This window comes from Pseudomonas sp. 05N433, assembly GCF_056396925.1.
This window is the reverse complement of the sequence record NZ_JBFTML010000068.1, coordinates 1-53,123: the sequence shown is the minus strand read 5'-3', so window position 1 is coordinate 53,123 and position 53,123 is coordinate 1. Positions and strand designations below refer to the sequence as shown.

Annotated in this window: 53 protein-coding genes, 3 tRNA genes and 2 pseudogenes; 46 read left to right on the top strand and 12 right to left on the bottom strand. The window is 60.0% G+C overall.

Annotated features, from left to right (window positions below):
• Position 1: 1 nt before the first annotated feature.
• From AC1DIS_RS26480 to AC1DIS_RS26470, 3 genes are all read left to right on the top strand, one after another.
• Positions 2 to 77, top strand: a tRNA-Gly gene (locus AC1DIS_RS26480).
• A gap of 104 nt (positions 78 to 181) precedes the next feature.
• Positions 182 to 257, top strand: a tRNA-Glu gene (locus AC1DIS_RS26475).
• Between the two features lie 3 nt (positions 258 to 260).
• Positions 261 to 336, top strand: a tRNA-Gly gene (locus tag AC1DIS_RS26470).
• 59 nt (positions 337 to 395) lie between these two features.
• On the opposite strand, the gene AC1DIS_RS26465 is transcribed toward AC1DIS_RS26470, so the two are convergent.
• Positions 396 to 1,259 (bottom strand): helix-turn-helix transcriptional regulator, encoded by an 864-nt coding sequence (locus AC1DIS_RS26465; RefSeq protein WP_477781181.1) that lies wholly within the window; start codon positions 1,257 to 1,259, stop codon positions 396 to 398.
• Between the two features lie 412 nt (positions 1,260 to 1,671).
• Between AC1DIS_RS26465 and AC1DIS_RS26460 the strand changes: the two genes are divergently transcribed.
• The 12 genes from AC1DIS_RS26460 (at position 1,672) to AC1DIS_RS26405 (ending at position 11,962) form a co-directional block, all read left to right on the top strand.
• Complete coding sequence (locus tag AC1DIS_RS26460; RefSeq protein WP_018926261.1) at positions 1,672 to 1,866, top strand: Flp family type IVb pilin; 195 nt, start codon at positions 1,672 to 1,674, stop codon at positions 1,864 to 1,866.
• 154 nt (positions 1,867 to 2,020) lie between these two features.
• Positions 2,021 to 2,215 carry a Flp family type IVb pilin gene (locus AC1DIS_RS26455; RefSeq protein ID WP_018926260.1) on the top strand — a complete coding sequence of 65 codons (195 nt, stop codon included), beginning with the start codon at positions 2,021 to 2,023 and terminating at the stop codon, positions 2,213 to 2,215.
• A gap of 27 nt (positions 2,216 to 2,242) precedes the next feature.
• The gene (locus AC1DIS_RS26450; protein WP_477781180.1) at positions 2,243 to 2,773 is read left to right on the top strand and encodes an A24 family peptidase; all 531 of its coding nucleotides are present in this window, start codon (positions 2,243 to 2,245) and stop codon (positions 2,771 to 2,773) included.
• Positions 2,774 to 2,775: 2 nt separating this feature from the next.
• Entirely contained in the window at positions 2,776 to 4,101 is a 1,326-nt protein-coding gene (locus AC1DIS_RS26445) for an AAA family ATPase (protein WP_138866985.1), read from the top strand.
• A 15-nt stretch (positions 4,102 to 4,116) separates the two neighbouring features.
• Complete coding sequence (gene cpaB, locus AC1DIS_RS26440; protein ID WP_064616549.1) at positions 4,117 to 4,923, top strand: Flp pilus assembly protein CpaB; 807 nt, start codon at positions 4,117 to 4,119, stop codon at positions 4,921 to 4,923.
• 75 nt (positions 4,924 to 4,998) lie between these two features.
• Complete coding sequence (locus AC1DIS_RS26435; RefSeq protein WP_477743490.1) at positions 4,999 to 6,342, top strand: TadE/TadG family type IV pilus assembly protein; 1,344 nt, start codon at positions 4,999 to 5,001, stop codon at positions 6,340 to 6,342.
• 8 nt (positions 6,343 to 6,350) lie between these two features.
• The gene (locus AC1DIS_RS26430) at positions 6,351 to 6,830 is read left to right on the top strand and encodes a TadE/TadG family type IV pilus assembly protein (RefSeq protein ID WP_064616553.1); all 480 of its coding nucleotides are present in this window, start codon (positions 6,351 to 6,353) and stop codon (positions 6,828 to 6,830) included.
• A complete protein-coding gene (locus tag AC1DIS_RS26425) occupies positions 6,830 to 7,324 on the top strand; it encodes a TadE family protein (protein WP_477781179.1) in 495 nt (164 codons plus the stop codon). The genes AC1DIS_RS26430 and AC1DIS_RS26425 overlap by 1 nt, the downstream gene beginning before the upstream one ends.
• Positions 7,318 to 8,538, top strand: coding sequence for an AAA family ATPase (locus AC1DIS_RS26420; protein ID WP_064616555.1), 1,221 nt, complete (start codon positions 7,318 to 7,320; stop codon positions 8,536 to 8,538). Before AC1DIS_RS26425 ends, AC1DIS_RS26420 begins: the two co-directional genes overlap by 7 nt.
• 3 nt (positions 8,539 to 8,541) lie before the next feature.
• The gene (locus AC1DIS_RS26415) at positions 8,542 to 9,981 is read left to right on the top strand and encodes a CpaF family protein (RefSeq protein ID WP_477781178.1); all 1,440 of its coding nucleotides are present in this window, start codon (positions 8,542 to 8,544) and stop codon (positions 9,979 to 9,981) included.
• Positions 9,978 to 10,964, top strand: coding sequence for a type II secretion system F family protein (locus tag AC1DIS_RS26410; RefSeq protein WP_064616557.1), 987 nt, complete (start codon positions 9,978 to 9,980; stop codon positions 10,962 to 10,964). The genes AC1DIS_RS26415 and AC1DIS_RS26410 overlap by 4 nt, the downstream gene beginning before the upstream one ends.
• Before the next feature lie 29 nt (positions 10,965 to 10,993).
• Entirely contained in the window at positions 10,994 to 11,962 is a 969-nt protein-coding gene (locus tag AC1DIS_RS26405) for a type II secretion system F family protein (RefSeq protein ID WP_477743489.1), read from the top strand.
• Between the two features lie 433 nt (positions 11,963 to 12,395).
• Here the strand turns inward: AC1DIS_RS26405 and AC1DIS_RS26400 are convergent, their stop codons facing one another.
• The 6 genes from AC1DIS_RS26400 to AC1DIS_RS26375 all read right to left on the bottom strand — a co-directional run bounded on the left by AC1DIS_RS26400 (position 12,396) and on the right by AC1DIS_RS26375 (position 17,457).
• Positions 12,396 to 12,668, bottom strand: coding sequence for a DUF3613 domain-containing protein (locus AC1DIS_RS26400; RefSeq protein WP_018926249.1), 273 nt, complete (start codon positions 12,666 to 12,668; stop codon positions 12,396 to 12,398).
• 18 nt (positions 12,669 to 12,686) lie between these two features.
• Positions 12,687 to 13,403 (bottom strand): tetratricopeptide repeat protein, encoded by a 717-nt coding sequence (locus tag AC1DIS_RS26395; protein ID WP_026286433.1) that lies wholly within the window; start codon positions 13,401 to 13,403, stop codon positions 12,687 to 12,689.
• A 122-nt stretch (positions 13,404 to 13,525) separates the two neighbouring features.
• Positions 13,526 to 14,755 carry a type II and III secretion system protein family protein gene (locus tag AC1DIS_RS26390; RefSeq protein WP_064616561.1) on the bottom strand — a complete coding sequence of 410 codons (1,230 nt, stop codon included), beginning with the start codon at positions 14,753 to 14,755 and terminating at the stop codon, positions 13,526 to 13,528.
• 572 nt (positions 14,756 to 15,327) lie between these two features.
• On the bottom strand, positions 15,328 to 15,966 hold the full coding sequence (locus tag AC1DIS_RS26385) for a LysE family translocator (protein ID WP_111455149.1): 639 nt from the start codon (positions 15,964 to 15,966) through the stop codon (positions 15,328 to 15,330).
• Between the two features lies 1 nt (position 15,967).
• On the bottom strand, positions 15,968 to 16,738 hold the full coding sequence (locus tag AC1DIS_RS26380; RefSeq protein WP_019581187.1) for a 2OG-Fe(II) oxygenase: 771 nt from the start codon (positions 16,736 to 16,738) through the stop codon (positions 15,968 to 15,970).
• A gap of 92 nt (positions 16,739 to 16,830) precedes the next feature.
• Entirely contained in the window at positions 16,831 to 17,457 is a 627-nt protein-coding gene (locus AC1DIS_RS26375) for an alanyl-tRNA editing protein (protein ID WP_018926244.1), read from the bottom strand.
• A gap of 90 nt (positions 17,458 to 17,547) precedes the next feature.
• On the opposite strand from AC1DIS_RS26375, the gene AC1DIS_RS26370 reads away from it, so the two are divergent.
• Complete coding sequence (locus AC1DIS_RS26370; protein WP_064616565.1) at positions 17,548 to 18,546, top strand: LysR family transcriptional regulator; 999 nt, start codon at positions 17,548 to 17,550, stop codon at positions 18,544 to 18,546.
• A gap of 69 nt (positions 18,547 to 18,615) precedes the next feature.
• Here the strand turns inward: AC1DIS_RS26370 and AC1DIS_RS26365 are convergent, their stop codons facing one another.
• Positions 18,616 to 19,023, bottom strand: coding sequence for a PA2817 family protein (locus tag AC1DIS_RS26365; protein ID WP_007938686.1), 408 nt, complete (start codon positions 19,021 to 19,023; stop codon positions 18,616 to 18,618).
• Between the two features lie 108 nt (positions 19,024 to 19,131).
• The gene (locus AC1DIS_RS26360; protein WP_477781177.1) at positions 19,132 to 21,588 is read right to left on the bottom strand and encodes an acyl-CoA dehydrogenase; all 2,457 of its coding nucleotides are present in this window, start codon (positions 21,586 to 21,588) and stop codon (positions 19,132 to 19,134) included.
• A gap of 237 nt (positions 21,589 to 21,825) precedes the next feature.
• On the opposite strand from AC1DIS_RS26360, the gene AC1DIS_RS26355 reads away from it, so the two are divergent.
• The 4 genes and pseudogenes from AC1DIS_RS26355 (at position 21,826) to AC1DIS_RS26340 (ending at position 24,863) form a co-directional block, all read left to right on the top strand.
• Complete coding sequence (locus AC1DIS_RS26355; RefSeq protein ID WP_192350883.1) at positions 21,826 to 22,485, top strand: transglutaminase-like domain-containing protein; 660 nt, start codon at positions 21,826 to 21,828, stop codon at positions 22,483 to 22,485.
• 43 nt (positions 22,486 to 22,528) lie between these two features.
• Complete coding sequence (locus tag AC1DIS_RS26350) at positions 22,529 to 23,152, top strand: glutathione S-transferase family protein (protein ID WP_018926240.1); 624 nt, start codon at positions 22,529 to 22,531, stop codon at positions 23,150 to 23,152.
• A gap of 133 nt (positions 23,153 to 23,285) precedes the next feature.
• Positions 23,286 to 24,218, top strand: coding sequence for an ABC transporter ATP-binding protein (locus tag AC1DIS_RS26345; RefSeq protein WP_018926239.1), 933 nt, complete (start codon positions 23,286 to 23,288; stop codon positions 24,216 to 24,218).
• A pseudogene (locus tag AC1DIS_RS26340) lies at positions 24,215 to 24,863 on the top strand (ABC transporter permease). The gene AC1DIS_RS26345 and the pseudogene AC1DIS_RS26340 overlap by 4 nt, the downstream one beginning before the upstream one ends.
• Positions 24,864 to 24,934: 71 nt before the next feature.
• Here AC1DIS_RS26340 and AC1DIS_RS26335 read toward each other — a convergent pair.
• A complete protein-coding gene (locus AC1DIS_RS26335; RefSeq protein ID WP_018926237.1) occupies positions 24,935 to 25,456 on the bottom strand; it encodes a DUF2062 domain-containing protein in 522 nt (173 codons plus the stop codon).
• A 136-nt stretch (positions 25,457 to 25,592) separates the two neighbouring features.
• Here AC1DIS_RS26335 and AC1DIS_RS26330 point away from each other — a divergent pair, with 136 nt between their 5' ends.
• The 12 genes from AC1DIS_RS26330 (at position 25,593) to AC1DIS_RS26275 (ending at position 37,051) form a co-directional block, all read left to right on the top strand.
• Positions 25,593 to 27,827 (top strand): DNA internalization-related competence protein ComEC/Rec2, encoded by a 2,235-nt coding sequence (locus tag AC1DIS_RS26330; RefSeq protein WP_477748504.1) that lies wholly within the window; start codon positions 25,593 to 25,595, stop codon positions 27,825 to 27,827.
• Positions 27,828 to 27,924: 97 nt separating this feature from the next.
• Entirely contained in the window at positions 27,925 to 28,560 is a 636-nt protein-coding gene (locus tag AC1DIS_RS26325) for a MotA/TolQ/ExbB proton channel family protein (RefSeq protein ID WP_007941964.1), read from the top strand.
• A complete protein-coding gene (locus AC1DIS_RS26320; protein WP_018926235.1) occupies positions 28,557 to 28,985 on the top strand; it encodes an ExbD/TolR family protein in 429 nt (142 codons plus the stop codon). The genes AC1DIS_RS26325 and AC1DIS_RS26320 overlap by 4 nt, the downstream gene beginning before the upstream one ends.
• Complete coding sequence (gene lpxK, locus AC1DIS_RS26315; RefSeq protein ID WP_477781176.1) at positions 28,985 to 29,995, top strand: tetraacyldisaccharide 4'-kinase; 1,011 nt, start codon at positions 28,985 to 28,987, stop codon at positions 29,993 to 29,995. The genes AC1DIS_RS26320 and lpxK overlap by 1 nt, the downstream gene beginning before the upstream one ends.
• Positions 29,996 to 30,020: 25 nt before the next feature.
• Positions 30,021 to 30,206, top strand: coding sequence for a Trm112 family protein (locus AC1DIS_RS26310; RefSeq protein ID WP_003179363.1), 186 nt, complete (start codon positions 30,021 to 30,023; stop codon positions 30,204 to 30,206).
• Positions 30,203 to 30,967 (top strand): 3-deoxy-manno-octulosonate cytidylyltransferase, encoded by a 765-nt coding sequence (gene kdsB / locus AC1DIS_RS26305; RefSeq protein WP_477743484.1) that lies wholly within the window; start codon positions 30,203 to 30,205, stop codon positions 30,965 to 30,967. The genes AC1DIS_RS26310 and kdsB overlap by 4 nt, the downstream gene beginning before the upstream one ends.
• Positions 30,967 to 31,431 (top strand): low molecular weight protein-tyrosine-phosphatase, encoded by a 465-nt coding sequence (locus AC1DIS_RS26300; RefSeq protein WP_018926232.1) that lies wholly within the window; start codon positions 30,967 to 30,969, stop codon positions 31,429 to 31,431. Before kdsB ends, AC1DIS_RS26300 begins: the two co-directional genes overlap by 1 nt.
• Positions 31,428 to 32,447, top strand: coding sequence for a UDP-N-acetylmuramate dehydrogenase (murB, locus tag AC1DIS_RS26295; protein WP_064616576.1), 1,020 nt, complete (start codon positions 31,428 to 31,430; stop codon positions 32,445 to 32,447). Before AC1DIS_RS26300 ends, murB begins: the two co-directional genes overlap by 4 nt.
• 242 nt (positions 32,448 to 32,689) lie before the next feature.
• Positions 32,690 to 33,160 (top strand): (2Fe-2S)-binding protein, encoded by a 471-nt coding sequence (locus tag AC1DIS_RS26290; RefSeq protein ID WP_007941956.1) that lies wholly within the window; start codon positions 32,690 to 32,692, stop codon positions 33,158 to 33,160.
• Positions 33,157 to 35,478 (top strand): xanthine dehydrogenase family protein molybdopterin-binding subunit, encoded by a 2,322-nt coding sequence (locus AC1DIS_RS26285; RefSeq protein ID WP_477743483.1) that lies wholly within the window; start codon positions 33,157 to 33,159, stop codon positions 35,476 to 35,478. Before AC1DIS_RS26290 ends, AC1DIS_RS26285 begins: the two co-directional genes overlap by 4 nt.
• Entirely contained in the window at positions 35,478 to 36,461 is a 984-nt protein-coding gene (locus AC1DIS_RS26280; RefSeq protein ID WP_111455348.1) for an XdhC family protein, read from the top strand. The genes AC1DIS_RS26285 and AC1DIS_RS26280 overlap by 1 nt, the downstream gene beginning before the upstream one ends.
• On the top strand, positions 36,458 to 37,051 hold the full coding sequence (locus AC1DIS_RS26275) for a nucleotidyltransferase family protein (RefSeq protein WP_138866996.1): 594 nt from the start codon (positions 36,458 to 36,460) through the stop codon (positions 37,049 to 37,051). The genes AC1DIS_RS26280 and AC1DIS_RS26275 overlap by 4 nt, the downstream gene beginning before the upstream one ends.
• A 91-nt stretch (positions 37,052 to 37,142) precedes the next feature.
• Here AC1DIS_RS26275 and rne read toward each other — a convergent pair whose 3' ends face one another.
• Complete coding sequence (gene rne / locus AC1DIS_RS26270; protein WP_477781175.1) at positions 37,143 to 40,337, bottom strand: ribonuclease E; 3,195 nt, start codon at positions 40,335 to 40,337, stop codon at positions 37,143 to 37,145.
• A 700-nt stretch (positions 40,338 to 41,037) separates the two neighbouring features.
• Between rne and rluC the strand changes: the two genes are divergently transcribed.
• The 3 genes from rluC to sppA are packed head-to-tail and all read left to right on the top strand — an operon-like array spanning position 41,038 to position 43,660.
• On the top strand, positions 41,038 to 41,997 hold the full coding sequence (gene rluC / locus AC1DIS_RS26265; protein WP_007941997.1) for a 23S rRNA pseudouridine(955/2504/2580) synthase RluC: 960 nt from the start codon (positions 41,038 to 41,040) through the stop codon (positions 41,995 to 41,997).
• On the top strand, positions 41,984 to 42,646 hold the full coding sequence (locus AC1DIS_RS26260) for an HAD-IA family hydrolase (RefSeq protein ID WP_018926225.1): 663 nt from the start codon (positions 41,984 to 41,986) through the stop codon (positions 42,644 to 42,646). Before rluC ends, AC1DIS_RS26260 begins: the two co-directional genes overlap by 14 nt.
• Before the next feature lie 24 nt (positions 42,647 to 42,670).
• Complete coding sequence (gene sppA, locus AC1DIS_RS26255; RefSeq protein ID WP_064616586.1) at positions 42,671 to 43,660, top strand: signal peptide peptidase SppA; 990 nt, start codon at positions 42,671 to 42,673, stop codon at positions 43,658 to 43,660.
• Between the two features lie 60 nt (positions 43,661 to 43,720).
• On the opposite strand, the gene AC1DIS_RS26250 is transcribed toward sppA, so the two are convergent.
• On the bottom strand, positions 43,721 to 44,299 hold the full coding sequence (locus AC1DIS_RS26250) for a Maf family protein (RefSeq protein WP_018926223.1): 579 nt from the start codon (positions 44,297 to 44,299) through the stop codon (positions 43,721 to 43,723).
• Between the two features lie 105 nt (positions 44,300 to 44,404).
• Here AC1DIS_RS26250 and AC1DIS_RS26245 point away from each other — a divergent pair, with 105 nt between their 5' ends.
• The 11 genes and pseudogenes from AC1DIS_RS26245 to AC1DIS_RS26195 all read left to right on the top strand — a co-directional run.
• Positions 44,405 to 44,932: a YceD family protein gene (locus AC1DIS_RS26245; protein WP_007942001.1), complete on the top strand. Its 528-nt coding sequence runs from the start codon at positions 44,405 to 44,407 to the stop codon at positions 44,930 to 44,932.
• 13 nt (positions 44,933 to 44,945) lie between these two features.
• The gene (gene rpmF, locus AC1DIS_RS26240) at positions 44,946 to 45,128 is read left to right on the top strand and encodes a 50S ribosomal protein L32 (RefSeq protein ID WP_003179396.1); all 183 of its coding nucleotides are present in this window, start codon (positions 44,946 to 44,948) and stop codon (positions 45,126 to 45,128) included.
• 3 nt (positions 45,129 to 45,131) lie between these two features.
• Positions 45,132 to 46,142 (top strand): phosphate acyltransferase PlsX, encoded by a 1,011-nt coding sequence (gene plsX / locus AC1DIS_RS26235; RefSeq protein WP_018926222.1) that lies wholly within the window; start codon positions 45,132 to 45,134, stop codon positions 46,140 to 46,142.
• Between the two features lie 125 nt (positions 46,143 to 46,267).
• On the top strand, positions 46,268 to 47,206 hold the full coding sequence (gene fabD, locus AC1DIS_RS26230) for an ACP S-malonyltransferase (protein WP_026286430.1): 939 nt from the start codon (positions 46,268 to 46,270) through the stop codon (positions 47,204 to 47,206).
• Between the two features lie 16 nt (positions 47,207 to 47,222).
• Positions 47,223 to 47,705 (top strand): annotated as a pseudogene (locus tag AC1DIS_RS26225) (SDR family oxidoreductase); the annotation flags it as partial.
• Positions 47,706 to 47,909: 204 nt separating this feature from the next.
• Positions 47,910 to 48,146, top strand: a complete 237-nt coding sequence (acpP, locus tag AC1DIS_RS26220) for an acyl carrier protein (protein ID WP_003175607.1) — start codon at positions 47,910 to 47,912, stop codon at positions 48,144 to 48,146.
• A 109-nt stretch (positions 48,147 to 48,255) separates the two neighbouring features.
• Positions 48,256 to 49,500 (top strand): beta-ketoacyl-ACP synthase II, encoded by a 1,245-nt coding sequence (gene fabF, locus AC1DIS_RS26215; protein WP_026286429.1) that lies wholly within the window; start codon positions 48,256 to 48,258, stop codon positions 49,498 to 49,500.
• Positions 49,500 to 50,315, top strand: a complete 816-nt coding sequence (gene pabC, locus AC1DIS_RS26210; protein ID WP_064616590.1) for an aminodeoxychorismate lyase — start codon at positions 49,500 to 49,502, stop codon at positions 50,313 to 50,315. The genes fabF and pabC overlap by 1 nt, the downstream gene beginning before the upstream one ends.
• Positions 50,316 to 50,318: 3 nt before the next feature.
• The gene (gene mltG, locus AC1DIS_RS26205) at positions 50,319 to 51,509 is read left to right on the top strand and encodes an endolytic transglycosylase MltG (RefSeq protein WP_477743481.1); all 1,191 of its coding nucleotides are present in this window, start codon (positions 50,319 to 50,321) and stop codon (positions 51,507 to 51,509) included.
• Positions 51,510 to 51,528: 19 nt separating this feature from the next.
• Positions 51,529 to 52,161: a dTMP kinase gene (tmk, locus tag AC1DIS_RS26200; RefSeq protein WP_064616594.1), complete on the top strand. Its 633-nt coding sequence runs from the start codon at positions 51,529 to 51,531 to the stop codon at positions 52,159 to 52,161.
• Positions 52,154 to 53,123, top strand: a 970-nt coding sequence (locus AC1DIS_RS26195; protein WP_477781174.1) for a DNA polymerase III subunit delta', incomplete at its 3' end; no start/stop codon positions are given. The genes tmk and AC1DIS_RS26195, both read left to right, overlap by 8 nt.

Genomic DNA, 53,123 nt, shown 5'->3' with positions numbered 1-53,123 from the left:
TGCGGGAATAGCTCAGTTGGTAGAGCACGACCTTGCCAAGGTCGGGGTCGCGAGTTCGAGTCTCGTTTCCCGCTCCAATTTTAAACAGCGTTGCTTTCGGGCAAAGCTGAGTGAAACCAGAACCAAGTCTTCGGATACGGGTCTGGGCACCGAAACACACACCATGTGTTCCGGGCAGCGTGTCCCCTTCGTCTAGTGGCCTAGGACACCGCCCTTTCACGGCGGTAACAGGGGTTCGAGTCCCCTAGGGGACGCCATTTGCGGGAATAGCTCAGTTGGTAGAGCACGACCTTGCCAAGGTCGGGGTCGCGAGTTCGAGTCTCGTTTCCCGCTCCAAATTCAAAAAAACGCCGCTCATTTGAGCGGCGTTTTTTTATGCGCGTAAAAAACCTGCTTCAATTTCCAAGGCTCTGCACCAGGCTTTCAAGTGCTTCAATGGTTGTATCTTCCAGTGGCGGTTGCGCTGCTACCGCTCTAAGTTGGCTGGCCAAACGGTATTCGCTGGGCGTGCAGTTGACGAACTGCTTGAAGGCGCGGGCGAAGTAGGAAGGATCCTTGAAGCCGGCCTCATAACCGATGCTGGTAATCGGCATCTGGCTGTTGTCGAGCAGCTGTTTGRCAAAACTCATGCGCTTGTCCAGGATGTAATCGGTGAAACCGACGCCATTGGCTTCCTTGAACAGGCGACTGAAGCGAAAAGTCGTCATGCCGCAGCGCTTGGCCAAATCCCTCTGATCGATGCTGTCCCGAAAGTGCTGGTCGATGTACAGCATGGTATGGCTCAGCGCCTGGTGTTTTTGGTGCCCGGAGGTCAGGCGGATGCTCTCTGGCAGAGTGGGCGAGTGGTCGATCAGCAATGTCTTGTCCTGACCGGCATTGCGGCGCAATTCGCAGAGCTGCATCAGTGCCGTCAGGTAGCGCTTCCTCTCGGCGTTGGTGAGCGGGAGCACCATGTATTCCCAGACACTGGAGCGCATGGCCCAGACGGCCAATTCTTCTGAGTGCTGCACGGTGAACATGGTAATCGGGATGGTAGGGGTGGTGCGTTTGATCTCCAGCAACAACCTCAAACCGGGGGTGTCGGGGCGATCGAAATGGATGCAGATCATGTCTGCCTGTTCCCCGCTGGGCAGCACGGAATTTTTCGCCAGTTTGCAGTCGCAAGTCTCCTCGAACTGCGCGATGAGTTCCTTCGTGGAACGATCGTGAGTCAGATCGAACCAAAGCAGCGATGGCCTTCTGGTCATGTTGGACGTCATGTCTCTACTCTGCGGTTCTACGGGCCCCTCTTCGCTGAGTAGTATTGCTAACGTGCCATCACTTTGCAGATTAAATACTGATAAGAAAGACGAATTTTAGTTCTATCCGCTCTATGCGTTGCCTGGAAATCAGTCCCAGGCAACAGTCTGTTGGTGTGTCGTCTATGAACCAGGTATCAGCCGCTCGTCGCTTGTAAATCGAAGTCAGTGGTATTCGCGAGCCATCCCTTGTTTTACCCCTCCTGCTACTTCTGCAAAGGCCAATAACCGTATTTGGCCGCACCCGCAAAAAAGTCCTAGTGATGTGCAAAATCTTCCTAACGCCCATGCCTTGCCCCTGACTAGGGTTGCATCAGGCAGTGCAGAACGTACTGCCTTCCGGAAAAAACAACATTCGAGTGAGGTGGGCAAAATGAATCTGCAGACAATCAAGGCTTCGGTAGTGAAGTTCGCCAAAGACGAAGACGGCCTGACCATCGTGGAATACGCCGTGGCCGGTGGGCTGATTACGGTAGCTGTTGCCGCTGCGTTCGTGCTTTTGGGCGGTGCCGTGAATACCAAAATCAGGGCGCTGTGCCAGGCCGTCAACGGCAACGTTGCRTGCTGATAACGAAATTTACGGTGGCGGGACGCGGCGAAGTCCATGAATGACCGGTTGTTGCTGTTTTGCTGATAGAGCGACCGGATAACTCAATGGACTTCGCGCTGTCCCCGCCAATGTACTTTCCGAGCCGTATGACCGCTGAAGTGAGGTACACAAAATGACTCTGCAAACAATCAGAACTTCGATAAGCAAGTTCGCCAAAGATGAAGATGGCCTGACCATTGTGGAATACGCGGTGGCAGGTGGGTTGATTACGGTAGCTGTGGCTGCAGCCTTCGTTCTTTTGGGCGGCGCTGTAGATACCAAGATCAGAGCGCTGTGCCAGGCGGTCAACGGCAACGTTGCCTGCTAACGATAATCCCGGTAGGGGAGACGCGCCATGTCCATGGAATTGCTGGTGTCGACTGTTTTACTGCTAGGACTGCTGGGCGTCGCGGTGGTGAGCGATCTGCTTCGCCACCGTATCCCCAACACGCTGGTCCTGTTGGGCATTGCCCTGGGATTGGCCGGTCAGACTTATTCAGGTGGTATCAGCGGATTGGGTGACAGCCTGTTGGGTATCCTGATCTGTTTTGCGTTCTTTCTGCCGATGTACGCCCTGGGAGGCATGGCTGCTGGCGACGTCAAGTTGATGGCCATGGTCGGCAGCTTTCTTCCGTTCCATTTCGCCTTGTGGGCAGCCATGTTCAGCCTGATAGCTGGTGGGGTGTGCGGTTTCCTGATCGTGCTGGTTCGCGGGCAATTGTTGCAGACCCTGGGGCGTTATTGGCTGATTCTCAGGGCGCAGGCCTATCTGGCGCCGACTTCGGATGAAGTCGCCGGCAAACCTTTTCCTTATTCGATCGCARTCTTGATCGGCACTTTAAACAGCGTCTACTGGCAACTGGTTGCCGGTGGATTGGGAGGTTAGTCATGCACGTCATTGTCGATAGTGATGCCTACTCCAGCGATCGGGAAGCGGTGCAACGGCTGGCTCCTCAGCCTTGCACAATCCGCGAGACGGGTCTGACCGACAGTTTTCTCGGTGAGTTGGTATGCAAGCATTTGTACGACGCCGGCGTGCTGGACATGCCGCGACTGGTGGAGCGCCTGGCGCTGACTGGCGCCGTACTTGAAGAAGTCCTGGCGTTTCTGCGCAAGGACGGTCGTGTCGAAGTCCTGGGTCAGGTGGGGCAATCGGGTGGGCAGCTGCGTTATAGCCTGACCGAACGCGGTCGCAGTGCTGCCCGCGATGCGCTGTCACGCAGCGGCTATATCGGCGCGGCCCCCTTCCCGGTGAGTACCTACCGTTCCCTGATCAAAATCCAGACCATTCACCATGGTCGCATCAGCTCAAGCGATATGCACAAGGCCCTCACCGGTGTAGTGCTCACGGAGGGGATGCTCGATCAACTGGGTGTGGCCCTGAACTCCGGGCGCGCAATCATGATTTATGGCCCCGCGGGTACCGGCAAGACCTACGTCAGCAGTCGGTTGATTCGTCTGTTCGCCGAGGCCATCTGGGTACCTCATGCCATCGTGATCAACGAGTCGGTGATCGAGATCTATGACCCGCAGGTGCATCAGCGGCTGGATGACAACGGTCAACAGAACAATCTGATGCTCAACGAAGGGATCGATCGTCGACTGCTGTGCTGCAAACGCCCGGTCGTCATTACGGGCGGTGAGTTGAGCATGGAACAGCTGGATGTTCGCTATGACCCCTTCACCCGCCAGTACCAGGCCGCCTTGCAGCTCAAGGCCAGCAATGGCCTGTTCATCATCGATGACATGGGCCGCCAGCGCATGGCACCCGCCGAGCTGTTCAATCGCTGGATCGTACCGATGGAGGAGAAGCGCGACTTCCTCAATTTGGGCGGTGGTCGGCATTGCGAGCTGCCATTCGATCTGATTCTGGTGTTCTCCACCAACCTCAATCCCCTGGAACTGGCTGATGAGGCCTTCCTGCGGCGGATTGGCTACAAGTTGCAGTTCGGTTACCTGAAGCCCGAGGAGTACGAAAAGATCTGGCGTCAGGAATGTGAGCGTCTGGGTATTCCTTTTGACCCCCTGCTGCTGCGTTATGTACTGCAAAGGCTTTATGCAAGTGAAGGCATGCCCCTGGTGCCTTGCCATCCCCGCGATCTCCTGAACATGGCCCTCGACCGTCAGCGTTATATCGGCGGTACCGGGGCACTGTCACCACAAGAGTTGGAATGGGCCTGGCACAACTACTTCGTCCAGCTCGACTTTCTTTGATACGGAGATACTGACATGAGCTCTCGTACTGTTTCCCTGATAGGCGTTTCCCTGGTCATGGGCCTTGGGGCTGCATGGATGGCCGACTCCTGGCTGAGCGCGCGGCTCAATGCTACTCCGGATGACCATCTTCGAAGCGTGGTGGTTGCCACGGTAGAGATTCCATTCGGGCAGATGGTCGAGGCCCAACAGGTCACGACCGTACGCATGCCGATGGACACGATCCCGGACGATGCTCTCGACTCCAGCGACAAGGCCGTGGGCAAGATCGCAACGTTCGACATCTTGCGTGGCGACGTCATGCGCAGCGCACGCCTGAGCGAGCATCTGGGCGGCAGTACCCTGGCCTCTCTGATTGCCACAGACAAACGTGCCATTTCGGTACGCGTGGACGATGTGGTGGGTGTGGGCGGATTCCTCCTGCCAGGTAACCGGGTCGATGTACTGGCGACCAAAACCACCAGTGCCGGCAGTAACAGTGCCGTGTCCAGGACCATCCTTGAGAACTTGCGGGTGTTGGCGGTGGATCAGACGGCGGGTACCGACAAGACCCAACCGGTGGTGGTGCGCGCAGTGACGCTGGAGATGACGGCCGCCGAGGCGGAAACCCTGGTCACGGCGCAAACGGAAGGCAAGCTGCAACTGGCGCTGCGCAATCCGCTGAACTCCGAGAAAAAAATCGTGACCGCCGCGCCTGCTGCGCCGGCCCCCATGGTTGTGGCCGCTGCCCCAGTGCAAAAACGCGTGGTGCACCGTGCCGAGGGTGGCGGGGCTGTCACCATCATTCGCGGGATCCAGACCAGTTTAGTGAAAGTTCGTTGACAGAGCGGTAGGGGTGCCTGTGCACCAAGGTATTGGCGGAGCCGATCCGGATCAGTATCGGCAAACGAGGGCTTGATGATGAATCTTCGTATTCAGCGGCCGTTCACTGCGACGCCAAGGCGCCAGGGAGGAGCGGTGAGCGTACTGATGGTGATCGCCCTGGCGGCGATTTCCATGATAGCGGCGTTGGCTCTGGACGGCGGGCACATGATGTTGAACAAGACGCGCCTGCAAAACGCTGTGGATGCCGCTGCCCTGAGTGGCGCCAAAACCCTGCTTGAGGTGGCAGGTGCTGCCACCATGGCCAGCGCGACACGCACTGCCGCGCTCAATACGCTGACGCAAAATGCCAATGCCACGGGTAACACCGAATTGGCAACGGCGGTCGCCGGCAACCCAGGCGCATTTGCGACGGTGGAACTCTCCAGCAGCGTCTATGGCCCGTTCTCCTATCCCGGGCCGGCAAATGCCAAGTACGTTCGGGTATCGGTACCGAGCTATCAACTGACAGGTTTTTTCTGGAGCTTCGTTCAGACGTTAGGCACTGCGGGCCTTGGGAACAAGGCCGTGGCGGCGATCGCCACCGCCGGCCCCAGCCCTACCAGCCCCTGTGATCTTGCCCCATTGATGGTCTGTGGCGACCCGACTAAATACAACCCGGCCGCGGGCGTGTTCTGGGGCTTCCAGTTTGGCGATTTGCAGGTGTTGAAGACGGCTGCCGGCAATTCATCTCCCATTGGCCCAGGCAACTTTCAGTTGCTCGACTTTGGCTCCGGCGGCAGTACCGTCAGGGATGACCTGGCCGGAGGCGGCACGGTTTGCCGCAACGTCGGGCAGAACGTCCAGACCGCCCCTGGCAACAAGGTCGGCCCTACCTCTCAAGGGTTGAATACGCGCTTCGGCATCTACAACGGCCCGGTCAGTGCCTCGGACTACCCGCCAGATCTGGTAACCACGTCCAGCACCCCCGCGATCACATACGACGATGCAACGGGACAAAAGATGTACAAGGGGCAAACCGTCACATCGAGCGGCGGCAATCTCACGGCGGGCGCCAACGCGATACTGGACTACAACGACTGGCGTGCGAGCACTGCCGCGTGTGTGGCCGGGACCGGCAGCGGCTGTCAGAGCGGTGGGGTGTTCGAGCGTCGGATGCTGAAAATCGTGGTGGGCGACTGCACCGGTAAACAGGGGGGTACAACCTCGGTGCCGGTCCTGGGTTTTGGTTGCTATTTCGTGGTACAGCCCATGAGCAACGGCGGCACGGAATCGCAGATATTCGGCCAGTTTGTGAAGGAGTGCGAAGGCGATAACGTAGCCGGCCCCTCGCCGTCCACCGATGTCGGCCCGCAGATCATTCAACTCTACAAAACCTATATTGGCAGCGGCACTGGCACTCCGAGCACAGACTCGTAGGAGGCGTCATGGGACTTCACTCATTCAAGCGACCACAGGCTCAGCGAGGCGTGGCATTGGTGGAATTCACCCTCGTCCTGCCGCTGTTGCTTCTGTTGTTACTGAGCCTCGGCGAATTCGGCCGCATGCTCTACCAGTACAACGTCCTGTTGCAGGCCAGCCGTGATGCCGACCGTTTTGTCGCCAGCCAGGCCTGGGACTCGACGCTCGGCGCTATCGCTCTGAGCAATACGCTGCTGACCCAGACGAAAAACGTCGCGGTCTATGGCGTGCCCAGCGCTACCGGCAGCGCTGTGGTGTCAGGGTTGACGACCGCGAACGTAGCGGTCGCCGCGGTAGGCACCGACCATGTGCGAGTCACCATCACCTATAGCTTCTGCCCGGTGATTGGCAGTGGCAATTGTGTCGGCACGTTTCCTGGTCTTATCGGTGGGCAGTTTGCGCTGGCCATTCCGTTGGTTGCCACCACTGTCATGAGGGTGCTGTGATGAATAAAAAACGCATGCACGGCACCTATGTCGTGGAGTTCGCCTTCATCGGCATGCTGGTGTTCATCCTGTTGTTCGGCGTGGTGGAAATGGGCCGCCTGTACTTCACGGTCAGTGCGCTGGATGAAGCCGCGCGGCGTGGTGCGCGGCTGGCAGCGGTGTGCAACATCAGCGATCCGGTGGTCTTGCGGCGGGCGATCTTCAACGCATCGACCGACGCCGGCACGAGCCAGCTGATCACGAGCCTGGCCACCACCAACCTGACGCTGACCTATCTGGACGTCAACGGTGCTGTGGTGGCCAATCCCGGCGACCTGGTCAGCRCTACTGGCTTTCGTGCCATCCGTTATGTCCAGTTGAGTCTGCAAGGCTTCGTTTTCAATCTGTTTATTCCCGGGTTCGGCGTGCCCATTACCTTGCCTGCATTCAAGGCAACCTTGCCACGCGAAAGCCTCGGGCGTCATTCCGATTCCGGGGAGATCACACCATGCTGAATACCAAGGATACCCCGCTCTCCACTTCGACCGGCAAGGCTGGGCTGAGGTTGCTGATCAGCAGCCGTGATGCCACCTCGTTGCGCGATCTGCAGAGCGTCTGCCAGCGCATGCCCTGCCTGGAGGTGAGCACTCGCCTGGTGAGTAATGGGCATGTCGACCCGCTCTACGGCCTGGACCGCATGCCTGATCTGTTGCTGTTGCGCGTCAGCCATCTGTGGCGCGAAGAATTGGCGGCGCTGTTGCAGCGTCCGGCCCATGAGCGTCCGCCGATGTTGGTGTGCGGTCTGCTGACCGAGCAGGAAGGCATGCGCCTGGCGATGCAGGCCGGCGCCCGTGACGTGCTGCCGGAGCCTATCGCCGAGACCGAACTGGTTGCCGCCTTGAATCGCCTGGTCATGGAGGTTCGCACCGGCAGCGGGACAGAAGGGAAATTGATCGCCGTGATGAGCGCCAAGGGCGGCTCCGGCGGAACCTTGCTGGCCTGCAACCTGGCTCAACAGCTCAGCGTCAGGGGCGGCAGCACCCTATTGCTGGACATGGACCTGCAATTCGGCAGCGTGACGCATTACCTGGACGTGGCGCAGACGCACAGCCATCTCGAGGTGCTGCATCAGATCGATGGCATGGACAGCGTCGCGCTACGCGGTTTTTGCAGCCACTTCAGCCCGACCTTGCATGTGCTGGGTGGTCGGGCCGGTGAGCTGTGCCTGCCGCAGGATGCCCAACCCGAGCAACTTGACACCCTGTTGCAACTGGCCCGCGCCAGCTACGACTGGGTGGTGATCGACCTGCCGCGGCAAATCGACCACCTCACCGGCTCCGTGCTGGAACAGGTGGACCGGGTGTACGTGGTGGTGCAGCAGAGCGTCAGTCATCTGCGCGATGCCAGCTCCCTGGTGCGGATTCTTCGCGACGACCTGGGCGTGCGCGGCGATCAGTTGCAGATTGTGGTCAACCGCTATGACAAGGCCGCAGCGATCAGCCTCAAGGATATTGGCGAGGCACTGCGCTGCACCAATCTGTCGAAATTACCCAACGACTTCAACCTGGTCAGCCAGAGTCAGAACACTGGCGTGCCGTTGGGGCTGCATGCGCCGAGGGCCGCGATTACTACCGCCCTGCGCGACATGACCGAGGACCTGGTCGGTCAACAGGTGGCCGGGAACAAAGGCTTACTCAAACGCGCCTTCAACCGTTTTTTCGGGGGATGACCCATGATCAGCGACTTTCGTAACCGCTTGCGCAAACAGTCCGGTAAACCCGCAGCATCGTCAGCTGCTCAGGGCGACGACCTGCTGGATCCGGCAGAGGAAATAATGGCGTGGGAGCGTGCAACACCGGACGTTCTTTACGAAACCAGAAGCCAGGTCACCCCGGTGGAAGCCGAGTGGCGGGAAAAAATCTACCAGCAATTGCTCAAGGTCATGGACCTGTCCTTGCTGGACTCCCTTGAACAGGCCGAGGCCTCACGGCAGATCCGTGATATTTGCCAGCGCCTGCTCGACGAGCATTCGGCACCGGTGAGTACCACCAGCCGCCAGTTGATCATCAAGCAGATCACCGACGAGGTGCTCGGTCTGGGGCCTCTGGAGCCGTTGCTGGCCGATCACAGCGTGTCCGACATTCTGGTCAACGGCTATGCCTCGGTCTATGTCGAGCGCTTCGGCAAACTGCAACGGACCGATGTGCGTTTTCGCGATGATCAGCATTTGCTGAATATCATCGACCGCATCGTGTCCAGCCTGGGTCGGCGTATCGACGAGTCCTCGCCCTTGGTGGACGCCCGGCTCAAGGACGGTTCGCGGGTCAACGCGATTATCCCGCCGCTGGCCATCGACGGCCCGAGCATGTCGATTCGCCGCTTTGCGGTGGACCTGCTCAATACCGACAGCCTGATTCAGGTGGGGACATTGACCCCGGCCATTGCGCTGCTGCTCAAGGCGATTGTCCGCGGGCGCCTGAACGTGCTGATTTCCGGCGGTACCGGTAGCGGCAAAACCACCATGCTCAACGTGTTGTCCAGTTTCATCCCGCACAACGAGCGGATCGTCACCATCGAAGACTCGGCCGAACTGCAACTGCAGCAGCCCCACGTGGTGCGCCTGGAGACCCGGCCTTCGAACATCGAAGGGCGTGGCGAGGTGAGTCAGCGGGAGTTGGTGCGCAACAGTTTGCGGATGCGCCCGGACCGCATTGTGATCGGCGAAGTGCGCGGTGCCGAGGCGTTGGACATGCTGACGGCCATGAACACCGGCCATGACGGTTCATTGACCACGATCCACGCCAACACCGCGCGCGATGCGTTGGGGCGAGTCGAGAACATGGTGTCGATGAGCGGGGCGACCTTCCCGATCAAGGCCATGCGTCAGCAGATCGCGTCGGCCATCGATGTGGTGATCCAGCTGGAACGTCAGGAGGACGGCAAGCGCCGGCTGGTCAGCGTGCAAGAGATCAACGGCATGGAAGGCGAGATCATCACCATGACCGAAATTTTCTCCTTTGCGCGCCAGGGCATGGGTGAAAACGGTGAAGTGCTTGGCGATTATCGTCCCAGCGGCATGATTCCGGCCTTCCGCGATGTGCTGGCCAAGCGCGGCATCGAGTTGCCGCTGACGATGTTCAGGCCTGAATGGATGGWGGCACGGCAGCCATGAGCCATATTCCTGCTGAATTCATTGTGATGTTCCTGGGCATGGTGTTTATCGCCGTGTTCCTCTTGTCCCAGGGCGTGGTGGTGCCGGTGTTCGGCGAAGCGGGCAAGATGCGCAAGCGCATCCGCGGCCGTTTGCATGTACTGGAAAAAGCCAACAATTTGCCCAACATGCAGACGGTGTTGCGGCAGAAATACCTGACGCGTTTGTCGCCACTGGAGGCCATGCTCGAGCAGTTGCCGTTCATGGCGAGCCTTACGCAGATGATCGAGCAGGGCGGCCATGAATACCGCGCTTATCGAGTGATCTTGCTCGGGCTGTTCCTGGGTGCGTGTGCGGGCATCTCGATCTGGATGGTCGTGACCGTCTGGTGGATGGCGTTGCTGGCAGGCTTCGGGGTGTTCTGGTTACCCCTGCTGAAAATTTCTCGTGACCGTAGCAAACGTTTCGCTGCGTTTGAGGAAGGCCTACCGGATGCGCTGGATGCCATGTGCCGGGCCTTGCGTGCCGGGCACCCGTTCAACGAAACCCTGCGTCTGGTCGCCGAGGAGCACAAGGGGCCGGTCGCTCATGAGTTCGGCCTGACCTTTGCCGACATCAACTATGGCAACGATGTTCGCCGGGCCATGCTCGGCCTGCTGGAGCGCATGCCCAGCATGACGGTGATGATGCTGGTGACTTCGATCCTCATCCACCGCGAGACTGGCGGCAATCTGACGGAAGTGCTGGAGCGTCTGAGTCGGCTGATCCGCGGGCGTTTCCGCTTTCAGCGCAAGATCAAAACCCTGTCGGCGGAAGGGCGCATGTCGGCCTGGGTGCTGGTGGCGATTCCCTTTGTGCTGGCTATTGCGATCGTGCTCACAAGCCCCAGCTACATGCCTGTGCTGCTCAATGATCCCATAGGCCACAAGCTGATCATCGGGGCTTTCTGCGCCATGTTGATCGGGATTTTCTGGATACGAAAAATCATCCGGATTCAGGTTTAAGCGATATTCGCTACCGGGAGGTACAGGTCATGGACTTTTTACTCGGGTTGTTCAGTCGGTTCACGGGGAGCGAGGAAGTAGCGCGCCTGTTGTTCCTTGGCGCGATCGGTTTGAGTACGGTGCTTGCGGTCGTCGCCTTGATGTTGCTGATGCTGGGTCTTCAGGACCCGGTACAGCGTCGTCTGGCGCTGATCAAGCGCGGTTATTTGGGCAATACGGCAGGGCAGGAAGCGCCGGGTAATCTGCAGCTGTTGCTGGAGCGGGTCGGCCAGCGTTTTGCCTCGGCTGAATCGGCCCAGGCGTCAGTTACCCAGACTCTGTTGACGCATGCGGGTTACCGCTCCTCTTCGGCGGTGCAGATGTACTGGGCGGTGCGCTTGATGTTACCGCTGTTGATGGTCGGTCTTGCGTTGCTGCTGTTGCCGCTGATTCCCAAGGTTTCCCTGGCTGTGGGGCTGTTGTTGGTGGTCATGGTGGCCGGTATCGGATGGTTGCTGCCAGCGCTGTATGTCGCCAAGCGTAAGCAGGCGCGTCAAAACCGGCTGCGTATCGCGTTTCCAGATGCGCTGGATCTGATGGTGGTCTGCGTGGAGTCAGGCCTGTCACTGCCCACGACCATTGAACGGGTGGCTGAAGAGATGTCGGTCAGTCATGTTGAACTGGCTGAAGAGCTGGCCCTGGTCAATGCGCAGATCCGCGCGGGCATCACCAGTACCGAGGCGCTCAAACAACTGGCCATACGCACCGGTCTGGAGGACGTGCAAGGGTTGGTCAGCCTGTTGGCGCAGAGTATTCGCTTTGGTACCAGCGTGGCCGACACCCTGCGCATCTATGCCGATGAATTCCGTGATCGGCGTACGCAGGCCGCCGAAGAGGCGGGGGCGAAAATCGGCACCAAGCTGATATTCCCACTGATTTTCTGCCTGTGGCCGAGCTTCTTTCTGGTCGCCATCGGCCCGGCCATGATTGGCGTAATGAAAGCATTCGGAAATATGTAAGAGGATCGGGTGGGGGGCTGTCGAATCAGATGGCCTTGCCACCCGAACCTGATCTGTACTTCCCCTCCCAAGATCTACACCGCTCGCTCCTACGGGCAATGTTGTTCACTTAAGCCGTAATGCGATCTGTAGCAGCTGGCGAAGCCTGCGTTCGGCTGCGAAGCAGTCGTAAAATCAGCCATTGCGGTGYGTCAGGTACATCACGGCAGCCGGACTCACGACTGCTGCGCAGCCGAACGCAGCCTTCGGCAGCTGCTACAAAGAATGCGTCGCGGCTGAAACTGTTTAAGTGAACAGCATTGCGCTCCAGGGGGGCTCGGTCAGAACTGAACAATGTGTAGATGCCAATACTTTCCAGCAGACGTGATTAAGCCTGGCGTTTTAGCCAGGCTACTCTGGACGATGCCAGAGGTTGATCATCCATTGACGTCCCTCAGTTGCTGCTGGAGGTCATTTTCCCCCCAGCCTTCTGCTCAAAGAACATCGGGATCGGGTAGGTGAAGCTGTTCAGCCAGCGCTGGAAGGACAGGTCACGCTCAGTGACCGATGCAGTTTGTCGAAAAGGGGAGGCAACCACACCACGAATCTGTAGCTGCATCCACTGTTCGGTGCCCTTTTGCGGCGCCGAGGAGGGACCTGGCTCAATAGCCCAGGCACTGGTGGACAGGCAAGCCATGCACACAATCAACAGCCCTTTGGTATTCATCTCGACTCCTCGTACGTTCTACTTGATCGCAGCATTGGCTGAGGCATCGACTACGGCCTCAGTCTTGCGATTCCCCTCGGAAGCCACCGCTTTTTTGGCAGAGGCCTTGAGTTTTTCCGCTCGGGTTTGAGCCTCTGCAACTTGCTGGGGACTCAAGCTGGCGCGGTTCGCGAGTTCGGCAGCCGCCTTCCAGTTATCCTGATAGATCAGCAGCGTCACCATGTTGAGTGCCGCCAGTGAATCCGCCTGCTTGAGCTCCATGGCCGTCATGAACTCGAAGCGTGCTTCAGGGATCCGTCGCTGATTGAGGTAGACGACCCCCAGGTCATTGCGCATCTTGTCGTCGGTGGGGGACATCTTCACCGCGCGTTCGAGGTGAGTGGTAGCGCCGGCGTTATCATTTTTGGCCGCGGCCAACTGGCCCAGGCCATGTTCCCCTTCAGCGGCCAGACAGGTGCCGAGCAGGCTTTGATACAACGGCTCCGCATCTTTACGCCCCATCAAGCGCAGCACCCGGGCCTTGCGCAGACGAACCTGGACCAGATCATCGGGCAAACCTTCCAGGTTCGCCAGGCTGGCATACAAACGGCCTTCGTTGGCCATGTTGTCGGCCAGGTTCAGGGCCAACTCTTGCTCCGAAGCGGGTTTGGCACAACTGCCCGGTCGCGAAACAATACCGTTGGTGGCACAACCTGCGAGCATCAATGTCGCCGTTATTGCAATGACTGCTTTCATCGAGTGTCCTCTGGCTACAACACGTTGAACGCCTGGCCAATGGCAATACAGTTGGCCCGCCAAGCGCTCAAGGTCACCGTTAAGAGTGAGGGCGAAAGCCCGGTTCAGCGTCTGGCTCCGGTTCATTGCGAGAGCCCGGTCTTACTGTCGAAATCACCATTTTCGAGGAAGAACATGCGGTAGAAGTTCGGGTCGTAATTGCGCAGCTGCTCGCCAGGCAACGACGGCAGTTGTGCATTGGCAGCCAGGGGCTGGACCAGATGCGGGGTGACGATCATCAGCAGTTCGCGCTCCTCACGGTTGACGGAGTTGTCGCGGAAGAACGCGCCCAGAATCGGGATATCGCCCAGCCCCGGGAATTTGTTCACCTGGGAATTGTTGCGAGTGCTGATCAGGCCGCTGATGACGAAGCTTTCGCCGTCGGCCAGGGAGATGCTGGTGTCGGTACGGCGTATGGTCAGCGCCGGAACTATCGTGCCGGCGATGCTCACGGCGTTGGTGAAGTCCAGTTCACTGACTTCCGGCGCCACCTTCAGGGCGATACGGTTTTTCTCGATGATGGTTGGCGTCAGAGTCAGGCGGATACCGAACTCCTTGTACTCGATGGAGATGTTATCGCTGCCCGAACTGGGCACCGGAATCGGTACTTCACCGCCGGCCAGGAAGCTCGCACTCTGCCCGCTGAGCGCCACCAGGCTTGGCCGCGCCAGGGTGTAGGCGAAACCGCTGCCTTCCAGTGCGTTGATCGCCACCAGGGTATTGCCGGTAGCAAAGTTGAGGTTGAACATGCCGTTGTCCACCGGCACCGACGGTGTGACGACGCCGCCAATGGTGGGCAAGGTTCTCGGCGAGCCGAACAGGAAGTTGCCGCGGGTGCCGAAAATAGACGCTGAGGCTTCCTTGAGTTTGGTCCGGCTGACTTCAACGAAGCGAATATCGGTCTGTACCTGGCTCGGCAGCAGCGGGTCTTCGTAAGGTCCGGTCGACGCGCTGGTCAGCGCCGAGGTGGCCCGGCCCTTGACGAACACCATGCTATGGCGCGGCTCTTTCGAACAGCCGGTCCAGACCATCAGGCTGGTGGTGCCCGGTGTCAGACCAGTGAGCAGGAAGGCGTTGGGGTTGTTGCCGCTGGGTTGCACATCGGCAATTTTCGGGTCACCCACGGCCAGTTGCGTCACCGGAACCGGAGTGCGCAGTTCACTCTGAAGCCCCTGACCGACCTCGAACGTTGTCGGCATACTGTCCATCTGCGAACAATTGGCCGCCGCGGCCTGAGCCGCGTCCACGCTGAGGCCCATCCAGAACAGGCCATGGATAATTCGCTTGAAAGCGGGCACGGTACGATAGCTCATTAAGTGCATCCTCGCTGAATAGGCCATCTACAAGGCAAACCAAGTTGCCTTGGATCACTACAAGGGGCCTGAGTCGACCCTCAACCTCGCCAGAGCACTTACCACTAACGATTAATGCCCCCGGCAATATTCCTTGGTGCTACACGCAAGCAGGTGCAATACGCTGATCCGAATGAACAGCGAGCGACCTTCTAAAACGGCTTTTAGTGATCCAGATACCTGGGCTGCCGACCCGAGCAACAGGCTCAGGCTCGACAACCATCGCGGTTATAGGCGGCACTTCCCGCCAACCTGACTCCCCTAAAAAGCAACCGGCAATCACAGCTCTGCGCCGGAAAACGCCTGTCAGGATCATAGTGAGGTAACTCCTTTTGCCAATTCGCTATCTGATCTCTGAACCTAAACGTCAAAATTCAAACCGTTATGACTTCTTCTTGTTTGAAGGTAGTTCAAACAAAGCAAAGCGCCATGATTTAAAACAAAACTTTAAGGGCAGAGTGCGGAGATAGCCGCGTTGCTGGCGTGGGAGCCGCATAAAGTGCGGTTCGACGAGGCGACTAAGGCAGCATGACTTACATGGACAGAATCAGGCGCCCGGCGAACAGAATGAGGATCACCCCCATGGTTCGTTCGAACCAGTGCCCCATGCGCATGAACAGCAGTCGCACCCGGGCGCTGGAAAAGAACAGGGCCACGATCACGAACCACAAGGCGTTCACGAAACACATCCACAACCCGTACAGCGCCTGTATCTGCAACGGTGTCGAGGCACTGATGATGGTGGTGAAGATCGCCAGAAAGAACAGCGTAGCCTTGGGGTTGGTGGCGTTAGTCAGAAACCCCGTGCTGAAGGCCTTGAACAGGGTCTGCTGCTCAGTTGACGCTGCCGCGCCGTTGTCGCCTTCAGTCGCCACTTTGGGTTTGCTGCGCAACAGGCTCACACCGAGGTACAAAATGTAGGCCCCCCCGATCACCTTGGCCACCATCAATAGCCAAGGCGTGGTGTGCATCAATGCGCCGACGCCGAGCAAGGTGTACAGCACATGCACGGAAATGCCCGCGCCGATGCCCAGCGCCGTGCAGATGCCCACTAAACGCCCGAAACGCACGCTTTGGCGGATGGTCACGGCGAAGTCCGGCCCGGGAGCTACCACGGCCAGAAAATGGATGGTTGCCAGCGCCAGAAACTCGCCCAGGTAATTCGAAAACATCTCAACTCCAGAAAGTCAGGGGGGAAGCATTGCCGCGGTAGCCGACAAAGAAAGAAAGGCTCAATCGCGGATCGTCCACACCCGGCGTCACCGAGTGCATGCGGCGTGAATTGAACATGATGAAATCACCCGGCTCAGGGCGAATCTCCAGGGTCGGAGGGCCGAGCAAGGCCGGATCGATGCCGTAACTGTCGCCACGCATCTCGTCGAACTGGTCCGGGGAAATGTCGTGGTCCCACATCTGCAAAGCGCCGCCCTCGGTCGGCATGTTCAGGTAAACATTGCAGGCGAACTGCGCTTCCAGGCTTCTGGCCTGGAAGCTGTCCGGGGCGTCCTTGGCGAAAATGTCGTGATGGGCAAGGAAGCACACGCCGGGTTTGACCACGCGCGATAGCCCCACATACATCTTGCGGCCATAGAGGTTTTCCAGATGCGCCCCCGCCGGCCAGGACTCATCGAGCATGCAGCGCAGGGTGTCGACAGGCGAGGAGTAGGGCGCACAACGGCTGCGCAACTCGGCGATGTTGCTGGTGGCGCGCTCGAAATAGTCTTCGATCAGCAGTGGCTGGTTTTCCGCTTCGTAAAACGCCATGCCGATACGACCGATGCTCGGTGCGTTGATGTAGCCTTCGAAGCCGGGGGCGAGGATCTTGTCGCCGATCTGGATCGCCAGTGGCCGAGGCAACAAGCCTCTGACGCGGATGGCGAGGACTTCTTCGTTGGCCAGTTTTTGTATGCACGTCTCATCGAGACGCTCGACGTCAAGCATCATGTCTTAGGTCCATCTATCAGATAGTCAACAGAGCCCGCGAACGCAGGCTCCTCCGGCGTCAGGCGATGACGGGGTCGACATCGCCCAAAAGCTCAATCCACGTGGTAGTGGACTGACAGCGTTCCCTTTTTCTGCGAAAGGGAAGCGATCGTGACCTTGCCCAAATCCTTCAGGCTACGTACATGGGTGCCGCCGCAGCCGTAGGCGGGCAGCTCACCGAAACCGATTTCACGGGCGCCTTCGCGCAACGACGTCAAGCGTGGCAGATCATGGGCGATCCATTGCTTGATGCCGTGCTGAATCGTCTGGGCATCAACCTCCTGCGCGCCATCGCCTGGTTTGAATTGCACACGTCCTTCATCCGGCCAGTGATGAGCCTTGATCGGCATCCAGCCCATGGCCTGAACAAAGTGACCGATCAGGTGCCCCGCCGAATGCATGCGCGTATTGAACTGGCGGCGTTGCTCGTCGACCCGAATCTGGATCATGCCGAGTTTTACCGGGTGGTCGACGAAATGGATGATCCGCTCCGTTTCCTGCACCACGCGCAGCACCTGGCTTTCGCCGATCCAGCCGGTATCACAGGGTTGCCCGCCGCCCTGTGGGTGAAACAGAGTGGCGCGCAGCACCACGGCGAACTCGTTCTCATAGGGCGTGCAATCCAGGACTTCCACATTGGCCCTGAGGTCATCACTATGGAAAAAGAGGCGAAGCGTCATATTCCATGCCCTTATTAAAGTTTCTATTTTTATTATATGAACCGTGGAATTGCGTGATAATCCGTTCAACCATCAAAGGACTGTTGCGCTGTGAGCATAAATCTTCCCTTGCCACTGCTCGGTGAAATGGCGATTTTCGTCAAGGTTGTCGAAACCGGCAGTTTCTCCGAAGCGGCGCGTCAGTTGGGGTCTTCCCCCTCGGCGGTGAGTCGCAGCATTTCGCGGCTGGAGAAGGCGCTTGCCACGCGTTTGTTGCAACGAACCACGCGCAAGCTACGCCTGAGCGACGGAGGCGAAGAGGTGTTCAAGCGCTGCCAGGAGATGGTCAGCGCGGCGAAGTCGGTGATGGAAATCAGCGGTCAGTTCACCCAGGAAGCGGAAGGGCTGGTGCGCGTCAGCGTGCCCAAGGCCGTCGGGCGATTTGTGATTCATCCACATATGCCGGAGTTTCTGCGGCGTTATCCCAAAGTGGATGTGGAGTTGTTGCTCGAGGACCGCCAGGTGGATTTGATCGATGACAACGTCGACCTGGCCATCCGTATTACCGATCGGCCCCCTGCGGGGCTGGTGGGGCGCCAATTGCTGACCATCGACCATTTGCTCTGCGCCACGCCGCAATACCTGGCCGAGCACGGCACACCGACTCATCCCCACGACTTGCTCAATCACAGCTGCATCTATCTGGGCGAAACCCCGAGCGATGCGCGCTGGAAGTTCAAGAAAGGCAGTAAAGCCGTGACCGTCGGCGTGCGCGGACGTTACGCCGCCAATCACACGGGCGTGCGATTGGGCGCGGTATTGCAACACATCGGGATCGGTAGCCTGCCGTACTTCACCGCCCGTTATGCACTGGAACAGGGGCTGATTGTGCAGGTATTACCGGACTGGACCTTTCTGGCGTCCTACCACGGAGGCGCCTGGCTGCTGCATTCGCCCACCCGCTATCTGCCGCCCAAGTTACGGGTGTTCATCGACTATCTGGTGGAATGCCTGGAGAAGGAGCCGACCTTGAGCAATCCGGGCAAGCCAAGCGCGATGGGCAAGGGCGCGGCAGCGTATGAGTTGCCGGAGAGTGATGGGTTGTTTTGATCTTTACCCGGCCAACAAAAAAGGCCCGCATGATTAACCATGCGGGCCTTTTGCGTTACTGATTGGAGATCAGTGCTTGCTGTCCTGATTCGACATCGCCAGCAGCTGTTTTTCCTGATTCCAGTCGAACGGTTCATCGTTCTGTTCGGCTTCGAAGCGACGTTCTTCCAGCGCCTGGTACAGGTCGATTTCATCATCGGGCATGTAGTGCAGGCAGTCACCGGCGAAGTACCACAGCAGATCGCGCGGCACCAGGTGGGCGATTTGTGGGTAGCGGGTGATGATCTGGCACAGGATGTCCTGGCCCAGGTATTGGCTTTCGATCGGGTCGACCGGCAGCAACGCACGCAGTTCGTCGAAGCGCTCCAGGAACAAGGCATGGCTTTCTTCGGGAACCTGTTCGGCCTCACCTACGGCGACCAGGATACTGCGCAGGTGGTCGAGCAAGACGAGATGATCGGCAACGACATTGGACACGAGATAAGTCCTCAAGAGCAAAACGGGCGCAGGAGTATAAAGCTCCCGCGCCCCTTTTTCACAGGGTAAAGCGCCCCATGATGGTAAGGCGACACACGGTCCTCTGGATTAGCGGACCTTGCCCTTGCCCAGCACCAGCACCTCTTTATCGAAATCATCGACGTCGATCACCTTGCGCCGCGCCACCTCCACCTCACGCAAGGTCTCCGCTTCAACTGGTTGCAAGACGCCAGCCTCCAGTGCGGCATCGATGACCGACTCCCCGACAGAGGGTTTGACCTGGCGACTTCTCAGCGCCGTGTTGAGTTTTTTCTGTAGCGGTTTGGCGGCGTTCAGCAAGTCGCAGGCGTGCTGCAAGGCGCCGACCGGATCCTCTGTCGATTGCGGGCGATAGCAGCCCGCCAATAACTCCTCAAGGGTCGGGTCGCCCTTGGCGCGGCCGAGGACTGCGGCGACTTTGGCCGCCAGTCTGTCCGACGGGCCTCTGTGCCGGCGACCGAACGGGAACACCAGTACCCGCAGCAAGCAGCCGAGTACCTTGTTCGGAAAGTTGGTCAGCAGTTCGTCCAGCGCACGCTCGGACTGGCCGAGGCTCTCTTCCATCGCCCAGGCGAACAACGGACGCATATGCTCTGGCGAATCGAGATCGTGATATCGCTTGAGCGCGGCGGAGGCCAGATACAGGTAGCTGAGCACATCGCCCAGACGTGCGGACAAGCGTTCGCGGCGTTTCAGGTCGCCGCCCAGCAGCATCATGCACTGGTCTGCAAGCATGGCAAATGCCGCGGCCTGACGGTTGAGGGCGCGCACGTAGCGTTGGCTGAGCTTGTCCCCGGGCATGTGTTCGAAATGTCCGAAGCCAAGGTTCAGCACCAGGGTGCTGCCGGCGTTGCTCACGGCAAAACCAATGTGATTGAGCAGCAGGGCGTCGAATTCGATCAACGCCTGTTGTTTGTCTTCGCGGTGGACAAGGGCCATTTCCTTGAGCACGAACGGATGGCAGCGAATAGCGCCCTGGCCGAAGATCATCAGGTTGCGTGTCAGGATGTTCGCACCTTCGACCGTGACGGAAATGGGCGCACCTTGCCAGCTACGCGCGAGATAGTTGTTCGGGCCCATGATGATGGCCTTGCCGCCGTGAACATCCATGGCGTGACTGATGCATTCGCGACCGCGTTCGGAGAGGTGGTATTTGATGATGGCGGAGGGCACCGACGGCTTTTCGCCGAGGTCGACGGCGTTGGCGGTGAGCATCCGCGCGCTGTCCATCAGCCAGGTACTGCCGCCGATCCGCGCCAGTGCTTCCTGAATCCCTTCGAAGGCTGACAGCGGTGCGTTGAATTGCTCGCGAACCTGCGCATATTGGCCTGTCACCAGGCTGCTGAACTTGCCCGCGGCGGTACCGATGGCAGGCAGCGAAATGGAACGCCCGACCGACAGGCAGTTCATCAGCATCATCCAGCCTTCGCCGAGCATTTCCTGACCGCCAATGATGAACTCCAGCGGTATGAACACATCCTTGCCGGCGTTCGGGCCGTTCATGAAGGCGGCGCCCAGCGGCAAGTGACGGCGACCGATGTCTACACCGGGTGTCTGGGTTGGAATCAATGCGAGACTGATCCCCAGGTCGACTTTGTCACCCAATAGATGGTCCGGGTCATAGGCCTTGAAGGCCAGGCCGATCAAGGTCGCCACCGGACCGAGGGTGATGTAGCGTTTTTCCCAGTTCAGGCGCAAGCCAAGGGTTTCCTGGCCTTCCCATTCACCTTTGCAAATCACCCCGGTGTCGGTCATGCCCCCGACGTTGGAACCGGCCATCGGGCCTGTCAGGGCAAAGCAGGGGATATCGTCGCCGCGGGCCAGCCGTGGCAGGTAATGATTGCGTTGTTCGTCGGTGCCGTAGTGCAGCAGCAGTTCCGCCGGGCCGAGGGAGTTGGGCACCATGACGGTGGAGGCCAGGTCACCGCTGCGGGTCGCCAGTTTCATCGCGATCTGGGAGTGCGCATAAGCCGAGAAGCCTTTGCCGCCGTACTCCTTGGGAATGATCAGGGCAAAAAAGCCATGCTGCTTGATGTGATCCCAGGCCTTGGGCGGCAGATCCATCAACTGGCCGATCTGCCAATCGCTGACCATGGCGCAGAGCTCTTCGGTCGGGCCATCGATAAACGCCTGTTCCTCTTCGCTCAGCTGCGCTTTTGGATAGRCCAGCAGCTTGTTCCAGTCCGGACGACCGCTGAACAGCTCGCCATCCCACCAGACCGTGCCGGCTTCAATGGCTTCACGCTCGGTTTGCGACATGGGCGGCAGGTTTTTTTGAAACCAGTTGAATATGGGCGCCGTGAACAGTTTTCGGCGCAGGTCCGGCAGCAACAGGGGGGCGGCCACGGCCGCGAGCAACACCCAGAAAATCAGCAGCAGCCAGACGGGGGCATGGCTCGCATGTCTGAAGATGCCCATCGCCAGCAGATAGACAGCGATGATGCCCAAAGCGGGCAGAGGCGCGGTGCGGCGATGTGCCAGCCAGGCAATCCCGACCACCAGAACCAGTATCCACAACAGCAGCATAATTAATTCTCCTGAAGCCAGGGGCAAAACCACTCTCAGAGCTTAGACGGCATCCATAAAAGTGGGTGGTCGGAGCGATCGGGTTGAGCTTGTAGGACGAAACGGCCGGACTTCGTCAGTTATTTCGATGGAGGGCTCGTCAACAGGGCGGGCAAGCGCTGATATTTGGCCGAAACGTCGTTATCTCTGTGCTGAAGGTGTCGCTAGACTCGTGGCTTCCCCCAGGAGATAGCTCCCATGCACGCGTATCTGAGCCCCGGCCGCTTCATCGACAGTGACCATCCCTCGGTGGTGGAGTTCGCCGAAAAACATCGTGGCGCCGGGCGCGATCCGCAGGAGCAGGCGATCAATCTCTATTACGCCGTGCGCGAGGCCGTGCGCTACAACCCCTACACCTTCAGCCGTGATCCGCAGACCTTGCGCGGCAGCTATGCGCTGGCGGCCGGGGAGAGTTATTGCGTGCCCAAAGCCACGCTGCTGGCAGGTTGCGCTCGGCATTGCGGGATCCCGGCGCGTATCGGTCTGGCGGATGTGCGCAATCACCTGTCGACGCCGCGCCTGCTCGAACTGCTCAAGAGCGATGTGTTCGCCATGCACGGCTACACCGAGCTGTATCTGGACGACCATTGGGTTAAAGCCACGCCGGCTTTCAATCAACAACTCTGCGAGTTGTTCAATGTCGCGCCGCTGGAGTTCGACGGGATCAACGACAGTGTGTTCCATCCCTTCAACCGTGACGGCGAGCAACTGATGGAATACCTGGTCGATCACGGCCAGTTCACCGATGTGCCTGAAGCGTTTTTTTTCGAGCACCTGGAAAAGTGCTATCCGCATTTGTTCGGCGAGCGGCTGCCGCTGCAACTGGGTGACATGCAGAGCGATTTGAGTCGCGCCTGATCCGGCGTATGCTGCCTGCGCATTCATCCAACAAGGGGCGGTCATGCTGAAAATCTGGGGTCGGAAAAATTCGTCGAATGTCAGAAAACCGTTGTGGGCCGCCGAAGAGCTGGGCCTGGCCTATGAAGCCATCGACGCCGGCGGTGCCTTTGGCGTGGTCGACACGCCTGAGTACCGGGCGATGAATCCCAACGGTCGCGTGCCGGTGATCGAAGACGACGGCTTCGTGCTGTGGGAATCCAACACCATCGTGCGTTACCTGGTGGCTCGCCATGCCAGCGGCACTGCCTGGTATCCGACGGACCTGCAAGCCCGTGCCTCGGCCGAAAAGTGGATGGACTGGACCACCTCAAGTTTTGCCGCGCCGTTTCGCACGGTGTTCTGGGGCGTGTTGCGCACCCCGCAAGAGCAGCAGGACTGGCCGGCCATCAAGGCTGCGATCAAGGAGTGCGACGATCTGCTGTCGATGGCCGATCAAGCGCTGGCGGTTAAGCCATACCTGTCGGGCGATGAGATCGGCATGGGCGACATTCCCTTGGGCAGCTTCATTTATGCCTGGTTCGAGATGCCGATCGAGCGCGCGCCGCTGCCACATCTAGAAGCCTGGTACGCACGGTTGAAACAGCGTCCGGCCTATCGCAAAGCCGTCATGACCGCGTTGACTTAATACTCACTATCAACACGCGTGACTGTACTTGTGTGGCGGCGACAAGCACCATTGCGCTCATGCGCCGCGGTTGCATTGCTCGCCGCCCGCCCTTATTTATTCCTTTCTTCCCTTCCTGGTGCGTAAATCCGATATGAGTTCCGCTCTGTCCATCCGGCAGCTAACCAAAACCTACGGCAACGGTTTCCAGGCCTTGAGTGGTATCGATCTGGACGTCGCCGAAGGTGACTTTTTCGCTTTGCTCGGCCCGAATGGCGCCGGCAAATCCACGACCATCGGCATTATCTCGACCTTGGTAAACAAAACCAGCGGCACGGTGAATGTGTTCGGTCACGACCTGGACAAGGAACCAGCGGCGCTCAAGCGCTGCATTGGTGTGGTGCCCCAGGAGTTCAACTTCAACCAGTTCGAAAAGACCTTCGACATCGTCGTGACCCAGGCCGGTTACTACGGCATCCCGGCGAGAATCGCCAAGGAACGCGCCGAGCAGTACCTGACCCAACTGGGGTTGTGGGACAAGCGCGATGTGCCGTCGCGCTCCCTGTCCGGCGGCATGAAGCGCCGACTGATGATCGCCCGGGCGCTGGTTCACGAGCCACGCCTGCTGATCCTCGACGAACCGACGGCGGGGGTGGACATCGAATTGCGTCGCTCGATGTGGACCTTCCTCACTGAACTGAACAAGAAAGGCATCACCATCATCCTCACCACCCACTACCTGGAGGAGGCTGAGCAGTTGTGCCGCAACATCGGCATCATCGACCACGGCACCATTGTCGAGAACACCAGCATGAAGCAGTTGCTCAGCCAACTGCATGTCGAGACGTTCCTGCTGGACCTGAAGAACACCTTGCAAGTGGCGCCGCAGTTGCTTGGTTACCCGGCCAAACTGATCGACAGTCATACCCTGGAAGTCCAGGTCGACAAGGCCATGGGCATTACCGCGCTGTTCACCCAGTTGGCGCAGCAGAACATCGAAGTGTTGAGCCTGCGTAACAAAACCAATCGCCTTGAGGAGTTGTTCGTGTCCCTGGTGGAGAAAAATCTGTCGAAGGTGGCGGTATGAGTTCCGAGCTGCAACCCAACCTCGTCGCCCTCAATACCATCGTTTACCGTGRGGTCAAGCGCTTCACCCGGATCTGGCCGCAGACTTTGCTGCCGCCAGCCATCACCATGGTTCTGTACTTTGTGATCTTCGGCAATCTGATCGGTCGGCAGATCGGCGGCATGGGTGGCTTCACGTACATGGAGTACATCGTGCCGGGGCTGATCATGATGTCGGTGATCACCAACTCCTATGGCAACGTGGTGTCGAGTTTCTTTGGCAGCAAGTTCCACGCTACAGGTGCATCACCTGGGCGTGACCGTTCTGGTGGTGCTGCTGACGGCGACGATCTTCTCGTTGCTGGGTTTCATCAACGCGGTATTTGCACGCAATTTCGATGACATCTCGATCATCCCGACCTTCGTGCTGACACCGCTGACGTACCTGGGCGGGGTGTTCTACTCGATCAGCTTGTTGCCACCGTTCTGGCAGACCGTTTCGCTGGCCAACCCGGTGCTGCACATGGTCAACGCCTTCCGTTACGGCATTCTTGGCGTGTCGGACATCAAGATCAGCGTGGCGATTGCTTTCATGCTGGTAGCGACTGTTGTGCTGTACATCGGTTGTGCGCGGCTGCTGGTGAGTGGGCGCGGGATGCGTACCTGATCAAGACCGTGTCACGGCCTTCGCGGGCAAACACCGCAAAAAGAAACGGCCTCCCAAGTGGAGGCCGTTTTTCATTCCTGCATCCGGCTGCGCTTACGCCGTGCCCACTGCCGACTCACCCACCAGCGCCAATACATCATCACCAGACAATAAGCCAACGCCCCAAGCACCAGCCCCGTTACCACCGAGCCCAGTAAAAACGGTTGCCACAAAGTCGAGAGCTCGCCGCTGATCCATGCCCAGGTCAACTCGTCCGGCAAGCTCCTGGCGGGGACGTCCATCAACCAGGCGCCGGTCTGGTAGGTGCAGAAGAACACCGCCGGCATGGTGATCGGGTTGGTCAGCCAGACCAGGCTGACCGCTATCGGCATGTTGCCGCGCACTACGATGGCGAGGATGGCCGCCAACAGCATTTGCAACGGGATGGGCAGGAACGCCGCGAACAGGCCGACGGCCATGGCCCGCGCGACGGAATGACGATTGAGGTGCCAGAGGTTCGGGTCATGCAGCAGGGTGCCAAGAAAGCGTAAGGATTTGTGTTCCCTGATGCTGGTCGGGTCTGGCATGTAGCGTTTGAATAAGCGCCGGGGCATAAGGCTTCTCGGTCGGTTAAGGCGGCAAGTATGTCTGGATTCTACGAACCGCCCATTCAGACTTTGTGACAATTGTTAACGACGCCTGTGCGGCGCGACGGCTAAGCCTAGGGAGGGGACTCTCAAGGACGGGCTTATGCGCACAGGGATGATGGCGCTGGCGTTGGGTCTGCTGGCCCTGCGTTTTTTGCCGGCACTGCCGCCGGCAGGGTTGTGGCTGTTGTTGCCGGTAGTGGGTTTGATGTTGCTGCCGTTTCGAACCTTTCCACTGGCATTTTGGTTGTTTGGCTTCAGTTGGGCGTGTGCGAATGCGCAGTGGGCGCTGGATGATCGCCTGGCGCTGAAGCTCGATGGCGAGACTCGCTGGGTCGAAGGCCGGGTTACCGGGTTGCCGCAGCAGGCCGAGGGTGTAGTGCGTTTCGAACTGACAGACAGTCAGTCGCGTCGCACCCAACTGCCCCGGCACCTGCGTCTGGCCTGGTATGGCGGGCCGCCCGTCAACAGTGGCGAGCGGTGGCGGCTGGCAGTCAAATTGAAGCGTCCTGCCGGGCTGCTCAACCCTCATGGTTTTGATTACGACGCCTGGTTGCTGGCCCAACGTATTGGCGCCACTGGGACCGTCAAGGACGGTCAGCGACTGGGGCAAGCGCAGTGGGCCTGGCGCGACGGCATTCGTCAGCGTTTGCAGGCCGTGGATGCGCACGGGCGAACGGGAGCGCTGACGGCGTTGGTGCTGGGGGACGGCGCCGGGCTGAGCCGTGAGGACTGGCAGGTGCTGCAAGACACCGGCACCGTGCATCTGTTGGTGATTTCCGGGCAACACATTGGTTTGCTGGCGGGGCTGGTGTATCTGCTGATCGCCGGGCTGGCGCGCTATGGCTTATGGCCTAGGCGCTTGCCGTGGCTGCCATGGGCGTGTGGGCTGGCGTTCGCGGCGGCGCTCGGTTATGGGCTGCTGGCCGGTTTCGAGGTGCCGGTGCGTCGGGCCTGCCTGATGATTGGTCTGCTGTTGTTGTGGCGGCTACGGTTTCGTCACCTCGGCGCCTGGTGGCCGCTGTTGCTGGCGCTTGACGGTGTTTTGCTGCTGGACCCGCTGGCAAGCCTGCAACCGGGTTTCTGGTTGTCCTTTGCGGCAGTAGCGGTGCTGATTTTCACCTTTGGTGGGCGATTGGGCCCGTGGCGTTGGTGGCAAACCTGGACCCGTGCCCAATGGCTGATCGCAATCGGTCTGTGCCCGCTGCTGTTGGTACTGGGGTTGCCGATCAGTCTCAGCGGGCCGCTGGCCAATCTTCTGGCGGTGCCCTGGATCAGCCTGCTGGTCTTGCCGCCGGCCTTGCTCGGAACGCTGCTGTTGGCCGTTCCCTATGTGGGCGAGGGGTTACTGTGGTTGGCTGGCAGTCTGATCGACCTTTTGTTCAAGGGGCTGGCGTTGGTGGCCGGGCAATTGCCCGCGTGGGTGCCGGTGGCGGTTCCGTTGTGGGTTTGGGCGTTCGGCGCACTGGGCGCATTTCTGCTGTTACTGCCACCGGGCGTGCCGTTGCGCCCGCTGGGCTGGCCGATGTTGCTGTTGCTGGTTTTTGCGCCCCGGCACACGCTGCCTGAAGGCGTCGCCGAAATCTGGCAGCTGGATGTCGGCCAGGGGTTGGCCATTCTGGTGCGCACCCGCCATCACACTCTGCTGTATGACGCCGGGCCACGGTTCGGCGATATCGACTTGGGTGAGCGGGTGGTGTTGCCAACATTGCGCAAACTGGGGGTGAATGGACTTGATTTGATGCTGATCAGCCATGCCGACGCCGATCACGCCGGCGGTGCGCGAGCGATTGCCAGCGGTGTGCCGGTGACTCGGGTACTGAGTGGCGACCCACTGGCCCTGCCGGACGAGCTGCATGCCGAGGGCTGCGAGAGCGGTCAACAGTGGACCTGGGACGATGTGCGGTTCCAGCTCTGGCAGTGGTCGTCGGCCAGCGACAGCAATCAGAAATCCTGCGTGCTGCAGATCGAAGCCAACGGCGAGCGGTTGCTGCTGACCGGCGATATCGATACCGCGGCCGAGCGGGTGCTGCTCGACAGTCCACTGGCGGTGCCGACGGACTGGTTGCAGGCCCCGCACCACGGCAGTCGCAGCTCATCTTCGATGGCGTTGCTCAGCGCTCTGCTGCCTAAAGCGGTGCTGATTTCCCGTGGCAACGGTAATTCTTTCGGTCATCCCCATCCCACAGTCGTGGCGCGTTATCAAAAGCGTGGCATGGCGATCTACGACAGCGCCGAGCAGGGTGCCATTCGTCTACAACTGGGGCGCTTCAAACCACCTTGGACGATGCTTCAGGAACGGCGTTTCTGGCGCGATCCGCCAGCATTGCGCCAGTAGCCCGCGTCATTAAAGCCCGACCGGATGCGACATCGCGGTCTTCGGTGCGCCCACCCCCTATGTTAGAGTGGCGCACTTTTTCGAGGGGACTGTCACTGTGTGGGAATTGGTCAAATCCGGCGGCTGGATGATGCTGCCGATCATTCTGAGTTCCATCGCGGCCATGGCGATCGTCGCCGAGCGTCTCTGGACCCTGCGCGCCAGCCGCGTGACCCCGGAGCACTTGCTCGGGCAGGTCTGGGTCTGGATCAAGGACAAGCAACTCAATAAAGAAAAACTCAAGGAGTTGCGCGCCAACTCTCCGCTGGGCGAGATCCTCGCCGCCGGTCTGGCGAACTCCAAGCATGGTCGCGAGATCATGAAAGAGTGCATCGAAGAGGCCGCCGCGCGGGTGATTCATGAGCTCGAACGTTATATCAACGCCTTGGGCACCATCGCCGCCATGGCTCCGTTGCTGGGGCTGCTGGGTACGGTGCTGGGCATGATCGATATTTTCAGTGCGTTCATGGGCACGGGCATGGGCACCAACGCCGCGGTGCTGGCCGGGGGTATTTCCAAGGCCTTGATCACCACCGCCGCGGGCCTGATGGTCGGTATCCCGGCCGTGTTCTTCCACCGCTTCCTGCAACGCCGGATCGATGAGCTGGTGGTGGGCATGGAGCAAGAGGCGATCAAACTGGTCGAGGTTATTCAGGGCGATCGCGACGTGGACCTGGCCGAGGGTAAAGCGTGAAGTTCCGTCGTAAACCACGGGAAACGGTAGACATCAACCTCGCGTCGCTGATCGACGTGGTGTTTATCCTGTTGCTGTTTTTCGTCGTGACCACCACCTTCACCCGTGAAACCCAGTTGCGCGTCGACCTGCCGGAAGCGGTCAGCGGCTCCCCGGCCGAAGACCAGCAGCTCAAGCAACTGGACATCGCCATCAGCGCCGACGGGGCGTATTCGGTCAACAACCAGCTGTTGCCGAAGAACGACCTGACCAGCCTGATGGAAGCGCTACAGAAAGAATCCAATGGCGACACCAATCTGCCGTTGTCCATCAGCGCCGATGGCAAAACCCCCCATCAGTCCGTCATCACCGCGATGGACGCTGCCGGCAAGCTCGGTTTCAGCCACTTGCGCATGACCACTGTCGAGGCGGCGCCGGCGTCCTGATGGCCATGTCCGATCGATTGCTCGCCGCATGGTACGAAGGTCATCCGGCGTTGAAGCTGTTGCAGCCTCTTGAATGGCTGTATCGACGCGTGGTCACTGGCAAGCGCGAGCGCTTTTTGGCGGGCGAGGGCGAGATCTATCAGTCGCCGGTGCCGCTGATCGTGGTCGGCAACATCACGGTGGGCGGCACGGGCAAGACGCCGCTGATTCTGTGGATGATCCAGCACTGCCAGCGCAGCGGTCTGCGGGTGGGTGTGGTCAGCCGTGGTTACGGCGCCAAACCGCCGCAATTGCCGTGGCGGGTCGCGGCGGATCAAGGCGCGGACGTGGCGGGCGATGAGCCGCTGTTGATCGTCCAGCGCACCGGCGTGCCGCTGATGATCGACCCGGACCGCAGCCGTGCGGTCAAAGCCTTGCTGGCGAGTGAGCCGCTGGACCTGATCCTTTCCGACGACGGTATGCAGCATTACCGGCTGGCTCGAGACCTGGAACTGGTGCTGATCGACGCCGCTCGCGGCTTGGGCAACCGCCGTTGTCTGCCCGCCGGACCATTGCGCGAACCGGTCGAGCGCCTGCAAAGCGTCGATGCAGTGCTGTACAACGGCGCTGCCAATGATCGCGAAGACGGTTTTGCCTTCCAGTTGCAACCCACCGAACTGGTCAACCTGCACAGCGGCGAACGGCGGCCTCTGGACCACTTTCCCGCTGGTCAGGCCCTGCACGCCGTGGCCGGGATCGGCAATCCCCGGCGTTTCTTCACGACCCTCGAAACGCTACACTGGCGGCCAGTGCCCCATGCATTTGCCGACCACGCCGAATACAGCGYGCAGGCCTTGAATTTCACACCGTCRYTRCCRKTGGTGATGACMGARAAGGAYGCGGTGAARTGCCGWRCCTTCGCSGCCGCYGAYTGGTGGTAYCTGGCGGTCGATGCTGCGCCATCGCCGGCCTTCGTGGCCTGGTTCGATACACAGCTGATGCGCCTGTTGCCGGCTCGTCTTTTGCCTTAACTCCGTTTCTATCCAGGGAATGTACATGGACACCAAATTGCTCGACATCCTCGCTTGCCCGGTCTGCAAAGGCCCGCTCAAGCTCAGCGCCGACAAAACCGAGCTGATCAGCAAGGGCGCCGGCCTCGCGTACCCGATTCGCGACGGCATCCCGGTGATGCTCGAAAGCGAAGCGCGCACCCTGACCACCGATGAGCGTCTGGATAAATGACCACAGCCTTTACCGTTGTCATTCCATCGCGTTACGCCTCCACCCGCTTGCCGGGCAAGCCGCTGCTGCTGATCGCCGGCAAGCCGATGATCCAGCACGTCTGGGAACAGGCGAGCAAAAGCAGCGCCCAGCGCGTGGTGGTTGCCACTGACGATGCGCGCATCGTCGAGGCCTGCAAGGGCTTTGGTGCCGAAGTGGTGCTGACTCGCGAAGATCACAACTCCGGCACTGACCGCCTGGCTGAAGTTGCGGCGAAACTGGGCCTGGCCCCGGACGCGATCGTGGTCAATGTTCAGGGCGACGAGCCGTTGATCCCGCCAAGCGTGATCGATCAGGTCGCCGCCAACCTGGCTGCTCACACCGAAGCACGCATGGCCACCCTGGCCGAGCCGATCGAAGACGTCGAAACCCTGTTCAACCCCAATGTGGTCAAAGTGGTCAGCGACCTCAATGGCCTGGCGCTGACCTTCAGTCGTGCCACCTTGCCGTGGGCTCGGGACGCGTTTGCCAAGAGCCGCGAGCAATTGCCGGAAGGCGTGCCATATCGCCGCCACATCGGCATTTATGCTTACCGTGCCGGCTTCCTTCAGGACTTCGTCACCTGGGGCCCGTGCTGGCTGGAAAACACCGAGTCTCTGGAACAGCTGCGTGCCCTCTGGCACGGCGTGCGGATTCACGTCGCCAATGCGCTGATCGCACCGCCCACCGGCGTCGACACCGTTGAAGATCTCGAGCGCGTTCGTCGCCTGCTGGAGGCCTGATGCGGGTTCTGTTCGTCTGCCTGGGCAACATCTGCCGTTCCCCCACGGCTGAGGGCGTATTGCGGCACAAGCTGCGTGAGGCGGGGCTGGCCGATCAAGTCGAAGTGGCTTCTGCCGGCACCGGTGACTGGCACGTCGGCAAGGCCCCGGACAAGCGCAGCCAGGCTGCGGCGAAACTGCGCGGCTACGACCTGTCCGCCCAGCGCGCCCAGCAAGTGACCCGCGCCGATTTCGCCACTTACGACCTGATTCTGGCGATGGACAACAGCAACCTGCGCCACCTCAAGACCATGCAACCGGCCAAGGGCAAGGCCGAGCTGGATTTGTTCCTGCGTCGCTACCAGTCGGAAGTCGATGAAGTGCCGGATCCTTATTACGACGGCGACCAAGGCTTCGAACAGGTACTGGACCTGATCGAGCGCGCCAGCGATCTGCTGGTGATCGAATTGAAGGGACGGCTATGAGTTTGCAGGTTCAACCCCGGGTTTCGCTCAAACCGTACAACAGCTTTGGCGTGGACGTTCAGGCGCGGCTGTTTGCCGAAGCCCATAGCGATGCCGACGTGCGCGAAGCCCTGGCCTACGCGGTGGAACACGAAGTGCCGGTGCTGGTGATCGGTGGTGGCAGCAATTTGTTGCTGACCGCCGATGTGCCGGCACTGGTGTTGCGCATGGCCACTCGGGGGATTCGCCTGCTGAGCGATGACGGCAACCAGGTGGTGATCGAAGCCGAGGCGGGCGAGCCATGGCACCCGTTTGTGCAACACACCCTGGCGCAAGGGTGGTCGGGGCTGGAAAACCTCAGCCTGATCCCCGGCACCGTCGGCGCGGCACCGATGCAGAACATCGGCGCTTACGGTGTCGAGATAAAGGACGTATTCGCCGGCCTGACAGCCCTCGATCGCCAGACCGGCGAGCTGCGGGACTTCACACTGGCCGAGTGCAACTTTGCCTACCGCGACAGCCTGTTCAAACAGGAGCCGGGGCGCTGGTTGATCCTGCGGGTGCGTTTCACCCTCACGCGCACCGCGCACCTGCACCTGGAATACGGCCCGGTGCGTCAGCGCCTGACCGAGCAGGGTATTGATCACCCGACGCCGACCGACGTCAGCCAGGCCATTTGCAGCATCCGCAGCGAAAAACTCCCGGACCCGGCGGTGCTCGGCAATGCCGGCAGCTTCTTCAAGAATCCGTTGGTGCCCGCCGCACTTGTGGCACAACTCAAGGGTGAATACCCGGATCTGGTGGCGTATGCGCAGCCCGATGGGCAAATGAAGCTGGCGGCGGGCTGGCTGATCGAACGCGCCGGCTGGAAAGGCTTTCGCGACGGCGATGCCGGTGTGCATAAATTACAGGCGCTGGTGCTGGTCAACTACGGCAGCGCAACGGGCCTGCAATTGCTGAATCTGGCGCAGCGCATTCAGAAAGACATTGCAGAGCGTTTCAAGGTCGACCTGGAAATGGAACCCAACCAGTATTGAGGCTACGCTTCAGGCTGATTAAAAAGCCCTGCACATTTTCAAATGTGCAGGGCTTTTTTGTTAATGCTCAGTTAACTTAGCCAGCTAACGATGCAAGCATTTGCTCCATCAAAGGCCCGGTGCAGACGTCGCGTCTACATATGAGAGCCGATTAGCCTGAGTCGATCTGCGTGTAGTGAACCGCGAACCCCAAGCGGCAGATTGCTCGACCCCATAACCTCTATAACTATGCGGGCGTGCCCATGATTACCCTGAAACTCAATGGTCAAGATCATCAACTCGATGTCACCGAGGACATGCCGCTGCTCTGGGCGATCCGTGACGTGGCTGGCTACAACGGCACCAAATTCGGCTGCGGCATGGGCCTGTGCGGCGCCTGCACCATTCATATCGACGGCGCGCCAGCGCGCAGTTGCATCACACCGATCGGCTCGGTGGTCGGCCAGAACGTCAGCACCATCGACAACCTGCACGCCGACCCGGTGGGCAAAGTCGTCCAGCAAGCCTGGCTCGACAGCGCCGTGGCTCAGTGCGGTTATTGCCAGGGTGGACAGATCATGTCGGCCACCGCGCTGCTGAAAACCAACCCGAACCCCAGCGACGAGCAGATTGAAGAGGCGATGGTCGGCAATATTTGCCGTTGCGGCACCTACAACCGGATCAAGACCGCCATCCGCCAGGCATCCACTCACCTGAAGGAGGCCAAGGCATGAGCCAGCTACCGAATGATTTTGCGCTGAGTAATCTCAGCCGACGCGGTTTCCTCAAGGGCGTGGGCGCCACCAGTGCGCTGGTGCTGGCCGCCAGTTGGGGCTGGCAGGATGCATTAGCCGCCGAAAAAGAGCAGAAATTCGGTGCCGACGGCATGCCCAACGGCTGGATCGATGATCCGAAGGTTTACATCAGCATCGCCGCCGATGGCAGCGTGACGGTGATTTGCAACCGTTCGGAAATGGGCCAGGGCGTGCGCACCAGTCTGTCCATGGTGGTGGCCGATGAACTGGAAGCCGACTGGGCACAGGTCAAAGTGCAACAGGCGCCGGGCGATGAAGTACGTTTCGGCAATCAGGACACCGACGGCTCGCGCAGCATGCGTCATTGGTACGAGCCGATGCGCCGTTGCGGTGCTGCCGCGCGGACCATGCTTGAGCAAGCTGCTGCCGCGCAATGGAAAGTGCCGGTCAGCGAGTGCCATGCGCAACTGCACAAGGTCATCCATAAATCGACTGGCCGTGAATTGGGCTACGGCGCGTTGGCCGCAGCAGCCAGTGCGCTTACGGTGCCGGCTCGCGACAGCCTGCGGCTCAAGCAGCCGTCGGAGTTTCGCTACATCGGCAAGGAAGGCACCAAGGCCATCGACGGTGCGGACATCGTCAACGGTCGCGCGGTCTACGGCGCCGATGTGCATTTCGACGGCATGCTTTTCGCCACCATCGCCCGTCCGGCGGTCTACGGCGGCAAGGTCAAATCCTTCGATGCCAGCGCTGCGATGAAAGTCCCGGGGGTGATCAAGGTTCTGCAAATCGAAAGCCGTCCATTGCCGTCCGAGTTCCAGCCTCTTGGCGGTGTGGCTGTGGTGGCCAGCAACACCTGGGCGGCGATCAAGGGCCGCGAAGCGCTGAAGATCGAGTGGGATGACGGCCCCAACGCCAGTTACGACTCGATCGCCTACCGCAAGGAACTCGAAGCCGCGTCGCTCAAGCCCGGCAAAGTGGTGCGCAACACCGGCAACATCGACCAGGCCATGAGCGCTGCCGACAGCACCCTTGAAGCTTCTTACTATCTGCCGCACCTGGCGCAATCGCCGATGGAGCCGATGGTCGCCATCGCCCGTTTCAAGGACGGTGTGTGTGAGGCCTGGGCGCCAAGCCAGGCGCCGCAAGTCACCCGCGAGCGGATTGGCGAGCGCCTGGGCATTCCGTTCGATAACGTCACGTTCAACGTCACCTTGCTCGGCGGCGGTTTTGGTCGTAAGTCCAAGCCGGACTTCGTGGTTGAAGCGGCGATCCTGGCCAAGGAATTCCCGGGCAAAGCGGTGCGGGTGCAGTGGACCCGTGAAGACGACATCCACCACTCGTATTTCCACACCGTGTCTGCCGAATACCTCAAGGCCAGTCTGAACAAGGACGGCTTGCCGTCTGGCTGGCTGCACCGCACGGTGGCGCCAAGCATCACCGCGCTGTTCGCGCCGGGGATGAACCATGAAGCGGCTTTCGAGCTGGGCATGGGTTTTACCAACATGGCTTATGCGATCCCCAGCGTGCGCCTGGAAAACCCTGAAGCAGCGGTCCACACGCGGGTCGGCTGGTATCGCTCTGTGTCGAACATCCCTCATGGCTTTGCGATTCAGAGCTTTGTCGATGAACTGGCGCATAAGGCCGGCCAGGACCCGCTCAAATACCAGATCAAGCTGCTTGGCCCGGACCGTCAGATCGATCCGCGTACCTTGAGTGAAGAGTGGAACTACGGCGAATCCCCCGAGCGGTATCCGATCGATACCGCGCGGATGCGCACCGTGCTGGAAACCGCCGCTAAAGCCGCCGGATGGGGGCGTAAGCTACCCAAGGGCCGTGGCCTGGGCCTGGCGGTGCATTACAGCTTTGTCACTTATGTGGCAGCCGTGATCGAAGTCGAAGTCAAAGACGATGGCACGCTGATCGTGCACAAAGCCGACATCGCCGTGGACTGCGGCCCGCAGATCAACCCCGAGCGAATTCGCTCGCAGTTCGAAGGCGCCTGCGTCATGGGCCTGGGCAACACGGTGCTGGGGGAAATCAGCTTCAAGGACGGCAAGGTCCAGCAGGACAACTTCCACATGTACGAAGTGGCGCGCATGTCCCTGGCACCGAAGGAAGTCGCCGTGCACCTGGTCACGCCACCGGGCAATGTACCGTTGGGCGGGGTCGGTGAGCCGGGCGTGCCGCCGATTGCGCCAGCGCTGTGCAACGCGATCTTCGCGGCCACCGGCAAGCGCATCCGTGACTTGCCGGTTCGCTATCAGCTGCAAGGCTGGCAGAAGGCTGGCGCCTGATGGATAGCGTCGATCTGAACGTCCTGCGCAGCGTGCTGGAATGGCGCCGCGCCGGTCAGCGGGTGATGTTGTACAGCGTGGTTCAGACCTGGGGTACCGCGCCCCGGGCACCTGGCGCCATGCTCGCCTTGCGTGGCGATGGCGTAGTGATTGGCTCGGTGTCCGGTGGCTGTGTCGAGGATGACCTGATTGCCCGGCTGCACGATGGCCGTATCCCGGCCGATGGGCCTCCGGTGCAGTTGATTACTTATGGCGTCACTCGTGAGGAGGCCGCGCGGTTTGGTTTGCCCTGCGGCGGCACGTTGCGCCTGACCGAGGAGCGCGTCGGCGATCCGGCGTGGGTCGCCCAGGTGCTGGCGCGCTGCGAGGCGCATGAAATCGTTGCGCGCTCGCTGGATATTGCGACCGGTGAAGTGGTTCTGCAGCCGGCGAACAAGCACGATGTGCTGAGTTTTGATGGCAACACACTGCGCGCCATTTACGGCCCGCGTTGGCGATTGTTGTTGATCGGCGCGGGGCAGCTATCGCGGTATGTCGCCGAGATGGCACGGCTGCTGGATTTCGAAGTGCTGATCTGCGATCCGCGCACCGAGTTCGTCTACGGCTGGGAAGAACAACACGGTCGCTTCGTTCCGGGCATGCCCGACGAAGCAGTGCTGACCATCCAGACCGACGAACGCACCGCCATCGTCGCGCTCACCCACGATCCGCGCCTGGATGACATGGCGCTGCTCACGGCCCTGGATTCCAGGGCATTTTATGTCGGTGCGCTGGGTTCGCGAGTCAACAGTCAGAAGCGCCGGGACAACCTGGCTCAGCTAGGCTTGTCCCAACAGGCCATCGAACGCTTGCACGGCCCGATCGGCTTGCACATCGGCAGCCATACTCCGGCGGAAATCGCCTTGTCGCTGCTGGCCGAGATTGTGGCGATCAAGAACGGCATCGAGCTCAAGCAGAAGAGGCCGTTGCAGGAGGGCGTATGAGTGACTCCATTGGCGTTATCGTTCTAGCCGCCGGGCAGGGCAGCCGGTTTCGACAGGTAGCGGGTGACGATAAGGACAAGTTGCTGGTGGACTGCACCGCCCGTGATGGCATCACCGTGCACTCAATGATCGAGCAGGTGCTGGTGAATCTGCCAGCCACACTCGAGAAGCGTGTGCTGGTCACCACCGCGGACCGCCCGCAAGTGATTCGCATGGCGCAGGCTTATGGTTGCGAGATTGTGCGAATCGAGACGACCGGCCTGGGCGACAGCATTGCGGCGGGTGTGGCGGCCTGTTCGCACCACGGTGGCTGGCTGATCATGCTGGGGGATATGCCGTTTATCCTGCCGTCGAGCATTGAGCAGGTCGTCGCGGCCATTGCGGATGACACCATCAGCGTGCCGGTGCATGAAGGGCAATATGGGCATCCGGTGGGGTTCGGGCGAAGCTTCGGTCCGGGATTGATGGCGCTGACCGGCGATCAGGGCGCCAAGTCACTGTTTGCGCAGGCGAGGGTGGTCGAGGTGGCGGTGGAGGATCCGGGTGTGTTGTGGGATGTGGACATACCAGAGAGGTTGGTCTTCGCCTGATGCACCGCCATCGCGGTTTTCCTGCGAAGCAACCGACATAAAAAAGCCCCGCCTGGGATCACCAGGCGGGGCTTTTTAGTGGCCGATGGAATCAGGCGAGGGGTTTAGGCTCGTGCTCTTTTTCCAGGGCTTGCTCGTGTTGCTCTACCGCTTCCTGTACGGAGCGCGGTGCTTCGTCGATCACGGATTCAACCGGCTCGGCAGACACTTCAGCGGCCGGGGCAGGGGCTGCCTCGACGACTTCAGCAACAACCGGTGCTGGCTCGGCAGCGGCCGGAGCAGCAGCGGCAGCCAGTTCGGCTTCCTTCTGCAGACGCTCGGCTTCACGCTTGCGACGACGTACTTCACGCGGGTCGTTCGGCGCACGGCCACTTGGAGTCAGAGCGCTGACAGGGGCGGCTTCGACCACGGGTGCAGCTTCGGCAACCACCGGTGCTTCAAGCAGCGGAGCAGGCTCGGCAGCCGCAACCACTGGCTCGGAGACCGTGGCTTCAACCGCTGGGGCTTCAGCAACCGGAGCCTCAGCGACTGGCGCTGGAGCTTCGACAGCAACCGGTGGCTCGGCAACCCAGTTGAACGTGGTTTGTTCTTCACGAACTTCGCGTACCTGTTCAGCCACTGGTGCTTCAACGACAGGTTCTGCAGCAACCACTGGTTCGGCGGCAGCTTCAACTTCAGGCCGCGCTTCACGAGCCGGGGCCACTTCGATTTCCGGAGCGGCGATGACTTCCACCGGCGTGCTCGCTTCAACCACTGGCGCTTCAACCGGAGCGGTTTCCAGAGTGGCAGCAGTAGCGCGTTCGGCTTGCTCGTTGGCTTGTGCTTCAGCAGGTGCGCTGATCACGGTGCTGGCAACGGCTGCGGTAACAGCCAGGCCGGCGGCCAGATCGGCAGCGCTTGGCGCTTCGGCGTTTTCAGTGGATTCGGATTCTTCCGAACCTTCGATCACGTTGCCGTTGGCATCGCGCTGACGCTCACGACGGTTGCTGCGACGACGCTGGCCACGGGAGCGGCGGCGTGGACGATCGCCTTCGGCGACTTCCTGACCATCTTCCTGCAGTTGCTCTTCGTTGGTTGGCAGCTCTTCTTCGGCAGCGGCAGCAGCGGCTTGCTCGGTGCGTGGTTGACGTTCTTCACGCGGTGGGCGTGGAGCGCGCTCTTCGCGTGGCTGACGGGCAGGACGCTCTTCAGCGGTGGCAGCGGCGGCCGGAGCGGCATCCAGAGGCTCGCGCAGTTCACGAACCGGACGTTCTTCACGATCGCCACGTGGCTTGCGATCTTCGCGCGGTGCGCGCGGTGCACGTTCTTCACGAGGGGCACGTGGAGCGCGTTCTTCGCGGGCGACTGCTGGCGTTTCTTCGCGGGCTTCGCGTGGTTGACGCTCTTCGCGTGGCTCACGTGGTGCGCGCTCTTCACGCGGTGCACGTTCCTCACGAGGCTTGCGCTCTTCATCGCGGCGACCGTTACGGTTGCGGCTCTGCTGACGACCGTTGCGACGCTCTTCGTTGCGGGCAGGGCGCTCGGTAGTCGCTGGTTTTTCAACCACGACCGGCGCAACTGGCTCTTCCTTGGTCGCGAACAGGCTGATCAGCGACTTCACCAGGCCCTTGAACAGGCTTGGCTCAGGCGCGGCAACCGGTGCAGCTACTGGGGCGGCGACGACTTCGGTCGGCACCGGAGCATTGGCGCGAGCCGGTGCAGTCTTGACTGCGGCTTCCTGGCGAACCAGGGTGCGGGTCGCGGCGGCTGGCTGGACTTCTTCGACTTCCGCAGCGGCAGCAGCGATCTCGTAGCTGGACTGGTTGATGCTGGCTTCCGGGCTGTCATCACGCAGACGCTGAACTTCGAAGTGCGGCGTTTCGAGGTGATCGTTCGGCAGAATGACGATGCGGGCGCGGGTGCGCAGTTCGATCTTGGTGATCGAGTTGCGTTTTTCGTTGAGCAGGAACGCTGCCACCGGGATCGGCACTTGTGCGCGAACTTCGGCGGTGCGGTCTTTCAGGGCTTCTTCTTCGATCAGGCGCAGGATCGCCAGCGACAGCGATTCAACGTCACGGATGATGCCGGTGCCGTTGCAACGCGGGCAAACGATGCCGCTGCTTTCGCCCAGCGATGGACGCAGGCGCTGACGGGACATTTCCAGCAGGCCGAAGCGCGAGATGCGACCGACTTGCACGCGGGCGCGGTCGGCTTCCAGGCATTCGCGGACTTTCTCTTCCACGGCGCGCTGGTTCTTGGCAGGGGTCATGTCGATGAAGTCGATGACGATCAGGCCGSCSAKGTCGCGCARGCGCAACTGACGGGCGATTTCTTCGGCGGCTTCAAGGTTGGTCTGCAGAGCGGTTTCTTCGATGTCGCTGCCTTTGGTGGCGCGCGCCGAGTTGATGTCGATGGACACCAGGGCTTCGGTCGGATCGATGACGATGGAGCCGCCGGAAGGCAGTTCGACGACGCGCTGGAAGGCGGTTTCGATCTGGCTTTCGATCTGGAAGCGGTTGAACAGCGGAACGCTGTCTTCGTACAGCTTGATCTTGCTGGCGTACTGCGGCATCACCTGGCGAATGAAGGTCAGGGCTTCGTCCTGGGCTTCAACGCTGTCGATCAGCACTTCGCCGATGTCCTGGCGCAGGTAATCGCGGATGGCGCGGATGATCACGTTGCTTTCCTGGTAGATCAGGAACGGCGCGGCGCGGTCCAGCGAGGCTTCTTTGATGGCGGTCCAGAGTTGCAGCAGGTAGTCGAGGTCCCACTGCATTTCTTCGCTGCTGCGGCCAAGGCCGGCAGTGCGAACGATCAGACCCATGTCGGCCGGTGCAACCAGGCCGTTGAGGGCTTCACGCAGTTCGTTGCGCTCTTCACCTTCGATGCGACGGGAGATACCGCCGGCACGCGGGTTGTTCGGCATCAGAACCAGGTAACGACCGGCCAGGCTGATGAAGGTGGTCAGGGCGGCGCCCTTGTTGCCACGTTCTTCTTTTTCGACTTGAACGATGACTTCCTGGCCTTCGCTCAGGACGTCCTTGATGTTGACGCGGCCTTCGGGAGTTTTCTTGAAGTATTCGCGGGAGATTTCTTTGAGGGGCAGGAAGCCGTGGCGCTCAGAGCCGAAATCGACAAAGGCAGCCTCAAGGCTTGGTTCGATGCGAGTAATCCGGCCTTTATAGATGTTGGCCTTCTTCTGCTCGCGTGCACCGGATTCGATGTCCAGGTCGTAGAGGCGTTGGCCATCTACCAGTGCAACACGCAACTCTTCAGGTTGAGTCGCGTTAATCAGCATTCTTTTCATGTAGTACCGTCGGTTTCCGGGCTGCCGGAAACGGCGTTCGGCACACACGACTTCTCACGGTCGGTGTCAGGTGCGTCGGGAGCGGTTGGCCATTCCCGTGTCCAGCGATGTCCGACCAATTGGGCCGGTATCGCGACGTACGCGTCCTGCTTGCTGTGGCTACTTAAGCACTCAGTCAGGAGGAGGAATCAACCGGCGGCTGTGGACGAGATGAAGCGTCTTGATAAAGCCTATTGCTACACAGTCCAGCGGTTGTGCATCTCCACCCTACACGTATCCCTGATAATTCGGGTGCTGCCGCGCGCAGAATCCGCAGCGGGTTGGCATTTACCGTGAGCTCCGAAAGGGGAGGTCACGCATCATGGCTAATTTAGGCGTTGTTTCCGAAGCGTTCGCTCGGGGTCGTTTGCAGCTGACTGCACTTTGTGAACTGGCCGTGAATATTTGCTCGGAAGGCGAGTGAAAACTCTGCTTTGCGGCATGATTCAGGCCTTATGTCACCTGCGCTTGTTACAACTGCAAACTCTGCCGTTACGTAGCGAAAGCCCCGTAGGACGGCCTCTCGTCCTCGTGAATTGCGTTGGTCAGGGCCGGTTTTTGACCGTTAGTCCGCTGTCCAGGCCACTTTTGGCGGCGTTCGCGACTATAGCAGCAATGATTAAGTGCTTCAATTCCATAAAAAATTGTTATCATCTGCACCATGACGACTACTGCCCCTTCGACCCCAGGCGTACAACTGCTTGAGGTCTCGCCGGAATATGCCGGCCAACGTATTGATAACTTCCTTCTCGCTCGGCTCAAAGGCGTGCCCAAGACCTTGATTTACCGCATTTTGCGTAAAGGCGAAGTGCGGGTGAACAAAGGTCGGATCAAGCCCGAATACAAGCTGCAGGCGGGCGACATCGTGCGCGTGCCGCCGGTTCGCGTGCCCGAGCGCGACGAGCCCGTGCCACTGGCGCAGGGGCTGCTGCAGCGGCTCGAGGCCTCGATTGTCTACGAAGACAAGGCGCTGATCGTGATCAACAAGCCCGCTGGCATCGCGGTTCACGGCGGCAGCGGCTTGAATTACGGCGTCATCGAAGCCTTTCGTCAGTTACGTCCTGATGCAAAAGAGCTCGAGTTGGTTCACCGCCTCGACCGGGACACGTCCGGCCTGCTGATGATCGCCAAAAAGCGCAGCATGTTGCGTCACTTGCACGCCGCATTGCGCGGTGATGGCGTCGACAAGCGCTATATGGCGCTGGTGCGCGGCAACTGGGCGACCTCGATCAAGCAAGTCCGTGCGCCGTTGCAAAAGAGCAATCTGCGCTCCGGCGAGCGCATGGTCGAAGTCGACGAAGAAGGCAAGGAGGCTCTTACCGTGTTCAAGGTGCTGCGCCGCTTCGGTGACTTTGCCACCATGGTCGAAGCCAAGCCGATCACCGGTCGCACTCACCAGATTCGCGTCCATACTTTGCATGCCGGGCATTGCATCGCCGGCGACACCAAGTACGGCGATGAAGATTTCAGCAAGGAAATTCGTGACCTGGGCGGCAAGCGTCTATTCCTGCATGCCTACATGCTGACCGTGCCGCTGCCTGATGGCGGCGAGCTGAAGTTGCAGGCGCCGGTCGACGAGATGTGGGCCAAAACCGTGGAGCGATTGAGTGCGCCCATCTGATTACAAACTGCTGATTTTCGATTGGGACGGCACGCTCGCAGACTCCATTGGTCGGATTGTCGAGGCGATGCACGTGGCGTCCAGGCGCTCTGGCTTCCCGTTGCGCGATGATTTTGCGGTCAAAGGCATTATCGGTCTCGGGTTGCCGGAGGCGATTCGGACTTTGTATCCCGAGATCGGCGATGGCGAGCTTATGGCTTTCCGTGACTATTATGCGGAGCACTACATCGCGGCAGAGGCTGTTCCTTCGCCGTTGTTCGAGGGCGTGCTTGAGTCGATGGAGGCGTTTCGTGCTGACGGCTATCACCTGGCGGTTGCCACCGGCAAGGCTCGGCGCGGGCTGGACCGGGTGCTGAAAGCTCACGGTTGGGAAGATTATTTTGATGTCACTCGCGCAGCTGATGAAACGGCCAGCAAGCCCCATCCGTTGATGCTTGAGCAGATTCTCGCCCATTGCGAGGTTCGTCCGGAGCAGGCGCTGATGGTCGGGGATTCGTCCTTCGATCTGCAGATGGCGCGCAACGCCGGCATGGATTCGGTGGCGGTCAGCTATGGCGCTCAATCGATTGAGGCGTTGCAGCAGTTCGAACCGCGGCTGTCCATTGATCGTTTTTCAGAATTGCGCGCCTGGCTGAGTCAGCGGGCATAACGGTTTTTTGCAGGGGTAAATGTCATGACCGACGAATGGAAAGCACCCGCCAAGGCGAGCGCGGAGAGCGGTGACGAAAAAAGCTGGAAGCTGCTGGAAAAGACCCTGCTGGCCAGTGTGCAGGAGCATCGCCGATCCCGTCGCTGGGGGATTTTCTTCAAGCTGCTGACCTTTGCATATCTGTTGCTTGCGTTGTTCTTGTTCTCGCCGCTGATGGATATGGAAAAAAGCGCCACTCGCGGTTCCGCTTACACGGCGCTGATCGATATAACCGGCATGATCGCCGACAAAGAACCGGCGAGTGCAGATAATATCGTAGGCAGTCTGCGTAAAGCCTTCGAGGACAACAAGGTCAAGGGTGTGATCCTGCGGATCAACAGTCCGGGCGGCAGTCCGGTGCAGTCGGGTTATGTCTATGACGAGATTCGTCGTTTGCGCGGCTTGCATCCGGATACCAAGGTTTACGCGGTGATCTCGGATCTGGGAGCTTCCGGTGCCTATTACATTGCCAGTGCGGCAGATCAGATCTATGCCGACAAGGCGAGCCTGGTGGGTTCCATTGGTGTGACCGCGGCCGGTTACGGTTTTGTCGGCACCATGGAAAAATTGGGTGTCGAGCGTCGTACCTACACCTCTGGCGAGCACAAATCATTCCTCGATCCGTTCCAGCCGCAGAAGCCTGAAGAAACTCAGTTCTGGCAGGGTGTGCTCGACACCACTCATCAGCAGTTCATCAGTAGCGTCAAGAAGGGGCGTGGCGATCGTCTCAAGGACAAAGATCATCCGGAGCTGTTCTCCGGGCTGGTCTGGTCCGGTGAGCAGGCGCTGCCGCTGGGCTTGATTGATGGTCTGGGCAGTGCCAGTTCGGTGGCGCGTGACGTGATTGGCGAGAAAGAGCTGGTGGACTTCACTATCGAGGAGTCGCCGTTTGATCGCTTCTCGAAAAAGCTCGGTGCCAGCGTGGCTGAGCATTTGGCGATGTGGATGGGCTTCCAGGGGCCGGCGTTGCGCTGATCGTTGTCTGCATAAAAAAACCGGCCTGTGTGGCCGGTTTTTTTGTGCGCGCGCAGCGGTTCAGGGTATTTGCACGCCTTCAGCCAGTAACATGTCAACCAGGCGAATCAGTGGCAGGCCGATCAGGCTGGTGGCGTCAGGGCCTTCGGTGCTTTGAAACAGGCTCACCCCTAATCCTTCAGCCTTGAAGCTGCCAGCGCAGTCGTAGGGCTGCTCGGCGTGCAGGTAGCGTTCGATGCGTGCTGCGTCGAGTGCGCGCATGTGCACGGTAAACGGCACGCAGTCGACCTGGCAGTGGCCGGTCTGGCTGTTGAGCAATGCCAGCCCGGTGAGGAATGTCACACTGGCACCGCTCGATGCGAGCAGTTGTTCGCGGGCCTTTTCGAAGCTGTGTGGCTTGCCGATAATTCGCTGGCCAAGTACCGCGACCTGGTCCGAGCCGATGATCAGGTGAGCAGGATGGCTGGCGGTAAGTGCCCGGGCTTTTTCTTCGGCGAGGCGCTTTACCAGTTCGATGGCTGACTCGTTCGGGCGATGGCTTTCGTCAATATCCGGCGAGCTGCAAGTAAACGGCAACTGCAGGCGGGCCAGCAATTCCCGGCGATAAACCGAGCTTGAAGCGAGTAATAAAGGCAGCATGCGCATCTCCAAAGGGCAAGGGGCGAATTCTAACGCAGGCTCAAGTGGCGGACAGGGCTGAATTTCCTTTGACATGGCTGGGGGCATCCCTATAATGCTGCGCCTATGTTGAATGACCCGATTCCACCTCACGTTGACCCGCGCAAATTGGCTGACCGTGGCACCACCCTTCAAGGTGAAATGCTGCTGGCCGATTTGGAGAGACTCTGCGACCCGCTTTCCGACAATGTCGGTACGGTGCAGGCTAAATTCGTTTTTGAACGAGATGAACGTAAGTCTGTGGTAATCCACAGCTTTATCGACACCGAAGTCAAAATGGTTTGCCAGCGTTGTCTTGAGCTGGTCACCCTGCCGATCCATAGCGAATGCAGTTATGCTGTGGTGAAGGAGGGTGCGAATACCCAGTCGTTGCCGAAAGGTTATGACGTGCTGGAACTGGGCGAAGATCCATTGGATCTGCAGTCACTGATCGAGGAGGAGCTTCTGCTCGCCTTGCCCATTGTGCCTGCTCATCATCCGGAAGAATGCCAGCAGCCGGCGGGAGCAGATGAGCCCGAACCGAGCGAGGACGAGGTAACGCGGTCCAACCCGTTCAGTGTATTGGCGCAGTTAAAGCGTGACCCAAACGTTTAGGAGTTAATCAATTATGGCTGTTCAGCAGAACAAAAAATCCCGCTCTGCCCGTGACATGCGTCGTTCGCACGATGCTCTCGAGGCTAGCACCCTGTCTGTAGAAAAAACCACCGGTGAAGTTCACCTGCGTCACCACGTATCGCCAGAAGGCGTATACCGTGGCCGTAAAGTGATCGACAAGGGCGCTGACGAGTAATCCTTGTCCGCTCAAGTCATCGCGATTGACGCAATGGGCGGGGACTTCGGTCCCCGCAGCATTGTTCAGGCCAGCCTTGCTTGTCTGTCAGCTACGCCCTCGCTGCACCTGACCCTTGTCGGTCAACCCTCCCTACTTGAAGAACTGATCGCTGGCCAATCGGCAGCGGATCGCTCGCGCCTGTCGATTGTGCCGGCGTCCGAAGTCATCACCATGGACGAAAAGCCTGCCCAGGCCCTGCGCGGCAAGCCTGATTCGTCGATGCGCGTGGCGCTGGAGTTGTTGCGTGATGGCAAGGTCCAGGCGTGCGTCAGTGCCGGCAATACCGGTGCGCTGATGGCGTTGTCGCGGTTTGTGCTCAAAACCTTGCCGGGGATCGATCGGCCGGCCATGGTCGCCGCCATTCCGACCGAGAAAGGTTTCTGCCAGTTGCTCGATCTGGGCGCCAATGTCGATTGCAGTGCCGAGCATCTGTTGCAGTTTGCGGTGATGGGGTCTGTGGCGGCGCAAGCCCTGGGCGTCGTTCGTCCACGGGTCGCGTTGCTGAACATCGGCACCGAAGACATCAAGGGTAATCAGCAAGTCAAGCTGGCGGCGACCCTGCTGCAAAATGCGCGTGGCCTGAACTACATCGGGTTTGTCGAGGGCGACGGTTTGTACCGTGGCGAGGCGGATGTGGTGGTGTGTGACGGCTTTGTCGGCAATATCCTGCTCAAATCCAGCGAAGGCCTGGCGACCATGATCGCCGGGCGCATCGAGGCCCAGTTCAAGAAAAATTTCGCGTCGAAACTGGTAGGCGCACTGGCGCTGCCGCTGATGAAGCGCTTGCAGGCCGAGCTGGCGCCGGCACGCCATAACGGCGCAAGTTTTCTCGGTTTGCAGGGAATTGTCGTGAAAAGTCATGGTTCGGCGGGGGTTCAGGGCTTCCAGAGTGCGATTCAGCGCGCCTTGATCGAGATCCAGGAAAACTTGCCGGAACGTCTTCATGGGCGCCTGGAAGATTTGTTGCCTTAGGCGTTTTCGTCAGACAATGCTTAAATGTGACCGCTCAGTTCAATGAGCCATCCAACTGTCAGTTTCTTGCGTTCCCCTGGCGGGACGTCAATTCTCCGACGACAAGATCATTAGGGGCTTGTTACATGTCTGCTTCCCTCGCATTCGTCTTTCCAGGACAGGGTTCGCAGTCCCTCGGCATGCTGGCCGAGTTGGGCGCGCAACACCCAGTGGTCCTTGAAACATTCAAAGAAGCTTCCGATGCTCTGGGTTACGACCTGTGGGCGCTGACCCAGCAAGGGCCGGAAGAACTACTCAATCAAACCGATAAAACCCAACCGGCCATTCTGACTGCCTCGATCGCCTTGTGGCGTCTGTGGCTGGCTGAAGGCGGCGCGCGTCCGGCTTAYGTTGCCGGTCACAGCCTGGGTGAATACAGCGCCCTGGTGGCTGCGGGCAGCCTGAGCCTGGGCGCCGCGGTGAAGCTGGTAGAGCGTCGCGGTCAATTGATGCAGGAGGCCGTTCCGGCCGGGCAGGGCGGCATGGCCGCTATCCTCGGTCTGGACGATGCTGATGTGCTGGCAGCCTGCGCCGAAGCGGCGCAAGGTGAAGTGGTCAGCGCAGTCAACTTCAACTCGCCGGGCCAGGTAGTGATTGCCGGCGCCAAGGCTGCGGTCGAACGCGCCATCGAAGGCTGCAAGGCGCGTGGTGCCAAGCGCGCCATGCCGTTGCCGGTCAGCGTGCCGTCCCACTGCGAGTTGATGCGTCCGGCCGCCGAGCGATTCGCTGAGTCGATCGCAGCGATCGACTGGCAGGCGCCGCAGATTCCGGTAGTGCAGAACGTCAGTGCCGACGTACCAGCCGATCTGGAAACCCTCAAGCGCGATCTGCTTGAGCAGCTTTACAAGCCTGTGCGCTGGGTCGAATCGGTCCAGGCGCTGGCTGCCAAGGGTGCAACCCAACTGGTCGAGTGCGGTCCGGGCAAGGTCCTGGCCGGTCTGAACAAACGTTGCGCTGAAGGCGTGTCGACCTCTAACCTCAATACCCCAGATGCTTTCGCTGCCGCCCGTGCAGCGCTGGTCTGATCAAGGAGAAGCTTGCATGAGTCTGCAAGGTAAAGTTGCACTGGTCACCGGTGCCAGCCGTGGTATCGGCCAGGCTATCGCTCTGGAGCTGGGTCGTCAGGGTGCCATCGTTGTTGGTACTGCGACCTCCGCATCGGGTGCCGAGCGTATCGCCGCCACTCTGAAAGAAAACGGTATTCAGGGCACTGGCCTGGAACTCAATGTCACCAGCGACGAGTCCGTAGCGGCCGTGCTGGCGAGCATTCAGGAGCAGTTCGGTGCGCCGGCGATCCTGGTCAATAATGCCGGTATCACCCGCGATAACCTGATGATGCGCATGAAAGATGACGAATGGCATGACGTTGTCGACACCAACTTGAACAGTCTGTTCCGCCTGTCCAAGGGCGTTTTGCGCGGTATGACCAAAGCCCGTTGGGGACGAATTATCAGTATTGGCTCGGTTGTGGGTGCCATGGGCAACGCAGGCCAAGTAAACTACGCAGCCGCCAAGGCCGGGATGTACATGAGTTAAATGTGACGGATTGCTTCAAAAAAATGTCATACGAGCTGTCTAAAATCCGTTATAAAGCTGCAATCTATTTTATCGGCAGAGGGCCGCAGGGTTTGAGGAGTGAAGCTTTCAGTTGAAAAACTGAAAAGTCTTTCTATACACTTACCCACTGGCCAGCTGCCTGAATTTGTCCATTAGGAGTGAAAACAAGGTATGAGCACCATCGAAGAGCGCGTCAAGAAAATCGTTGCTGAGCAACTGGGCGTTAAAGAAGAAGAAGTGGTCAACACCGCTTCCTTCGTTGAAGACCTGGGTGCCGACTCCCTTGACACCGTTGAGCTGGTGATGGCTCTGGAAGAGGAATTCGAGACCGAAATCCCTGACGAAGAAGCTGAAAAGATCACTACTGTACAAGCAGCAATCGACTACGTTACCAGCCATCAGGCGTAATAGTTTTTAGTCGTCGCTCGCTGTCATGGAAAAACCGCACTGCCATCATGGCGTGCGGTTTTTTCTTTAGGCCTTGTGCGAAGTCGTCATTTGAAAAAAGGAGAGTGCTGTGTCGCGTAGACGCGTCGTAGTCACCGGTATGGGTATGTTGTCGCCACTGGGCACGGATGTGCCGAGCAGCTGGCAGGGCATTCTGGCTGGCCGCAGTGGCATTGGTCTGATCGAACACACCGACCTTTCTGCCTATTCCACCCGCTTTGGCGGCTCGGTAAAGGGCTTCAATGTCGAGGAATACTTGTCGGTCAAGGAAGCCCGCAAACTCGACCTGTTCATTCAATACGGTCTGGCTGCAGGTTTTCAAGCCGTGCGTAACGCAGGTCTTGAGGTTACCGATGCCAATCGCGAGCGTATCGGCGTGGCCATGGGGTCGGGTATTGGCGGTCTGACCAATATCGAAGACACCAGCCGCACACTGCATGATTCCGGCCCACGGCGGATTTCTCCGTTTTTCGTGCCTGGCTCGATCATCAATATGATTTCCGGTTTCCTGTCCATTCACTTGGGTGCACAGGGACCTAACTACGCCATCGCCACGGCGTGTACCACCGGTACGCACTGCATCGGCATGGCTGCACGTAACATCATGTACGACGAAGCCGACGTAATGATCGCCGGCGGCGCCGAGATGGCTGCATGTGGTCTGGGCATGGGCGGCTTTGGTGCCTCCCGCGCACTGTCGACCCGCAACGACGAGCCGGCCCGTGCCAGCCGTCCATGGGACAAGGGTCGTGATGGCTTCGTGCTGTCCGACGGTGCCGGGGCACTGGTTCTCGAAGAGCTGGAGCACGCCAAGGCCCGTGGCGCGACCATTTACGCCGAGCTGATCGGTTTCGGCACCAGTGGCGATGCCTACCACATGACCTCGCCACCGGCTGATGGCGCGGGTGCTGCGCGTTGCATCACCAATGCCTTGCGCGATGCGAAGATCAATGGTGATCAGGTGCAGTACATCAATGCCCATGGCACCTCGACCTCGGCTGGCGACCTCGCCGAAGCCTGTGCAATCAAATCGGTGTTCGGCGATCACGCCTACAAGCTGGCCGTCAGTTCGACCAAGTCCATGACCGGTCACCTGCTGGGTGCCGCAGGGGCGGTCGAGGCGATTTTCAGCGTGCTGGCAATCAACAGTCAGGTAGCCCCGCCGACCATCAACCTCGATGAGCCGGACGAAGGCTGCGACCTCGACTTCGTACCCCACACCGCGCGCGGCATGGATATCGACGTGGTGCTGTCCAACTCCTTCGGATTTGGCGGTACCAATGGCTCGCTGGTGTTCCGCCGGTTCGCTGACTGATGGACAGCTGGGTCGACGGTCAACCGGCTGACGCTTTGTCGCTGAAAGATCGCGGCCTGGCTTACGGCGATGGTCTGTTCGAGACCATCGCCGTCAAGGGCGGGCAGCCGTTGTTGCTGGATCGACATTTGTCGCGTCTGGCCGAGGGCTGTTCGCGCCTGGCGATTGCCGCCGATCATGAGCTGATCCGCGCGGAGCTGCTGGCCTATGCCGCCGCACTGGGCGAGGGCGTGCTCAAACTCATCCTCACCCGCGGCGACAGCCTGCGCGGTTACGCCCCCGATCCCTCGGCCCAGGCCCGGCGCATTCTGCAAGGCAATCCTCCCGCTGCCTATCCGGCTGTGCATGCGAAGCAGGGCGTGCGCCTGTTCCCTTGTACAACACGGCTTTCCAAGCAGCCATTGCTTGCCGGTCTCAAGCACCTGAATCGTCTGGAGCAGGTTATCGCCCGTTCCGAATGGCAGGACACCGAGCATGCTGAAGGCTTGATGCTGGATCAGGTCGGGCGAGTGATCGAAGGTGTGTTCAGTAATCTGTTCCTGGTGCGCGATGGCGTGCTGGTGACCGCCGATCTCAAACGTTGTGGCGTGGCAGGCGTGATGCGTGCCGAATTATTGTTTCAAGCCGAGTCATTGGGGATTCCCACACAAATCATCGACATTACCCTCGAACAGCTGCAATGGGCTGATGAGGTCTTTGTCTGCAACAGCGTTTATGGCGTTTGGCCGGTGCGCGCCTATGCCGCACTGAGCTGGCCGGTTGGGCCGCTCACCCGTAAACTCCAAACCATTGCCCGTGCGCTACTGGATGCCTGATTCGTGAGACGTAAATTATTGCTGCTGCTGGAAACCGGACTGGTTCTGGCGGGGCTGTTGGCGGGCGCTTGTGCCTGGAAAATCCATTCGGCGCTGGAACAGCCGCTGAACATCGCCCAGGAACAGCTGTTGGAAGTGCCCAAAGGTACTACGCCGAACCGCACTTTCATTCGACTTGAAGCCGATGGCGTCATCAAGGACGCTTTCTGGCTGCGTGTGTACTGGCGCTTCAACCTGGCGGGGCAACCGCTGCACAGCGGCGAATACCGCATGGTTCCCGGCATGACAGTCGAAGGGCTGATCGACCTGTGGAAGCGCGGGGAAATGGTTCAGTACAGCCTGACGCTGGTCGAAGGCTGGAATTTCCATCAGGTCCGCGCGGCCCTGGCCAAGGACGAAAAGCTCGAACAGACCCTCAACGGTTTGAGCGACAGCCAGGTGATGGACAAGCTTGGGCACGGCGGGATTTTCCCGGAAGGGCGCTTCTTCCCCGACACATACCGTTTCGTGCGTGGCATGACTGACGTCGATCTGCTCAAGAAGGCTTACGACCGCCTCGACGAAGTCCTCGCCAAGGAGTGGAGCCAGCGTGCTGCCGACGTGCCCTACACCGAACCCTATCAGGCGCTGATCATGGCCTCGCTGGTGGAAAAGGAAACCGGTGTGCCGCAGGAACGCGGGCAAATCGCCGGCGTGTTCGTGCGGCGCATGGAGATGGGCATGTTGCTGCAGACCGATCCGACGGTGATCTACGGCTTGGGCGATCGCTATAACGGCAAGTTGACCCGCGCCCATCTCAAGGAGCCGACGCCGTATAACACTTACCTGATCGCTGGCCTGCCGCCGACACCGATTGCGATGGTCGGCCGCGAGGCGATCCATGCGGCGTTGAATCCGGCGGACGGCAACAGCCTGTATTTTGTTGCGCGCGGTGATGGCAGCCACGTGTTCTCCGATGATCTGGACGCCCATAACAATGCGGTGCGGGAGTTCCAGCTCAATCGCCGGGCCGATTACCGTTCCAGCCCGGCACCGACTACCACGCCGCTGACGGAAGATGTCCAGGCGCCAACCTCGGCGACTTCGCCTGATACGGCGGCCGAAGATGTGCCACAAGTAGCGCCGCAAGACTCTGCACAAGAGCCTGCGCCAGCACCCGAGCGGGATGCTCCGGCGCTGCAAAGCCCGCAATGACTCTGATTAAGGACTGCCTGTGACTGGCTTGTTTATTACCCTGGAAGGCCCGGAAGGTGCCGGCAAGAGCACCAATCGCGAATACCTGGCCGAGCGTCTGCGCGCCGCCGGGATCGAGGTGGTGTTGACCCGGGAGCCGGGCGGCACGCCCCTGGCCGAGCGGATCCGCGACGTGTTGTTGGCGCCGGTCGATGAGGTCATGAACCCTGACACCGAGCTGCTGTTGGTGTTCGCTGCGCGAGCCCAGCACCTGGCCGAGGTGATCCGCCCAGCGCTGGCCCGTGGCGCGGTGGTTCTGTGTGATCGTTTTACCGATTCGACCTATGCCTACCAGGGCGGTGGTCGCGGTTTGTCGCTGGAGCGTATCGCGACCCTCGAAACATTCGTCCAGGGCGATCTGCGCCCGGACTTGACGCTGATCTTCGATCTGCCGGTGGAAGTGGGCCTGGCCCGCGCCAGCGCCCGCGGTCGCCTGGACCGTTTCGAGCTTGAAGGCCGCACGTTCTTCGATGCCGTGCGCAGTGCCTTCCTCGAGCGTGCCAAAGCGGATCCTGCGCGTTATGTCCTGGTGGATGCCGCTCAACCGCTGGCGCAGGTTCAGCAGTCTCTGGATGTCTTGCTGCCACGTCTGCTGGAGTTGACCCGTGGCTGAAGCCTATCCGTGGCAGGACAGTCTCTGGCAGCAATTGGCCGGTCGTGCCCAGCACGCCCATGCCTATCTGCTGCATGGCCCGGCCGGGATCGGCAAGCGTGCGCTGGCCGAGCGGTTGATGGCCAGTTTGTTGTGCCAGCGTCCGACCGCCCAGGGCGCCTGCGGTGAATGCAAATCCTGCCTTCTGCTCAAGGCCGGTAGTCATCCCGACAACTACGTCCTGGAACCGGAAGAGGCAGACAAGGCGATCAAGGTCGATCAGGTACGTGACCTGGTCAGCTTCGTGGTTCAGACTTCGCAGATGGGCGGTCGCAAAGTGGTGCTGATCGAGCCGGTCGAGTCGATGAACATCAACGCCGCCAACGCCTTGCTAAAAAGCCTTGAAGAGCCGTCCGGCGACACCGTATTGCTGCTCGTCAGCCACCAGACCAGTCGTCTGCTGCCGACCATCAAGAGCCGTTGCGTACAGCAGGCCTGTCCTTTGCCGAGCGAAGCCATGAGTCTGGCGTGGCTGGCCAAGACGTTGCCGGACTGCTCGGAAGACGAGCGCATTGAACTGCTGACCCTTGCTGCCGGTTCGCCATTGGCCGCGGTCAAATTGCAGGCCCAGGGCGTGCGCGAGCAGCGGGCGCTGGTGGTCGAGGGCGTGAAGAAGTTGCTCAAGCAGCAGCAATCGCCGACGCAACTGGCCGAGGAATGGAAAACCATTCCCATGTTGCTGCTGTTCGACTGGTTCTGCGACTGGTCGAGCCTGATCCTGCGTTATCAGTTGACTCAGGATGAAGCGGGGCTGGGGCTGGCGGACATGCGCAAGGTCATTCAATACCTGGCGCAGAAAGCCGCTCAGGATAAAGTCCTGAATATTCAGGACTGGATTCTAGCCCAGCGGCAGAAAGTGATGAGCAAGGCCAACCTCAATCCGGCGCTGTTGCTGGAGGCGCTGTTGGTGCAATGGGTATCCT

Bases quoted from the DNA above. Each gene is read 5' to 3' on its own strand.
- kdsB (WP_477743484.1), top strand. From the start codon at position 30,203: ATGACCACAGCCTTTACCGTTGTCATTCCATCGCGTTACGCCTCCACC.
- acpP (WP_003175607.1), top strand. From the start codon at position 47,910: ATGAGCACCATCGAAGAGCGCGTCAAGAAAATCGTTGCTGAGCAACTG.
- AC1DIS_RS26400 (WP_018926249.1), bottom strand. From the start codon at position 12,668: ATGAATACCAAAGGGCTGTTGATTGTGTGCATGGCTTGCCTGTCCACC.
- rpmF (WP_003179396.1), top strand. From the start codon at position 44,946: ATGGCTGTTCAGCAGAACAAAAAATCCCGCTCTGCCCGTGACATGCGT.
- AC1DIS_RS26455 (WP_018926260.1), top strand. From the start codon at position 2,021: ATGACTCTGCAAACAATCAGAACTTCGATAAGCAAGTTCGCCAAAGAT.
- AC1DIS_RS26445 (WP_138866985.1), top strand. From the start codon at position 2,776: ATGCACGTCATTGTCGATAGTGATGCCTACTCCAGCGATCGGGAAGCG.
- AC1DIS_RS26420 (WP_064616555.1), top strand. From the start codon at position 7,318: ATGCTGAATACCAAGGATACCCCGCTCTCCACTTCGACCGGCAAGGCT.
- AC1DIS_RS26290 (WP_007941956.1), top strand. From the start codon at position 32,690: ATGATTACCCTGAAACTCAATGGTCAAGATCATCAACTCGATGTCACC.
- AC1DIS_RS26345 (WP_018926239.1), top strand. From the start codon at position 23,286: ATGAGTTCCGCTCTGTCCATCCGGCAGCTAACCAAAACCTACGGCAAC.
- AC1DIS_RS26410 (WP_064616557.1), top strand. From the start codon at position 9,978: ATGAGCCATATTCCTGCTGAATTCATTGTGATGTTCCTGGGCATGGTG.
- AC1DIS_RS26405 (WP_477743489.1), top strand. From the start codon at position 10,994: ATGGACTTTTTACTCGGGTTGTTCAGTCGGTTCACGGGGAGCGAGGAA.
- AC1DIS_RS26350 (WP_018926240.1), top strand. From the start codon at position 22,529: ATGCTGAAAATCTGGGGTCGGAAAAATTCGTCGAATGTCAGAAAACCG.
- AC1DIS_RS26310 (WP_003179363.1), top strand. From the start codon at position 30,021: ATGGACACCAAATTGCTCGACATCCTCGCTTGCCCGGTCTGCAAAGGC.
- pabC (WP_064616590.1), top strand. From the start codon at position 49,500: ATGGACAGCTGGGTCGACGGTCAACCGGCTGACGCTTTGTCGCTGAAA.
- AC1DIS_RS26375 (WP_018926244.1), bottom strand. From the start codon at position 17,457: ATGACGCTTCGCCTCTTTTTCCATAGTGATGACCTCAGGGCCAATGTG.
- AC1DIS_RS26280 (WP_111455348.1), top strand. From the start codon at position 35,478: ATGGATAGCGTCGATCTGAACGTCCTGCGCAGCGTGCTGGAATGGCGC.
- AC1DIS_RS26330 (WP_477748504.1), top strand. From the start codon at position 25,593: ATGCGCACAGGGATGATGGCGCTGGCGTTGGGTCTGCTGGCCCTGCGT.
- AC1DIS_RS26435 (WP_477743490.1), top strand. From the start codon at position 4,999: ATGATGAATCTTCGTATTCAGCGGCCGTTCACTGCGACGCCAAGGCGC.
- AC1DIS_RS26275 (WP_138866996.1), top strand. From the start codon at position 36,458: ATGAGTGACTCCATTGGCGTTATCGTTCTAGCCGCCGGGCAGGGCAGC.
- cpaB (WP_064616549.1), top strand. From the start codon at position 4,117: ATGAGCTCTCGTACTGTTTCCCTGATAGGCGTTTCCCTGGTCATGGGC.
- AC1DIS_RS26300 (WP_018926232.1), top strand. From the start codon at position 30,967: ATGCGGGTTCTGTTCGTCTGCCTGGGCAACATCTGCCGTTCCCCCACG.
- AC1DIS_RS26390 (WP_064616561.1), bottom strand. From the start codon at position 14,755: ATGAGCTATCGTACCGTGCCCGCTTTCAAGCGAATTATCCATGGCCTG.
- AC1DIS_RS26385 (WP_111455149.1), bottom strand. From the start codon at position 15,966: ATGTTTTCGAATTACCTGGGCGAGTTTCTGGCGCTGGCAACCATCCAT.
- AC1DIS_RS26430 (WP_064616553.1), top strand. From the start codon at position 6,351: ATGGGACTTCACTCATTCAAGCGACCACAGGCTCAGCGAGGCGTGGCA.
- AC1DIS_RS26245 (WP_007942001.1), top strand. From the start codon at position 44,405: ATGTTGAATGACCCGATTCCACCTCACGTTGACCCGCGCAAATTGGCT.
- sppA (WP_064616586.1), top strand. From the start codon at position 42,671: ATGACCGACGAATGGAAAGCACCCGCCAAGGCGAGCGCGGAGAGCGGT.
- AC1DIS_RS26380 (WP_019581187.1), bottom strand. From the start codon at position 16,738: ATGATGCTTGACGTCGAGCGTCTCGATGAGACGTGCATACAAAAACTG.
- AC1DIS_RS26395 (WP_026286433.1), bottom strand. From the start codon at position 13,403: ATGAAAGCAGTCATTGCAATAACGGCGACATTGATGCTCGCAGGTTGT.
- murB (WP_064616576.1), top strand. From the start codon at position 31,428: ATGAGTTTGCAGGTTCAACCCCGGGTTTCGCTCAAACCGTACAACAGC.
- AC1DIS_RS26355 (WP_192350883.1), top strand. From the start codon at position 21,826: ATGCACGCGTATCTGAGCCCCGGCCGCTTCATCGACAGTGACCATCCC.
- AC1DIS_RS26335 (WP_018926237.1), bottom strand. From the start codon at position 25,456: ATGCCCCGGCGCTTATTCAAACGCTACATGCCAGACCCGACCAGCATC.
- AC1DIS_RS26285 (WP_477743483.1), top strand. From the start codon at position 33,157: ATGAGCCAGCTACCGAATGATTTTGCGCTGAGTAATCTCAGCCGACGC.
- AC1DIS_RS26250 (WP_018926223.1), bottom strand. From the start codon at position 44,299: ATGCTGCCTTTATTACTCGCTTCAAGCTCGGTTTATCGCCGGGAATTG.
- rluC (WP_007941997.1), top strand. From the start codon at position 41,038: ATGACGACTACTGCCCCTTCGACCCCAGGCGTACAACTGCTTGAGGTC.